36 protein-coding genes are annotated in these 49,762 nt (G+C 62.8%); 15 read left to right on the top strand and 21 right to left on the bottom strand.

Translation table 11 applies throughout. The features are described 5' to 3' along the window. Positions 1-126: 126 nt before the first annotated feature. From ACVOLI_RS07275 to ACVOLI_RS07250, 6 genes are all read right to left on the bottom strand, one after another. Positions 127-1,308, bottom strand: a complete 1,182-nt coding sequence (locus ACVOLI_RS07275) for a DUF3667 domain-containing protein (RefSeq protein ID WP_481534128.1) — start codon at positions 1,306-1,308, stop codon at positions 127-129. Between the two features lie 176 nt (positions 1,309-1,484). Continuing rightward, on the bottom strand, positions 1,485-1,934 hold the full coding sequence (locus ACVOLI_RS07270) for a nuclear transport factor 2 family protein (RefSeq protein WP_481534127.1): 450 nt from the start codon (positions 1,932-1,934) through the stop codon (positions 1,485-1,487). Between the two features lie 306 nt (positions 1,935-2,240). After that, positions 2,241-3,662, bottom strand: coding sequence for a short-chain fatty acid transporter (locus ACVOLI_RS07265; RefSeq protein ID WP_481534126.1), 1,422 nt, complete (start codon positions 3,660-3,662; stop codon positions 2,241-2,243). A 142-nt stretch (positions 3,663-3,804) separates the two neighbouring features. Next, positions 3,805-4,431: an isochorismate family cysteine hydrolase YcaC gene (gene ycaC / locus ACVOLI_RS07260; RefSeq protein WP_481534125.1), complete on the bottom strand. Its 627-nt coding sequence runs from the start codon at positions 4,429-4,431 to the stop codon at positions 3,805-3,807. A gap of 218 nt (positions 4,432-4,649) precedes the next feature. Beyond that, the gene (locus ACVOLI_RS07255) at positions 4,650-5,339 is read right to left on the bottom strand and encodes an isochorismatase family protein (protein ID WP_481534124.1); all 690 of its coding nucleotides are present in this window, start codon (positions 5,337-5,339) and stop codon (positions 4,650-4,652) included. A gap of 170 nt (positions 5,340-5,509) precedes the next feature. After that, a complete protein-coding gene (locus ACVOLI_RS07250; protein WP_481534123.1) occupies positions 5,510-6,376 on the bottom strand; it encodes a pirin family protein in 867 nt (288 codons plus the stop codon). A gap of 124 nt (positions 6,377-6,500) precedes the next feature. On the opposite strand from ACVOLI_RS07250, the gene ACVOLI_RS07245 reads away from it, so the two are divergent. The 3 genes from ACVOLI_RS07245 to ACVOLI_RS07235 all read left to right on the top strand — a co-directional run bounded on the left by ACVOLI_RS07245 (position 6,501) and on the right by ACVOLI_RS07235 (position 10,894). After that, positions 6,501-7,406 carry a LysR family transcriptional regulator gene (locus tag ACVOLI_RS07245; RefSeq protein ID WP_481534122.1) on the top strand — a complete coding sequence of 302 codons (906 nt, stop codon included), beginning with the start codon at positions 6,501-6,503 and terminating at the stop codon, positions 7,404-7,406. A gap of 86 nt (positions 7,407-7,492) precedes the next feature. Next, positions 7,493-8,677 carry an OmpA family protein gene (locus ACVOLI_RS07240; protein ID WP_481534121.1) on the top strand — a complete coding sequence of 395 codons (1,185 nt, stop codon included), beginning with the start codon at positions 7,493-7,495 and terminating at the stop codon, positions 8,675-8,677. 297 nt (positions 8,678-8,974) lie between these two features. Next, positions 8,975-10,894, top strand: a complete 1,920-nt coding sequence (locus ACVOLI_RS07235) for a M61 family metallopeptidase (RefSeq protein ID WP_481534120.1) — start codon at positions 8,975-8,977, stop codon at positions 10,892-10,894. Positions 10,895-11,180: 286 nt separating this feature from the next. On the opposite strand, the gene ACVOLI_RS07230 is transcribed toward ACVOLI_RS07235, so the two are convergent. The 10 genes from ACVOLI_RS07230 to ACVOLI_RS07185 form a co-directional block, all read right to left on the bottom strand. Then, positions 11,181-13,127, bottom strand: a complete 1,947-nt coding sequence (locus tag ACVOLI_RS07230; protein ID WP_481534119.1) for an N-acetylmuramoyl-L-alanine amidase — start codon at positions 13,125-13,127, stop codon at positions 11,181-11,183. A gap of 386 nt (positions 13,128-13,513) precedes the next feature. Beyond that, positions 13,514-15,244, bottom strand: coding sequence for a carboxypeptidase regulatory-like domain-containing protein (locus ACVOLI_RS07225; protein WP_481534118.1), 1,731 nt, complete (start codon positions 15,242-15,244; stop codon positions 13,514-13,516). Further along, positions 15,241-17,397, bottom strand: a complete 2,157-nt coding sequence (locus ACVOLI_RS07220) for a hypothetical protein (protein ID WP_481534117.1) — start codon at positions 17,395-17,397, stop codon at positions 15,241-15,243. The genes ACVOLI_RS07225 and ACVOLI_RS07220 overlap by 4 nt, the downstream gene beginning before the upstream one ends. Further along, positions 17,394-18,542 carry a BatA domain-containing protein gene (locus ACVOLI_RS07215; protein WP_481534116.1) on the bottom strand — a complete coding sequence of 383 codons (1,149 nt, stop codon included), beginning with the start codon at positions 18,540-18,542 and terminating at the stop codon, positions 17,394-17,396. The genes ACVOLI_RS07220 and ACVOLI_RS07215 overlap by 4 nt, the downstream gene beginning before the upstream one ends. After that, positions 18,539-19,441 carry a DUF58 domain-containing protein gene (locus ACVOLI_RS07210; protein WP_481534115.1) on the bottom strand — a complete coding sequence of 301 codons (903 nt, stop codon included), beginning with the start codon at positions 19,439-19,441 and terminating at the stop codon, positions 18,539-18,541. Before ACVOLI_RS07210 ends, ACVOLI_RS07215 begins: the two co-directional genes overlap by 4 nt. A 17-nt stretch (positions 19,442-19,458) precedes the next feature. Continuing rightward, a complete protein-coding gene (locus tag ACVOLI_RS07205; protein ID WP_481534114.1) occupies positions 19,459-20,442 on the bottom strand; it encodes an AAA family ATPase in 984 nt (327 codons plus the stop codon). 16 nt (positions 20,443-20,458) lie between these two features. Beyond that, complete coding sequence (locus ACVOLI_RS07200) at positions 20,459-21,160, bottom strand: DUF4159 domain-containing protein (RefSeq protein WP_481534129.1); 702 nt, start codon at positions 21,158-21,160, stop codon at positions 20,459-20,461. Positions 21,161-21,299: 139 nt separating this feature from the next. Then, on the bottom strand, positions 21,300-22,634 hold the full coding sequence (locus ACVOLI_RS07195) for a TldD/PmbA family protein (protein WP_296249069.1): 1,335 nt from the start codon (positions 22,632-22,634) through the stop codon (positions 21,300-21,302). A 21-nt stretch (positions 22,635-22,655) separates the two neighbouring features. Beyond that, positions 22,656-24,290 (bottom strand): TldD/PmbA family protein, encoded by a 1,635-nt coding sequence (locus ACVOLI_RS07190; protein ID WP_481534113.1) that lies wholly within the window; start codon positions 24,288-24,290, stop codon positions 22,656-22,658. 463 nt (positions 24,291-24,753) lie between these two features. Continuing rightward, on the bottom strand, positions 24,754-26,382 hold the full coding sequence (locus ACVOLI_RS07185) for a TldD/PmbA family protein (RefSeq protein ID WP_481534112.1): 1,629 nt from the start codon (positions 26,380-26,382) through the stop codon (positions 24,754-24,756). 154 nt (positions 26,383-26,536) lie between these two features. Between ACVOLI_RS07185 and ACVOLI_RS07180 the strand changes: the two genes are divergently transcribed. Next, complete coding sequence (locus ACVOLI_RS07180; protein ID WP_481534111.1) at positions 26,537-27,172, top strand: DUF938 domain-containing protein; 636 nt, start codon at positions 26,537-26,539, stop codon at positions 27,170-27,172. 48 nt (positions 27,173-27,220) lie between these two features. Then, entirely contained in the window at positions 27,221-29,122 is a 1,902-nt protein-coding gene (locus ACVOLI_RS07175; RefSeq protein ID WP_481534110.1) for a M61 family metallopeptidase, read from the top strand. Between the two features lie 154 nt (positions 29,123-29,276). Here the strand turns inward: ACVOLI_RS07175 and ACVOLI_RS07170 are convergent, their stop codons facing one another. From ACVOLI_RS07170 to ACVOLI_RS07160, 3 genes are read right to left on the bottom strand one after another with little or no spacing between them, the layout of a single operon-like run. After that, complete coding sequence (locus ACVOLI_RS07170) at positions 29,277-31,529, bottom strand: TonB-dependent receptor (protein WP_481534109.1); 2,253 nt, start codon at positions 31,527-31,529, stop codon at positions 29,277-29,279. A gap of 17 nt (positions 31,530-31,546) precedes the next feature. After that, complete coding sequence (locus tag ACVOLI_RS07165) at positions 31,547-32,767, bottom strand: MFS transporter (protein ID WP_481534108.1); 1,221 nt, start codon at positions 32,765-32,767, stop codon at positions 31,547-31,549. After that, positions 32,757-33,143, bottom strand: a complete 387-nt coding sequence (locus tag ACVOLI_RS07160) for a hypothetical protein (protein ID WP_481534107.1) — start codon at positions 33,141-33,143, stop codon at positions 32,757-32,759. Before ACVOLI_RS07160 ends, ACVOLI_RS07165 begins: the two co-directional genes overlap by 11 nt. 136 nt (positions 33,144-33,279) lie before the next feature. On the opposite strand from ACVOLI_RS07160, the gene ACVOLI_RS07155 reads away from it, so the two are divergent. The 3 genes from ACVOLI_RS07155 to ACVOLI_RS07145 all read left to right on the top strand — a co-directional run bounded on the left by ACVOLI_RS07155 (position 33,280) and on the right by ACVOLI_RS07145 (position 35,904). Further along, positions 33,280-34,233, top strand: coding sequence for a helix-turn-helix domain-containing protein (locus tag ACVOLI_RS07155; protein WP_481534106.1), 954 nt, complete (start codon positions 33,280-33,282; stop codon positions 34,231-34,233). Positions 34,234-34,818: 585 nt separating this feature from the next. Next, positions 34,819-35,085, top strand: coding sequence for a hypothetical protein (locus ACVOLI_RS07150; protein ID WP_296249044.1), 267 nt, complete (start codon positions 34,819-34,821; stop codon positions 35,083-35,085). Between the two features lie 147 nt (positions 35,086-35,232). Next, positions 35,233-35,904, top strand: coding sequence for a hypothetical protein (locus ACVOLI_RS07145; RefSeq protein WP_481534105.1), 672 nt, complete (start codon positions 35,233-35,235; stop codon positions 35,902-35,904). 121 nt (positions 35,905-36,025) lie between these two features. Here ACVOLI_RS07145 and ACVOLI_RS07140 read toward each other — a convergent pair whose 3' ends face one another. Next, positions 36,026-36,301, bottom strand: a complete 276-nt coding sequence (locus ACVOLI_RS07140; RefSeq protein ID WP_481534104.1) for a hypothetical protein — start codon at positions 36,299-36,301, stop codon at positions 36,026-36,028. Positions 36,302-36,438: 137 nt separating this feature from the next. Here ACVOLI_RS07140 and ACVOLI_RS07135 point away from each other — a divergent pair, with 137 nt between their 5' ends. From ACVOLI_RS07135 to ACVOLI_RS07120, 4 genes are all read left to right on the top strand, one after another. Beyond that, on the top strand, positions 36,439-36,858 hold the full coding sequence (locus tag ACVOLI_RS07135; RefSeq protein ID WP_296249040.1) for a hypothetical protein: 420 nt from the start codon (positions 36,439-36,441) through the stop codon (positions 36,856-36,858). A gap of 258 nt (positions 36,859-37,116) precedes the next feature. Then, positions 37,117-37,545 (top strand): hypothetical protein, encoded by a 429-nt coding sequence (locus ACVOLI_RS07130; protein WP_296249037.1) that lies wholly within the window; start codon positions 37,117-37,119, stop codon positions 37,543-37,545. A 217-nt stretch (positions 37,546-37,762) separates the two neighbouring features. Continuing rightward, positions 37,763-42,331 (top strand): AAA family ATPase, encoded by a 4,569-nt coding sequence (locus tag ACVOLI_RS07125; protein WP_481534103.1) that lies wholly within the window; start codon positions 37,763-37,765, stop codon positions 42,329-42,331. Positions 42,332-42,483: 152 nt separating this feature from the next. Beyond that, positions 42,484-42,888, top strand: coding sequence for a hypothetical protein (locus ACVOLI_RS07120; RefSeq protein ID WP_481534102.1), 405 nt, complete (start codon positions 42,484-42,486; stop codon positions 42,886-42,888). 111 nt (positions 42,889-42,999) lie between these two features. Here the strand turns inward: ACVOLI_RS07120 and ACVOLI_RS07115 are convergent, their stop codons facing one another. Continuing rightward, on the bottom strand, positions 43,000-46,710 hold the full coding sequence (locus tag ACVOLI_RS07115; RefSeq protein WP_481534101.1) for an indolepyruvate ferredoxin oxidoreductase family protein: 3,711 nt from the start codon (positions 46,708-46,710) through the stop codon (positions 43,000-43,002). A 167-nt stretch (positions 46,711-46,877) separates the two neighbouring features. Between ACVOLI_RS07115 and ACVOLI_RS07110 the strand changes: the two genes are divergently transcribed. From ACVOLI_RS07110 to ACVOLI_RS07100, 3 genes are all read left to right on the top strand, one after another. After that, positions 46,878-47,516 carry a tetratricopeptide repeat protein gene (locus tag ACVOLI_RS07110; RefSeq protein ID WP_481534100.1) on the top strand — a complete coding sequence of 213 codons (639 nt, stop codon included), beginning with the start codon at positions 46,878-46,880 and terminating at the stop codon, positions 47,514-47,516. A gap of 105 nt (positions 47,517-47,621) precedes the next feature. Beyond that, positions 47,622-48,536, top strand: a complete 915-nt coding sequence (locus ACVOLI_RS07105; protein WP_481534099.1) for an AEC family transporter — start codon at positions 47,622-47,624, stop codon at positions 48,534-48,536. Between the two features lie 60 nt (positions 48,537-48,596). After that, positions 48,597-49,631 carry a hypothetical protein gene (locus tag ACVOLI_RS07100; RefSeq protein ID WP_481534098.1) on the top strand — a complete coding sequence of 345 codons (1,035 nt, stop codon included), beginning with the start codon at positions 48,597-48,599 and terminating at the stop codon, positions 49,629-49,631. Positions 49,632-49,762: the final 131 nt, after the last annotated feature.

The raw sequence follows: 49,762 nt of genomic DNA, 5'->3' as shown, positions 1-49,762 counted from the left end.
CGGGCTGTTGGGGCGTGCTCGGAAAGACTTCCTGCTCCCCACTTCCCGGGTGCGCTGCGCTTACCCGGGCTACACGAGCCAATCGCACGTCGCCCAATTGCAACGCTGCGTGGTTTCAAACCGGCTTCAAGCCGATACGCCGGCCAGCACCGCGTACATCACCACGAAGGTGACCAGGAAGAAATAGATGAAACCGATGAAGCTGTAGCGCAGCAGGGTCAGGATCGGATTGCCGCCGTATACGCGCTGCTGCATCCAGAACAGGTAGACCGGCACCGCCAGCCACAACAGCACATACAGCCAGGCGCAGATCGAGCTGACCACCGCATTGCCGATCGCGCCGCTGATACCGGCGATGAGGAAGGTGGTCAGCAGCACCAGCATCAGCCAGCAGTGGCTGTACAGCGCCACCACCAGATGCTCCAGATAGCCCATCGGCCGGCGCAGGATGTAAGCGACGCGCAACACCAGCGCGAAGATCGGCATCAGGAAGAACAGCGCGCCGGGCAGTGATGTCAGGATGGCCTGGACATACAGATCGGTCTTGTTGCCCATGCGCTCGACGTTGGCCTGGCCATTGGCCAAGCGACGGTTCAACCAGTTGCTGACGAATTTCGGCCAGCCCTCCAGCACGATGGGATTGGTCTCGGCATCCCAGGGTTTGCCGTTGACCGGGACATTGATGAAGACGGCCTTCTTCTCGGCGCTGACGCGGTCCGCTGTGTCGTTGGCACGCGCCAGCGCCGAGTCGGTAGCGCTGCGTGCGGATGGCTGCGTGTTTGCTTCGAGTTCCGCAGTGCGCTGCGCAGCTGAGGTGTTGATCGCTGCCATGGCAATGGCAAGCGCTGGCGCCGCCGCAGGGTTCGTCTTCTGCTGTTGCTCGATCTGCGCCACCTGGGTGGCGCGCACGGCTTCCACCTCGGCCACGGTCTGCGCCTTGGCGAAGGCCGGATCGGCATTGCTGCCGGTGCCGAAGTCGTCGCTGTGCAGGGTCAGTTTGCCGACGAAGAAGGTGAACAGGGTGAGGATCACGAACAGCCGTAGCGGCTGCACATAGCCGACGCGCTGGCCCTTGAGGAAGTTGACGGCGATCCGGCCCGGCACCAGCAGGTCGCGCAGGGTGCGGAATATGCGCCCGTCCAGATGCCAAAACGATTCGAACACCTCCTCGACCGCATGCCCGAAGTTCTTCAACGGGTTATGCGCCGACTGCCCGCAGCCATGGCAGTAGTGACCCTGCAACGGCGTGCGGCAGTTCTCGCAGGCGCCGTGTTCGGAAGTGGAATGCACTACATCGATCTGGCTCATGGCTGGCGCGGCGGGCAACGGTTGGAAGCCGCATACGATAACGGGGTTTGGCGGCTCCGTTCAGTATCAGTTCAAGAAAAAAACAAAACGAAGCAAAGCCCCTCTCCCGCCTGCGGGGGAGGGGTTGGGGTGGGGGGAAGCTTCTGGCACGTAGACCAAAACGCCAAATCACCCACTCAACCGCCCCGCACCTTCCGATGCCACAACGCATTGACGATCACCCAGCGCCCATCAAACCGGCCCATCTGCAGGTGATCGATGAACCATGGGCTCTCCAGCCGCACCGTGGCAATGTCCTCGTCTACCTGTAGCACCGTCACCGTGCGCTGCCATTGTTCGCGCGGCGTCTTCAGCGCGCCCTCGCGGGTGAAGCGGATCAGCTCATCCGAGCTCATCCGGCCCAGCCCCAGGGTTTCATTCGGATTGGCAACGAGATTGCGCTTGGCCAGGTCCGGATGCAGCGCCCGCGTCACCCGCGCGACATCGCCTTCCAGCTGGCCGTCCATGTAGTCGTAGGCAGTGGCCTCGATGGCCTGCAGGGTGGTGGTATCCGGGGGTGCGGCCACGGCGCTGCCGGCGACGCAGAGCATTCCCACAACAAACACGCGTAGTGCAGCTGACAGCATGGCCGGCTCCTGATGGGTGTTGGCTGGGGAATCGTGGCAGTTACTGGTGGGGATGCAATGGGTGGGAAGTCATATGGATGTTGGCGGAGATCAAGAGCTACCCCTCCCCAACCCTCCCCTTCGCCTCCGGCGAAAGGGAGGGGGCGGAAGGCTGCGCTGCTCTGCTCCTCCCCTTTGGCGAAGCCAAGGGGGAGGTTGGGAGGGGGTGCTTGCATGCCCTTGATTTTGATTTCATCCATCCAGTTGCAAGAAAGCAGAACGCCACGCAATGCGTGGCGTTCTGCTTTCAATCGTTGCGGCAAGCCATCAAGGCATTACGGGCGGCGTATAGGCCAGCGTCGCACCCAGCGCCCACAACAGCAGAAGTACCAGCGGTGTGTGCACCAGCAACTGCACGAAGGTGAAGCCGATCAGGTCGCGCGCCTTCAGGCCGAGTACGCCGAGCAGCGGCAGCATGTAGAACGGGTTGATCAGGTTGGGCAGGGCTTCGGCGGCGTTGTAGATCTGCACCGACCAGCCGAGGTGGTAATGCAGTTCATTGGCCACCTGCATCACGTACGGGGCTTCGATGATCCACTTGCCGCCGCCGGACGGGATGAAGAAGCCCAGCACAGCCGAGTAGCTGCCCATCAGCAGCGCGTAGGTGTCGTGGCTGGCGATCTGGGTGAAGAAGGTGGAGATGATGTGGGCAACGCTATGGCCCTCGCTGCCATTGACCGTGGTCATGATGGCGGCGATGGAGCCGTACAGCGGGAACTGGATGAGCACGCCGGTGGTTGAGGGCACGGCGCGCGATACCGCATCGAGGAAGCTGCGCGGGCGCCAGTGCAGCAACGCGCCAGCCATCAGGAACAGCAGGTTGTAGGTGTTCAGGCCGGAGATTGCCTGGATCGCCGGTTTGGTGCTGAACTCGTGGATCAACCAACCCGCGGCCAGCGCGACCAGCAGCAGGATCAGCAGCGGGCTGTGCTCCAGCCATTCGCCGGGGCGTGTCGGCTTGGCCTTGGCCGGGGCGACATCGGCGGTGACATCGACGCCGCAGTCGGCGGCATCGCGCGCCGAGTTGGCGGCCGGTGCGGTGACGTAGGCAATGATCAGCGACACCACCACCAGCGCGGCCAGCAGCACGCCGGACTGCCACAGGAAGATGGTTTCGGTGAACGGGATGACGCCGGTGATCGACAGGATCGACGGCGGCAGGCTGGCCGGGTTGGCCTGCAGCTGTGCAGCCGAGGACGACAGGCCCAGGGCCCATACCGCACCGAGGCCGAGATACGCCGCCGCACCGGCGGCGCGGTAATCCATCTTCAACTCGCTGCGGCGGGCCAATGCACGCACCAGCAGGCCAGCGAATACCAGGCTCAGGCCCCAGTTCAACAACGATGCGGTCATCGACACGATGGCGACCAGGGCGACCGCGCTGCGGCCGTTCTTCGGCACGCGGGCCAGCCGATCGATCAAATGCGAGGCCGGACCCGACGAAGCCACCACATAGCCGCCGATCACCACGAAGGCCATCTGCATGGTGAAGGGGATCAGGCTCCAGAAGCCATCGCCGAAGGCCTTGGCGGTGTCGGTAGGCGCGGCGCCTATGGACAAGGCCGCCAATGAGACGGCGGCCAGGGCGAGGGCGGCGAACACCCAGGAGTCGGGGAACCAGCGTTCGGCGAAATTCGCACAGCGGATCGCAAAGCGCGCCGAGGCGGTGTCTTGGGTGGTGGGCTGCATGGGGCGGATACCGTGGGGAAGCAACCCGGGGACGGTAACGCGGCAGCGATGATGCGCGGAACTGGACCTTCGGATAGTGCCCGCGTATTCATGCGAAGACGCCGCCTGCTGCGAAGCGGCGTCTTCGTGCTTACCCAGCGGCTTACTTGCCGGTAGTCAGTGTGGTGTAGCTGGTGATCAGGTTGCGGTAGTCGGGGATGTGATTGGAGAACAATGCACCCAGGCCTTCCACGTCGTTGCGCCAGTCGCGGTGCAGTTCGCAGGCCACGCCGAACCAGGTCATCATCTGTGCGCCGGCCTGCTCCATGCGGCTCCAGGCAGCTTGTTGGGTCATGCTGTTGAAGGTGCCCGAGGCATCGGCGACGACGAACACCTCGAAGTCCTCGGCCAGCGCCGACAACGCCGGGAACGCCACGCAGACCTCGGTGACCACGCCTGCAATCAGCAGCTGCTTCTTGCCGGTGGCCTTGACCGCCTTGACGAAGTCTTCGTTATCCCAGGCATTGATCTGGCCGGGGCGGGCGATATACGGCGCATCCGGGAACAAGGCCTTCAGCTCCGGCACCAGCGGGCCATTCGGGCCGTTCTCGAAGCTGGTGGTGAGGATGGTCGGCAGCTTGAAGTACTTGGCGATGTCGGCCAGTGCCAGCACATTGTTCTTGAACTTGTCCGGATCGATATCGCGCACCAGCGACAGCAGGCCGGCCTGGTGATCGACCAGCAATACGGCAACGTCATCTTTGTTGAGGCGGGTGTAGGGCTTGCTCATGTGAGGCTCCGATGTTTCCTTCTCCCTCCGGGAGAAGAGCTTGTCCCCGCGAAGGCGGGGATGCCCCGAAGGGGCGGATGAGGGTGTGGGTGCGCACTGCTGTGATGCTGAAAGAATTGGATGGTTTGTTTATCGCTGGCTTCGTCTGCCTTGACCCCAACCACCGCTCCGCTGCCTCTCTCACCCCGAAGGGAGAGGGGCTTGCTTAGAGACTTGCTTCAGCTGCGCTGCGAATCCAGCTGCTCGTGGTTGGTCACCACTTCCTGCGCCTTGCTGTAGCTCTCGATCAGCAACTGGTAGTTGGGGAAGATATTGGTATAGGCCTGCGCCCATTCGGCGGCGTCTTCGCGGTTCCAGGTCTTCTGCAGTTCCGAGGCGACAGCAGCCACATCGATGACCACGACGCCGGCCTGCATCATCCGCGCCAAGGTGATCTCCTGCGCCTGCTTGGAATAGGTGCCGGAGGCATCAATCACCGCGAACACCTGGTAGCCATCGGCGACCGCTGCAATCGACGGGAATGCCATGCACACGCTGGTGATGGTGCCGGCGATGATCAGCTGCTGCTTGCCGGTGTCCTTCACGGCCTGCACGAAATCGGGGTTGTCCCAGGCATTGATTTCACCCTTGCGAGCTACGTACTTGGCGTGTGGCGCGTTCTGGTGGATTTCCGGAATCAGCGGGCCGTTCGGGCCCTGCGGCACCGAGGCGGTGGTGATTACCGGGATCTTCGCCAGCGAGGCCAATTTGGCCAGCGTCGAGGCCAAGCGCCGCAGCGTGGTGAACGGCATATCGTGTACGGTCTGGAACAGGCCGCTCTGGTGGTCGATCAACAGCATCGCGACGTTGTTCGGGTCGATGACGGGTTTTGCGCCGTTGAAGTTGGCTACTTGAGGGAAGGTATACATGGCGAGACTCTCTTGGATCTGGATGACATCGCAGCGTGCGCAGAGCAGCGGTGCGGGGAAGAGATGACCGGGATGGGCCCTGTCATCGGGGACTACGCTGTTGTTTGCTTGGTACTGACTTCGTTCGCCCTCACCCCAACCCCTCTCCCATGGGGAGAGGGGCTTGAGCATCACGCTGCGATCTGGCCGAAGCGGCCGGAGTTGAAGTCATCCATCGCCTGACGGATTTCTTCCTGGGTGTTCATCACGAACGGGCCGTAGCCGGCGATGGGCTCATCGATCGGTTCACCGGCCAGCACCAGCACGGTGGCGTCGGCGTTGGCTTCCAACTGCACTTCGCCGGCCTGGCGGTCGAACAGCACCAGCTGGCCTTCGCGGGCAACCTGGCTGCCGTTGAGCAGCACGGTGCCGTGCAGGATCACCATCGCCACGGTGTGGCCCTGCGCGAACTGCAGGGTGGTGTGCTGGTCACGCGACAGGCGCATGTCCCACACGTCCATCGGCGTATGCGTGCGGGCCGGGCCGCGCTGGCCGCCGAACTCACCGGCGATCACCCGCACCGTGCCGGCACCATCGGCCAGTGGTACCACCGGGATATCGGCGTTGCTGATGTTCTGGTAGCCCGGTGCGGCCATCTTGTCCTTGGCAGGCAGGTTGACCCACAGCTGCACCATCTCCAGCTTGCCACCGCGCTGGGTGAAGGCTTCGGAGTGGAATTCCTCGTGCAGGATGCCCGAGGCAGCGGTCATCCACTGCACGTCACCCGGGCCGATCTCGCCACCGGCGCCGGTGGAGTCGCGGTGCGCCACTTCACCGTCATAGACGATGGTGACGGTCTCGAAACCACGGTGCGGATGCTGGCCGACGCCGCGCGGGGTCGGCGCGGGCTCGAACTCGGCCGGGCCTGCATGGTCCAGCAGCAGGAAGGGGCTGAGCTGGCGGCCGTGGGTGTTGTACGAGAACAACGAACGGACCGGGAAGCCATCACCGACCCAATGCGGGCGGGGCGCGCTGTATAGGCCACTGATCTTCTTCATCTGTCTGCTCCTTGGGCGGCGCGGGGTGCGCCGGCGTTGGAGCAAAGATTAGATTTGGGACGATCACGCCGGTAGACGGCAAATAATGGTCTGATAGTCCTATTTGGTGAACGCTGGAGCCGCAATGCTCGACCTGAACGACCTGTACTACTTTGCCAAGGTGGTCGAGCACGGCGGCTTTGCCCCGGCCGGGCGCGCGCTGGGCGAGCCCAAGTCCAAGCTGAGCCGGCGTATCGCCCTGCTGGAGGAACGGCTGGGGGTGCGCCTGATCCAGCGTTCCACCCGCCGCTTCTCGGTCACCGAGGTCGGCCAGACCTTCCATGCGCATTGCCGGGCGATGCTGGTGGAGGCCGAAGCCGCGGCCGAATCCATCGAGTTGACCCGTTCGCAGCCGCGTGGTGTGGTGCGGGTCAGCTGCCCGACCATGCTGCTGGATTTCCGGGTGGCGGCGATGGTGGCCGAGTTCATGGCGCATTGCCCGGATGTGGAAGTGCATCTGGACGCGACCAACCGCCGCGTCGACGTCATCGCCGAAGGCGTGGATGTGGCCATCCGCGTGCGCCCGCCGCCGCTGGAAGACAGCGAGCTGGTGTTGAAGGTGTTGGCCGAGCGCACCCAATGCCTGGTGGCGGCACCCTCATTGCTTGACACACATGGCCATTCGCACGGCCCCGCGGATCTGCACCTGCTGCCCAGCGTCGCGCTTGGTGTGCCGCAGGGCGAACACGTCTGGCGTCTGATCGGCCCTGATGGCGCGATGGCCGAAGTGCCGCATCATCCGCGTTTGATCACCCGCGGCATGATGGCGTTGCGTGCCGCGGCACTGGCGGGCGTCGGCGTTGCACAGTTGCCAACGATGATCGTGCGCGATGCGCTGGATGCAGGGCAATTGGTCAACGTGGCCCCGGACTGGGCGCCGCCGAAGGAAATCATCCACGCGGTGTTTCCCTCTCGTCGCGGTTTGTTGCCGTCGGTGCGTTTGTTCATTGATCACCTGGCGGCGTCCTTCGCTGCGCTGGATGAATCCTGATCGAGGCACCGACCGCCAAGCGGTGGTCACGGAAATTGAACGGCGCATTGGCAAGAATGAGCGCTTCGCACAAACGGAGTTGCTGCATGCGTGTTGCTGTCCTGTCACTGGCTTGTCTCAGCGTTCTTGTCGCCGCCTGCGGGCGCGATGCGCCTGCCGATCAACCTGTTGCTGCAACGCCGGAAGCTGCACCTGCAGCGACCGCTGCGCCAACGGCCTCCAACGCGGAAGTGCTGACCGCAGGCAGCATCGAGTTTCCGGTGATACCGACCATCATGGTGCCCAGCATCATCGGCAGCGGCCCGGCACAGAAGCGTCTGGAGCTGTCGATGCAATCATTGATCGATCCGGTCGCCGGCATCAGCGTGCGCCCGGCCAACTGCGCCACCGATGGTGGACTGGTCAATGAAAGCGGCTTCACCAATGTCGACGCACAAGGCAACCTGGAGCGCGTCGGCGGGCACGGCGTGTTCAACATCGGTGCCGATGGCAGCGGCCAGGCGGTAACCGGCGACGGTGTGGTGGAAGTGAAGCCCGATGGCAGCGGCAGTGTGGTCAACGAGGCCGGTACCTTCGAGGTGAATGCCGATGGCTCAGGCACCTATGTGGGCGCGCACGGCAATATCGAGCTGGATGGCAAGGGTGCCGGCAGCTGGGTAGGTGGCTTCGGCAGCATCGAGAACCACGGTGATGGCTCAGGCAGCTGGGTGGGCAGCGATGGCAACATCGAGATCAACGCCGACGGTTCTGGCAAGTGGATCGGCGGCCCTGAGGGTATCGTCGAAAATCGCGGCGACGGTACCGGCACCATCGGTGCGGTGCCGCGCGAAGTGAAGATGGCGCCACTGCCGCCGTTGCCGCCCGCCGGGAAGTTCCCGCTGCTGGACAAGTTCAAGCCGTCCGGTGCGCCGTGCGGCTACGTGATCACCCTCAACGACAAGGTGTTGTTCGATTTCGACAAGGACATCATCCGTCCTGATGCCGGCAAAGTGTTGGATGTACTGGCGACGGCGCTGGGTAAAGTGCCGTCCAGCGCGATGGAAATCCGTGGTCACACCGATGCCAAGGGCAGTGACGACTACAACCAGGACCTGTCCGAGCGCCGCGCCCAGGCCGTGCTTGCGGCATTGCGCCAGCGTGGCAGTGCCACCGACGCGGCGGCACACGGCTACGGTGAATCGCAGCCGGTTGCGCCGAATGAGGTCAATGGCAAGGACAACCCCAGTGGCAGGCAGCTGAATCGGCGTGTGGAGATTTTTGTAAGAACCTGACAGCTGTTTGTAGGAGCGGCGTAAGCCGCGAAGCCACTGCTCCCACCGGAGCAGCAGACAGCCAGATCCAACCCAGCCAACAGCAATCGCCACGAATGCCATCCCCGCAGGCATTCGTGGCTTCGCGGCTGACGCCGCTCCTACAAAATCGGGCAATCTGGTGATCATTGGTTGGTGCATAAGGCCCTTGCCGAGCATGGCTCGGCACTACCGGTGATGTGTTGATGACCATCGGCCCGTGTCACGCAGTGCAGGCTTGCCGCATCATGGCCTTCTCAGACAAGCGAGAGGTTGGTGATGCATGTGTTCCGTCCTGCAGTACTGGGGTTGGCCCTGATGGCCGCCATGGGTTTGGCCAACGCGGCGCCGGCGGTGGCTGACGTGGACGCACGCGGGGTGAAGATCAGCGAGGCCGCGTATCCGGGCACCATCCGCCTCGAAGTGGACGCCACCGACCTGGGCCAGCGCATGTTCAAGGTGCGGCAGACCGTACCGGTGCAGCCGGGCCTGCAGCGCTTCCATTACCCGGCCTGGTTGCCGGGCAGCCATTCGCCCAGCGGCCAGATCGAAAAGCTGGCCGGGCTGGTGATCAACGCCAACGGCCAGCGTCTGGAATGGGTGCGCGACCCGCTCGATGTCTACACCTTCAACGTGCAGGTGCCCGAAGGCGTCAATGAGCTGCGCATGGATTTCCAGTTCCTCAGCCCCACCGATTCGGCGCAGGGTCGCACGGTGATGACGCCGAACATGCTCAACCTGCAGTGGAACGCGATGCTGCTGTACCCGGCCGGTCACGCCGCACATGCCATCACTTACCAGGCCAGTGCGCGTTACCCGCAGGGCTGGGATGCAGCCAGCGCCCTGACCGTGGCCAGCCGCAACGGCGACACCGTCAACTATGCACCGACCAATCTGGAAATCCTGGTGGATTCGCCGGTGTTCGCCGGCCGCTACCATCGCATGTTCGATCTGGCCCCGGCCGGTACGCGCCCGGTGCGCTTGAACGTGTTTGCCGACCGGGCAAAGGATCTGGAAGCCAAGCCCGAGCATATCGAGCAGCACCGCGCGCTGGTAACCCAGGCACGCAAGCTGTTCGGTGCCGAGCACTACGATCACTACGATTTCCTGTTCGCGGTGACCAACCAGCTCGGCGGTATCGGCCTGGAACACCAGCGTTCCAGCGAGAACAGCGAAGACCGCGATTACTTCAGCGGTTGGGATGCCAAGGTCGGCAGCAGCGATCTGCTTGGCCATGAGTACACCCATTCCTGGGATGGCAAGTACCGGCGCCCGGCCGACCTGGCCACGCTGAACTACAACGTGCCGATGCAGGGCAGCCTGCTGTGGGTCTACGAAGGGCAGACCCAGTACTGGGGCAATGTGTTGACCGCGCGCGCTGGTATCCGACCGCTGGATGCTTCGCGTGATGCGCTGGCGATGGTTGCTGCAACCTATGCGGATAACCGCCCCGGGCTGGAGTGGCGTTCGCTGGGCGACACCACCAACGACCCGGTGATCGCCCGTCGCAAACCCAAGCCGTACCGCGGCTACCAGATGAGCGAGGACTACTACCAGGGCGGGCAGATGCTGTGGCTGGAAGCCGATGTGCGCCTGCGCACGCTCAGCGGCGGCAAGCGCAGTCTGGACGATTTCGCCAAGGCCTTCTTTGGCCAGAACGATGGCCAGTGGGAGCGCCCGGATACCTATACCTACGACGACGTCGCCGCGACCCTGGAGCAGGTGCAGCCGACCGGTGACTGGTCGCAGTTCCTGCGTGATCGTCTCGAACGCAGGACCGGCCTGGTCGGCGGCATCGAAGCGGCTGGCTGGAAGCTGGTCTACAAGGACAAGCCCAGCGCGTACTTCAAGGCGACGATGAAGGGCCGTGGTGCCAACTTCATCTACTCGCTGGGTGTTTCCTTGAGCCCGGCCGGTTACGTCAACGAAGTACGCTGGGACAGTGCGGCGTTCAACGCCGGCGTCGGCACTGGCATGCAGGTGCTGGCAGTGAACGACCTGCAGTACAGCGCCGACGAGCTGGAGGAAGCCGTGCGTGCGGCCAAGGACAGCAAGCAACCGGTGCGCCTGCTGGTGAAGGAAGTGGATGTTTACCGCACGCTGAGCATCGACTACCACGGTGGCCTGCGTTACCCGACGCTGGAGCGGATCGAGGGCAGCACCGATTACCTCACGCCCATCTTCACCGCCCGCAAATAAACGGGGGACTGTAGTGCCCAGCCATGCTCTGCAGGGGCTTTACCAGCAAGATCAACAGCCTCCCCCTGATCCCAACCCTTCTCCCGCAAGCGGGAGAAGGGCTAAAGCCAAAGCCAAAGCCAAAGCCAAAGCAGAAGCCAAAGCCAAAGCAGAAGCCAAAGCCAAAGCAGAAGCCAAAGGCCGCCGGCACCTGTAGTGCCGAGCCATGCTCGGCAGGGGCTTTACAAGGAAAGCCACAGCACAGCATGGCTGCGCTCTACAGACAGGGCCGTCGGCTCCAGGCAGATCAATTCGCTATCTGCACATCATCGATATACACATTGAGGTCATACGCGGTGTTGGCGTGATACAGCCAGATCGCATCCAGCGTGACATTGCTGCCGGTGATCGCGCCATTGCCATTCACCCACGCATTCCACTGTGCTGCGTCGTTCAATGACCACGATACATAGGTCCAGGTATTGGCAGCGATGGCCTTGCTGCTTGAGCGCTCGGTGCCATCACTGTCGTCGATGCCGATGCCAACCGTGGTTCCGGTACCGCCACTCCATACCCAGAACCCGACGACACCATTGGCGCGGGTCAGCGCGGTATTGCTTGCAGGCGCACCACTTCCCGACAGCAGACGCACCGCCCAGTCGGCAGCGCTCGCGGTGTTGTCCTTCAGCAGCACCCGCAACGAACAGCTCCCGTTCTTCTGTGTGGTGCAATCCCGTGTGGCGGTGGATGCCGTGCTGATACCGGTGGTGCTACCCGAATAGCTGGGGCTGGTATCGAAATGGCCGACGCTGCTCTCGAAGCGATCCAGGTAGGTGACCGTGCCGGTGCCACCACCGCTGCCCGGATTCAGCAGCGTGTAGTACTTGGACCAGTTCCAGTTGATGCCCGGGTCGGTATGCGTCTGCCCGCTGTAATGCTGGTGGCCCTTGATCTTGACGCTGGCAGCCAACACGTTGATGCCGCTGCTGGATGCCCCGCTATACGCACTGGCGCAACTGATCGCGCTATACGTGGCGCAGAAGTTGCGAACCAGTGCTGCCGAAGCGTCATACATGGCATTGGTGTACCAGGAGCTGTTGTCGACGTAGCCCTCGTGCTCGATGCCCAAGGTGTAGCTGTTCTGGCTGCCGACGTGCCAGGCGGTATCGGCATTGCGCACCATCTGCGTCACCTGTCCGTCGGAGGAGCGGATGACATAGTGCGCGCTGACCTGCGCGGAAGCATTCTTGAACCAGGAGATGGTGCCGGCGTAGCTGCCCTGCGTGGTGTGGATGGTCACTGCACTGATCGCTGCCGAACGCGATGCCGCGTAGTTGGAGGTCGAGGCGGCGCTCCAGATCGCGGGGCCATAGTCCGTGCTCTGGATGCTGGCATCCAGCGCGGGGCTGGCGGCGGTGTCTCCGGCCGCAGTGCTGCCTGCCTGCAGGGTTTCGCTGATCGGGTCGATACGGAACGCGTCGGTCTCGACGCGATCCCTGCTCACATCCAGGCGCACCATCGGCGCGCGCAATGTCACCAGCTGCGGCGCGTCGAAGGCCAGCTCCCAGGCGATGGCACGCTCGGGTACGACGATGCCGCGATCATTGACGCCGCGGTCCTGCGCCAGCAGCACATCGTAGGCAAAGCTGGTGCGCGCATAGTCGTCGACGGCGCTGCGTGCAGCCAGGCCGCTGCCGCGAGGCGCATAGCCCGCGTAGCGCATCAACGCGGGACGGATTGCTTCAGGTGTCGGCGCGCCGCCAGTGCCGGCGTCGGGATGGTCCAGGCGGATCTGCGCATCCAGCAACGCAGCGGCCGCCAGGATATTGGTTGCCGCGTCGTTGCGCACGGCAGTTGTGGACACGCCAAGCAGCTTGGCGGCTTCGCCAACCTGGTCCTCGAAGCCACCACCGGCATACAAACCCATCACGCCCCAGGCGGGCGGCATGCGCAGATGCGCCTGGTCCTGGTCGGGTGCATCGGGTTGCAGTGGCGACCAGCGGCTCTGCACGAACGCCAGCGACTCAAGCGTGCCACGCGGGATGCCGGGGTAACGGCGATACGCTTGCTGGAAGTAGCGCGCGTACATCGCCCGCAAGGGCAGCATGCGTGCCTCTTCCATTTTCAATTGCATGTCCAGCACCTGTTGGTTGTTGGCAACAGGTGCCTTGATCGTGGTTTGGGCAAGTGCGGGAACAATTGCGGCACTGGTGATGACGGCAGACAGCAGCACGGCGGTATGACGGTGCATCATCGGTAGGACCCCCAAAGCTTGGTACCCCCTGCGTGTGTGGTTCTACCGCAGCGGTTCCGCGCTCGGGTGAAGGGGAACGTCAATCAGTGATGGGGATCAAGGTGTTGCTGGATGGGTTGCGCTTGGGTGTGATCGCAATCCGATGCGAAAGGCACCCCTCCCCAACCCGTCCGGCCTGAAGGCGTAGCCTTCGGTCGTTCATCAGGCCGCGCGCCAGTGGCGCGCAAGCAGGCCTTCTTCACCCCCTTGCCTACGGCAAAGGGAGGGGCTGATCATGGGCACCGACACGTTATGTGCTGACTTGCCTTCCCACGCATGCGGGGGAAGGTGCCCGAAGGGCGGAAGGGGGCGCTGTTGATGCTGCTCTTTCCAAGCCATCAATCACTTCACTCTTGCAGTGCCGCTCCAACCGTTCGCCTGCGCTCCAGCCACCAAAGCAAGGAGGCGACCAGCACAAACCCCAGCAACCAGGGCCAACGCGGCCCCGGGATCGGCAGTGGGGTTGTACGCACGGCACTGCCGCTCAATGCAAACGTTGCATCGCGCATCTGTTGCGCATGCAATGCGACTGCTTTCTCCGGATCCAGCAGCAGCATGCTCTGCTGCTGTTCGCCTGCTTCAACGCGGTGCCATCCGGGCATCTGTGGCCACGCCGCAGCACAGTTGCCAGCGGAAGGGTCGGGCAGCAGTTCGGTACGGCTGCCGTCCTCGGCGACCATCTGCGCCGGAGCGGTCAATCCGCAAAGGCTGATGCGTTCGCCACTCCAGGCCCAGGCGGGCAATGACAGCGTGGGCGAATCCGGAAGCGATCGGGCCATGCTCGCCAAGGCGGCGTTCCATAGTTCGGCGTGTGCGTCGGCATGGCCCGAGAGCACCAGCGCATAGCTGTCAGTGATCGGCAGCACGCCAACCCTGCCCAGGTCAAGTGCGCGCCAGCCACCTATCGCGCTGCCGTCCGCGGCGCGCAGCAAGGGCACCACATCAGCGCTGCTGAATTCCAGATTGAAGCGCTCGACCGTGAGCACAGTCTTGTTCTGCTCGGCATCGATAATGCTGCGCAGCGTGACCGGCTTGGTCTGGTCACCGCCGCGTGTCTCCAGGCCCCATTCCCGCAACGCGCGGCGAGCGCTGCCGTCGAGGGCACCGCTGGTACGAACCAGTACACCCAGTCCGCCGCGAATCCCCTCGGTGATCGCCGCACGCTGCGCGGATGACAGGCCCGCAAGCCGGCGCTCATCAAGCAGCAGCAGGTCCAGGCGGGCGAGACTGGCTGCATCGAGTGAGGCCGGCGCATCACCCATCTGCAGACCGCCACCGATCAACATGCTGGTCTGCAGCGTTGCACCGATATCCTTGCCCCAACGTTGCAGATACTTCAGTTCAGGGCCGGGGGCACCGGCGAGCACGCGGATGCTGGGAGCTGTGCTTGCGCGTACACGCACGGGCACCGGAAGTTGGTCCAGCACCTTGCCGCCGGCATCCAACACGCGCAGCGTGAAAACCACATCGCCGGGTTCGCGCGCGCTGGCACGCAAACTCGCCCGGCCTGCTGCGTCAGTGGTGCTGATATCGACACGATGAGCGGCAGGGTCCAGCAGTTCCACGCGTACTTCAGGCATGCCCTGCACGCGGCTGTGCACGGTGAAGGCCGCACCCGGCGCGAGCAACGGCGGTGCCTGCAATTCCACCAGCCCTCGCGGTGCAGCGGTGGGCAGAAAGCGCAGCGGCGGCAGCGCGATATCACGATCACGTGCTGGCAGGCCCTGGCCGACGATCACCAGCTCGCGTGTGCCCGGCTGCTGGCGTAGCGCGGTGGCAAGATCCGGCACTGCCGTTGCAGACGCCAGCGTCGCTGCTTCCGGCAGGCGCACATAGGTTGCTGCCGGCACGGCCGCAACCTGCGCCGTGCTTGCGCCAGCTGTGGCAACCACCAGCGTCCCCGCGCGAACGGAGCGCGATGGTGGGTACAGGGTGAAGTACAGCAACACAGCGGCAGTGAGTTGCAGCAACAGCAAGGCGGCAAGACGCGGTGTGCGCGGCCGTGGCGACAGCGCGAAGCGCAGGCTGCCCAGCACGACGGCCAGTGCGATCAGGACGAGCGGGAGCCAGGGCGTCATCGTGCTGGCTCCTGCGGTGCCGAGAGTGCTTCAAGGTAGCGACGGCCGCTGGCATCCGCCGCATTGCGGCGCGCGGGCGGCCCGTCGGCGCGACGCAGGGCCGGCCACAGTTGCGCACGCAGTTCGTTGCGGCATGTGCGGCAATCGGGCTGCTGACGCAGCGCGTCTATCGCTGCGACGACGTCCAGCGGATCGGGCACGGCGTTGGGGTGTGCATCCAGCCAACGCGACAACGCATCCAGATCCACGTTGCCGTCGCTGGAAGCCAAGGTATGCCACGCATTGGCGACGACGGCATCACCCGCTGGACGCGCCGCTAGTTGCACAGCGCGATTGCCAAGCCCATCGCGCTTGCCGGTCATGCGCCGGGCCATGTCGATGGGCGGCAATTCACTGCCCACGCGCGCCAGATAGATACGCTCGGCCTGCTGCACCTGCTTGATGAAGGCCAGGGCTTTATAAGCGTATGGCAGTGCCTGGTCCGGATGGCCCTGGCGCAGATGACCCTCGGACTGCCACATCTGGTCGAGCGCGGACTTGAGGATGGCGCGGGTTTGCGGATCGAGCAGGGTGGCGGCTTCGGCGTGGTCGTGGGTATGGCCGTATTCGGACAGCACATCGGTGGCGCTGCCGAATACCGGTGTGCTTTCAGCTGCACCGCCGTGGTCGTGGCCGTGTCCATCATCTTCCGCATGATCGGCGTGATCCGCATGTCCTTCGGCGCTTGTGGCATCGCTGGTCGGCAGGTCGCCGGTCGGCGGTGCCTTCGCACCACCCTCGGCTTCTTCGCCGAGGAACTGGCCGTAGCGCAGGCGCAGGATGCGCTGGTCGACGCCGATCGCATCGGAGCGCTTGATGAAAGTGTCCGCATCGAGGCTGTCGCGCTGCTTGAGCAGGGCCTCGGCGTCGATGATGATCTGCCGCTGGCTGCGGAAGTAGGCCGGCATCACTTTCTTGATCGCGCCTTCCAGATCACTGGCCTGCACCTGCTGCTCGCTGGGTAGGCGCAGGATCAGGCTGGCGCTGCGCGCCTCCTGCGGCTGCGGGCTGCGGTTGTCGCGGACGCCCAGGCGCGCGACTACTTCATCGCCGGGTTCCAGGCCGAGCGCGGCCAGGTCGGCGCTGTAGGCGAAGCGTCGTGCCGTCGCCGGGCCGCTGCCGCTCAGCGTCAGTTGGCGTTGCTGGAAGCTGATGTTCTCGCCGCTGCCTTTTGCGGTGGTGATATCCAGCGTGGCGGTGCTGTTGACGCCGAAGTCGTCGCTGGCTTCAAAACGCAGTTGCCACGAGCGCTGACGCGGTGCTGCCTGGTTGAGTGTCTGTGCGGGCTCGATCACCTTGACCTGCGGCGGACGGTCCACCACCACATCGAGGCGATAGGCGCGCCCGCCGGCTGCCATCGTCGGTCCGGTCTGGATGCGGTACAGGCCCGCACGCTGCAACACCTCGCTAGCGCGCCAGTAATCGCCATCGCGCTGCAATGCCAGCCGGCGGCCGTCGTGGAACTGCAGCCACGCGTGCTGCGGTTGTGGTGCGAACTGCAGACGCCACTGCAGGCAACTGCCTTGCAGGGCGCGTGCGTCGAGCTTGTCGCCGGCCGTTGCTGCCTGGCCGCTGTAGGCCGGAGGCGTGATCTGCAGCCAGCTGCCGCGTAATGCAGGTGTGCTGTCCGTCGCGGCAGTTTCGTTGGCGCTTCCACCAGCGGTGACCGGAGCGTTGACTGTAGCGCGCGGCCACAGCAGCGCAGCACCTGCGATCAGCGCGGCAGCCACCAGACACAACAGCAGTCGCTGCCAGGGCCAGCGAGGACGCAGGTCCGGCGGATTGCTCTGCAGGCGCTGCTCGATATGGCGGCGCTGGCGTTGCTGCAACGGGTTGAGCGTGGACGTTGCGGCGAACAGCAGGTCAGCACTGTCCTCGAAGTGCGGATGACCGTTCAGACGTGCGACCAGCCAGCGCGCATCCAGCCGTCGCGCACGCCAGACTGCGACGCCCGCAGCAACCAGCAAGCCCACCGTGGTGATCATGTAAGCGGCATCGAAGCCGAACATGCGCGTTGCCAGCACGCCGACCGCCAGGGCCAGCGGGAGGCCGGCGGACAAGGCAATCAGCAGCGTGCGTCGCCGTGCAGCGCGCAGAAGAGAGGGCGCGTTCATGCCTGGCCTCGCCGACGCGGCGCGCTGGCCAGCCAGCGCTCAAGCAGGAACAACAAGGCGACTGCCAACAGCAGCCAATGGCTCAGCTCGGTTGCGGGCTGTGGATACGCCGTAGCGCCGGTTTCCGGCTGCATCGTCGCTGCCAGCGCACGGCGCGGTGTGGGTGCAGCCTGCAGTACCGAGCGCAGTCCAGCTGGGAACTCCGCATCAAGCAGCACCGGCAGGTTTGCCGGTTGGAGCGGCGCTGCCCAGCGCAGCCAGTGGCCGTGCGCCGTGCCGATCTGCTCAACGACCAGCACGCCATTGGCGTCGCGCCATAGCGGTGTGCGTTGGGCATCGGCGGGTACCGGTGTGCGTGTATCCACCAGCAGGCGGCCGCCGCGTTGCAGCCATGCGCTTGTATCGGCGGGCAGCGGCTTGGCCGACAGCCAAACGCGTAGCGTGTCGTCACCGTTGAACGCGACCGTGTCATCGGCCGCCTGCGGCCTGGCGCCATGCCAGGCACTGGCAGCCGCATCGAGATAGCGCACGCCCGGCTTGCCAGCTTCGTCGTGCCGGATCTGCAGCTGCGGCGACACGATGGTCGTCTGCTTTTCCGTCGCAGTGGTCTGCTCCAGCACCTGCCAGCGCACCGCTCGTGACAGCTGCGGCCGTTGCGCGTCCAGCCCATCGAGTACCGAAGGGACAACCACGGTGAGCGGGGCATCGGTTGGCAGCGAGGCATCAAGCTCACGCAGCAGGCTGGATACCGGCTGCGGGCCTTGCGGTGCTTGGGTCTTGTCGATGGACGGGAAGCCCGCTGCCAGCCACAACCACTGCGCATCGGCACTGCCAACGCTGCGTTGGGCCGCGGCAAGATCAACACCGGGCAATACGGCGATGCGCGGCTGCGTATCAAGCACACCGGTCAATGCCGGCCGTGCCAACAGCACTGCCAGCAAGGCGAGCAGCAGCAAGCGCAGCACCAGCAGTGGCCATTCGTCGAAGCGGATGCGGCGACGCGGACGTGGCTTGGCCGACAGCCAGCGCAGCGCGGCAAAGTCGATGATGCGCTGTTCGCTGCGGCGGGCGAGGTGGATCAGCAGCGGCAGCAACAGTGCTGCCAATGCCAGGAAACCGGCCGGGAACAGCCACAGCAGGCTCATGCGCCGCTCCCGCTGCGGCGCCCGAACAGGCGTTGCAAGGGTGCATCGATGGCTTCATCGAGATAGGCGGTGTCATGGCGGATACCGGCGGCCTGCAGCCGTGCGTCCAGCACGCGTTGTGCTTCCTTGAAGCGGGCGAGGTACTCCCCGCGCACCGTCGCGCCATCGCTGAGCAGCTCGTCGCCGGTTTCCGGATCGCGGAAACGGTGGCCATCGCGGAACGGGAAATCACGCTCTTCAACGGTCAGCAGCTGCAGGTGTACGACGTCGCGGCCGGCTTTGGCCAGGCGCTCGGCCAGCTCAACAGCTGCGGTATCAAAGCCATCGCCGATCATCACCACCAGATCATTGCTGGCGATGCGTTCCCACAAGGGCGACAGTTTCTGCTGTGGCGGCCATTGCCCCTTGGCGTGCAGCGTATGCAATTGCAGATGCAGCCGATCGCGTTGGCGCAGGCCGTTTCCGGCCGGCAGCAGCTGCACGCCATCACCGCCAAGTGCAATCAGACCGAAGGCATCGCCTTGCTGCATCGCCAGCTCGGTGAGGCAGGCGACCAGTGCCTTGGCCGCGTCCAGGCGCTGCCAGTCGGGCCGCGCCTGATCGGCCTGTGCCATCGAGGCACTGGCATCAAGCAGCAGCCAGACGGTGATCGGGCTTTCGCGCTCGGACTCGCGCACGAAGAAGCGGTCCGAGCGCGCATAAAGCTTCCAGTCGATCTGGCGCAGCTCGTCGCCCGGTTCGTAGGCGCGGTACTGCGCGAACTCCAAGCCGGCGCCACGGCTGCGGCTGGCATGCGCGCCGATGCCACGGCTGCCGCTGGCCCGCTGCGGCCACAGCCGCAGGCTGCGCAGGCGGCTGCGCACATCGGCGGGTATCAGCGGTGGTGTCGGAGCGGCCATGTGGAACGTCGTGTCGGTCAGGCCGGAAACGGCACCGCGCGCAGCAGGGCGGCGATCACGTCATCGGCACTCTTGTGTTCGGCTTCGGCAGCGAACGACAACAGCAGGCGATGGCGCATCACCGGCGCGGCCAGTGCCTGTACATCCTCGCGGGTAGCGGCGAAGCGGCCTTGTAGCAGAGCGCGTGCTTTTGCGGCGAGCACCAGTGACTGACCGGCGCGTGGACCTGCGCCCCATTTGATCCAGTTGTTCACTTCGGCAGGTGCGCCATCGCCGGGGCGGCTGGCGCGGACCAGGCGGGTGATCCAGCTGAGCAGGTCGGGGCTGATATGCACATCGCGCACTGCCAGCTGCAGGGCCTTCACCGCATCGGCATCCATCACCTTGGGCACGGCGCCGCTGTGGCTGCCGGTGGTCTGGGCGAGGATGTCGCGTTCTTCGGTTTCGCTTGGGTAGTCGACGCGGACATGCAGCAGGAAGCGGTCCAGCTGGGCTTCCGGCAGCGGATAGGTGCCGGCCTGTTCGATCGGGTTCTGCGTGGCCAGCACGAAGAACGGTGAGGGCAGGGCGTAGGTGGTGCCGGCGTAGCTGACGGTGCGCTCCTGCATCGCTTCCAGCAGCGCGGCCTGGGTCTTGGGCGGGGTACGGTTGAGTTCGTCGGCCAGCAGCAGGTTTGTGAAGATAGGCCCTTGCTGGAAGCGGAACGCGCGCTTGCCGGTGCCGTGATCTTCTTCCAGCAGTTCGGTACCGAGGATGTCGCTGGGCATCAGGTCGGGGGTGAACTGCACGCGCCGGAACTGCAGCTCAAGCGCTTGCCCGAGCGAGCGCACCAGCAGGGTCTTGCCCAGGCCGGGCGCGCCTTCGAGCAGGCAGTGGCCGCCGGCCAGCAGGCCGATCAGCAGTTGTTCGACGACCTCGTGCTGGCCGACCACGGCCTGTGCGAGCGCGCTGCGCAGCTCGTTCAAGCGCGGCAGTAGTGAGTCCAGATCGGGGGCAGTCATGCGGTCACCTGTGGGGTCAATGCGTCAGTGCGTACATCACGATGTTCACGCCGAACTTGGTGTTGTCTTCGGCCAGGAAGCGTTTGTTGCGCCAGTCGTAGTCCCATTCGCAACCGTAGTCCTTGTTGCTGTAGAGCACGCCCAGCCGGCCATCGATCTCGATGCCCTTGAGATAGTCATGGACCAGGTCATCACCCCAGCCATTGAGTTCGAAGCCGGTGGCCGGTGGGCCCTCGGGGAACTTGAAGAAGCTGTTGTAGATGGCGTGGGTATTGGGCAGTTTCTTCATTGCGTTGGCGCCGAAGATGCTGCGCATCTGTGCTTCGAAGGAGGTGGCGAACAGGCCGTCGATGTCGTGGTTGCAGTCATCGACGAAGACGAAGCCGCCGTTGCGCACATAGCGTTCGAAGTTGCGGCGCTCTTCCGGATTGAACTCGACCAGCTTGTGCCCGGAGAGATAGCAGAAGGGTGCGGCCAGCATCTTCGGGTCAGACAGCGCGATGATGTGTTCCTTGGGGTCTACGCGCAAGGTGGTGTAATCGATCAGCGAGGTGATCAGGTTGGACGGCATGCGCGCGTCCACGTCCCAGTCACCGGAGTCGTAGCGCAGGCGGGTGAACCAGAAGTCGTAACGACTGGCCTGCGCGCTTGCGATGCCCGGCAAGGCGGCGCTCACCGCGCCGCCCAGCAGCAGGTGAAGGAATTGCGCTCGCGTCAGACGGGGTGGGGACAAAAGCAGGGGACTCGGTTAAAGCCCCTCTCCCTTCGGGAGAGGGGTTGGGGTGAGGGTAAGCGCTTCAGGCCCAACCCTCATCCGCCCTTCGGGCACCTTCTCCCGGCGGGAGAAGGGAAATCAGTTACACCGCATCCGACAACGAGGTAAACGTGAAGTCACGCAGCTTCATCGGCGGGATCATCATCACGAAGCTGGACTCGTCACCGGCCACGCGCACCGGCTTGCCCAGCTCGTCGATGTTGTTGAGCATGATCACCGGCGATTCGTTGAAGCGGAAATTCTTCACCGGGTGCTTGATCTGGCCGTTCTCGATGTAGAAAGTGCCGTCGCGGGTCAGGCCGGTCAGCAGCACGGTCTGCGGGTCGACCATGCGGATGTACCAGGTGCGGGTGACCAGGATGCCCTTCTCGGTGCCACGCACCAGTTCGGCGATCGACTTGGTACCGCCGCTCATCAGCAGGTTGCCGGCGCTGGCCTTGGCCGTCTTGCCCTGCTTCTGTGCCCAGTAACGCGAGTAATCCAGGTTGGCGACCTTGCCGTCTTCGATGATGGCGATGCGCTCGCGCGGCATGCCTTCGCCGTCCCACGGCAACACCGCTGCATCCGGATGCCACGGATCGGCGAACAGGTTGACCTTGCTGTCGTAGACCTGCTCGCCCAGCTTGTTGCCGCCGCCCTTCTTGGACAGGAAGCTGCGGCCTTCATCGGCCGAACGTGCACTGAAGAAATTCATCATGAAGCTGATCAGGCCAGCAGCGGCCGCCGGCTCCAGGATCACCGTGTACTTGCCCGGCTCCAGTGCCTTGGCTTCAGCCGATTCGGTGGCCTTGCGCTTGGCGATCTCGATGTCCTGGTCGGCCTTGAAGTCGGCAGCGTTGGCGAGGTTGCGGCCAACCCAGCCCGAGCCGCGGCCGTCTTCGGTACGCACGGTGCAGGTGTAGTTGAAGTTGGTGGTCTTCTGGTAGCCGAAGTTGCCATTGCTGTTGGCGATGGCGACAAAACCGTTGCCGTCTTCCAGGAAGCCGGCAGCGATCAGGCCATGGCCGCGGCAGGGGGTGATGGAGTCAGCGGCCACCTGGGCGCGGAATTCCGGGGTGATCGCCGCGGTCGATTCGCTGAAGGTCGGGCTTGAGCGGTATTGCTGCTTGCCGATGGCCGGCATGAACTCCGGGTTCTCCGGTGCCAGCTTGGCCAGGTCCTCGGCGCGGCGGACCACACGCTCCAGCGAGGCGTCGTCGAACTCGTTGATCGACGCAGTGCCAACGCGCTTGCCGAAGGCAACCTGCACGGCGAGTTCGGCATTGCTGACGATACCGCTGGTGGAGACGTTGTTCAGCGCGAAACGGATGTTGCCGTCGACCGAGCCGGCCAGCGTGGCGGTGCATTCATCGGCCTTGGACAGCGCGATGACCTTGTCCAGGATGGCCTTGGCTTCCTGTTCGGTGAAGATGCTCATGGTTCAGAAGCTCCTTGACGATCAGCCGAGGCTGCGCGCGGTATTGATGACGTTGATGCCGTCGAAACGGGCGGTGGACGAGCCGTGCGACACGGCCGAGACCTGGCCTGGCTGGCCCTTGCCGTCGAAGAACGAACCGCCCAGGCGGTAGTCGCGTTCGTCGGCGATGGCGCTGCAGGCGTTCCAGAATTCCGGGGTGCGGATCTGGTAGGCCACGTCCTCGAGCATGCGGGTGATCTGGCCGTTCTTGATTTCATAGAACAGCTGGCCACCGAACTGCGCGTTGTAACGCTGCTGGTCGATGGAGAACGAACCGTCGCCGATGATGTAGATGCCGTTCTCGACGTTCTTGATCATGTCGGCCACCGACAACGGGGTCTTGCCCGGCGCCAGCGACACATTGGCCATGCGCTGGAACTGCACGCTGGACCAGGAGTCGGCGTAGCAGCAGCCATCGGATTCGGTCTTGCCGAGGATATGTGCCTGGTCACGGATGGTCTGGTAGTCGACCAGCTTGCCGTCGCTGATCAGCGGCCAGCGCTTGGTTTTCACGCCTTCGTCGTCGTAGGCAACGGCGCCGAGCGAGCCCGGCTGGGTCTTGTCGGCAAAGATGTTGACCTTGTCGCTGCCGTACTGGAAGCGCTGCTCGCGCTTGTCCAGGGTGGCGAAGCTGGTGCCGGCGTAGTTGGCTTCGTAGCCGAGCACGCGGTCCAGTTCCAGCGGATGGCCGACGGCTTCGTGGATGGTCAGCCAGGTGTGCGACGGGTCCAGGACCAGGTCGTACTTGCCCGGCTTGACCGACGGTGCCTTGAGCTTTTCCTGGGTCTGCTTGGCGGCGGCGATGGCGTCTTCGCGCATGTCATAGGACTGGCCGTAGACGGTGACGCCATTGGGCAGCACGGTCTTGCCGGAGGCGTCGCCATCCAGGTATTCGTAGCCCAGGCCCATCGGCGAGGACAGGCCGGCGCGGGTGCGGAACTTGCCGCTGGCCTTGTCGATGGCGGTGACCGTCATCGGTGCCCAGATGCGGTGCACGTCCTGGTCGATGTAGGAGCCGTCGGTGGAAGCGAAGTACTTCTGTTCGTTGACCAGGAACAGCATGGAGTTGACGAAGCTGGCGCCGGCGCCGATGGCTGCGGCATTCACGCTCAGCAGCAGATCGGCCTTGTCCTTGATCGGCACTTCCATCGCGTTCTTCTTGATCGGCGTACGCCAGCTGACCTCGCCGTAACCGGGTGCCTTGGCGAACTGCACCGGCGCGGTCTGCACCTTGGCATTGGCCTTGGCGATGGCGGCGGCCTGCTGCGCGGCCTTGACCACGCCGGCCGGGCTCAGGTCATTGGTGGCGGCAAAGCCCCAGGCGCCGTTGACGATGACGCGGATGCCGGTGCCGGTTGATTCGGTGTTCACCACGTTCTGGACCTTGTCCTCGCGGGTGATCACGAACTGGCGCAGGTAGCGGCCGATGCGCACATCGCAGTAAGTAGCGCCGGCAGCACGCGCGGCATTGAGCGCGTCATCGGCCAGGCGCTTCTTCAAGGCCGGATCGAGTGCGGTCAACAGGTGCTCGGCGGCGATGGCCTTGCCGAAGAAGGACGGCACCATCAGGCCGCCAGCGGTAAGCCCGGTCAGGGCTAGGAAGTCACGTCTCTGCAAGGCTGCTCTCCACGGGGCAAGGCCCGCAAGGCGGGCGCTACGGCAACAAATGACGGTGGCTTCGCGGTGTTCTGCGAACTGTTCGATTCTTGCGGGCAGGTGTTTGCAGCGGTAGTGACTTTAGGCATGGGAGAGCCAACATTTTGAGACTTTCTGCGAAAGGCGACCCCTCCCCAACCCTCCCCTTCGCTATGCGAAAGGGAGGGGGCACAAGCAAAGGTCGTCAGCAGTTCCGCGATTGCACGGACCGCTCCCTCCCTTTCGCGCAGCGAAGGGGAGGGTTGGGGAGGGGTTTGCTCTGGTTCTGGCTCTCGCTCTTGCTTTGACTTTGATTTTTGCGGTTACGGTTGCGGTTGCTTTGCTTTGAAAGCCCCTCTCCCGCTAGGCGGGAGAGGGGCTGGGGTGAGGGCAAGCTCCTGCCTCTGCCTCTGCCTCTGCTTTTGCTCCAGCTCCAGCTCCAGCCTTACCCCAACGACCGCGCCGTATTGATGATGTTCACCCCATCAAAGCGCGTCGTCGCCGAACCGTGCGATACCGCTGATACCTGCCCCGGCTGGCCTTTGCCGTCAAAGAACGAACCGCCCATGCGGAAATCGCGTTCATCGCAGATCGCGCTGCAGGCATTCCAGAACTCCGGCGTGCGGATCTGGTAGGCCGCATCCTCGACCATGCCGGCGATCTCACCGTTCTTGATCTGGTAGCAGAGCTGCCCACCAAACTGCGCGTTATAACGCTGCTGGTCGATGGAATACGAACCACGGCCGTGGATGTAGATGCCGTTCTCCACGTCCTTGATCATCTGCGCTGGGGTCAGCGGCGTCTTGCCCGGCGCCAGCGACACATTGGCCATGCGCTGGAACTGCACGCTCTTCCACGAGTCGGCATAGCTGCAGCCGTGCGAGGCGTTCTCGCCGAGGATATGCACTTCGTCGCGGGTGGCCTGGTAGTTGACCAGGATGCCGTCCTTGACCAGATCCCACTGCTTGGTCTTCACCCCTTCATCGTCATAGCCCACCGCACCAAGGCTGTAAGGCACGGTCTTGTCGGCGGTAAAGTTGACGATGTCGCTGCCCCAGCGGAAGCCGGCCTCGCGCTTGTCCAGCGTTGCGAAGCTGGTGCCTGCGTAGTTGGCTTCGTAGCCCAGCACGCGGTCCAGCTCCAGCGGATGGCCGACGTTCTCGTGGATGGTCAGGAACAGGTTGGACGGGTCCAGCACCAGGTCATACTTGCCCGGCTTCACCGACGGCGCAGTGAGCTTGGCACGCGCCTGTTTGGCAGCGGCAATCGCATCTTCCACTGGATCATAGGAATGGCCGTAGGCCACCACGCCGCCGGGTAGCTGGTGCTTGTCGGCGGCATTGCCGTCGAGGAACTCCCAACCCATGCCGGCAGGCGCCGACAGCCCGGCGCGGGTGCGGAACTTGCCGCTGGTCTTGTCGATGGCGGTGGCGGTGAAAGGCAGCCAGATGCGGTGTACGTCCTGGTCGATCCAGGAACCATCGCTGGAGGCGAAGTACTTCTGCTCGTTGACCAGGAACAGCTGCGAGTTGATGAAGTTGGCGCCGGCATTGATCGCCGCCGCATTGATCGATAGCAACAGATCGACCTTGTCCTTGACCGGCACCGCCATCGCGTTCTGGCGGATCGGCGTCTTCCATTGCACCTCGCCCACGCCCGGCGTCGGTGCCAGCTGCACCGGCTTGGTCTGGATCTTCGCGTTGGAGCGGGCAATGGCAATCGCCTGTGCCACCGCGGCGGCTACGCCCTGCGCGGTGGACTGGTTGCTGGCGGCAAAGCCCCAGGCACCATTGACGATCACGCGGATGCCGACGCCGGCCGACTCGCTGTTGGTGACGTTCTGCACCTTGTCTTCGCGGGTGACGATGGCCTGGTTGAGGTAGCGGCCGATGCGCACGTCGCAGTAACTGGCACCGCCCTGCTTGGCCAGCGCCAGCACGGTGTCGGCCAGCAGCTTCTTCTTGGCCACATCGGCCGGGGCCAATAATTCTTCGGCGGCGATCAGCTGTGCATTGGGCAGCATGAAGCCGGCGAGGCCGAGGCCGGAGAGCGAAAGAAACTGGCGGCGTTGCATGAGGGGCGAAACTCCAGAGCCAGCGATGCAGCGCATCGCACAAGACCGTTGAATCTCGGCGGCACGGGGGTTCAGGCACAAGTGACCATGGTCATGCATGGCGGCAAACAGGCACTGCGGCACAATCTGCGCAGCATTCCCCGGGCCCCACGCGATGACCAGCAAGCCGTACTCAGAATCCTGCGAGCGCAACAGCGCACCCATCCTGCAGGTCCTGCAACAGCATCTGGGCCAGGCCCGCACTGTGCTGGAGATCGGCAGCGGCTCCGGCCAGCATGCCGTGCATTTCGCCGCTGCGATGCCATGGCTACATTGGCAGGCCAGCGATCACTGCGACTACCTGCCCGGGATACGCCAGTGGCTGGACGAGGCGGCGCTGCCGAATACGCCTGTGCCGCTGGAACTGCAGGCAGTGATTGGCGAAGGCCTGCAGCCCTTGCCGCCGCTGCCGGTGCATGACGGCGTGGCCGGCTTCGATGCCGTATTCACTGCCAACACCCTGCACATCATGGGCTGGGAGCAGGTGCAGGCGCTGTTTGCCGGGCTGCCGTCGCTTATGGCGCCAGAAGGGTTGTTGGTCGCCTATGGCCCGTTCAACTACAACGGTGCCTTCACCAGCGACAGCAACCGCAACTTTGACGGCTGGCTGAAGGCGCGGGACCCGCGCTCTGGCATCCGCGATTTCGAGGCGGTTGATGCCCTGGCACGCGCGCAGCAGCTGGAGCTGCAAGAGGACGTGGCGATGCCGGCCAACAACCGTTGCCTGGTATGGCGACGGATGCGCGTTTGAAGCCGGGCGGGCTAGGATGCGAAGACTTCAGGCAAGGGGCGGGGCGTGATGCAGGGACGTAAGTGGTTGGTGGCGATGGTGCTGGGCTTTGCTCCGCTGGCGTGCTTGCAGGCGCAGCCGCTGGATGCGCGGGCAGCGGCGATGCAGGTGCAGGCAAGCTACCCGGGCGTGATCGAGCTGGAGGTGGATGCCAGCGACATCCAGCGCCGCATCCAGCGTGTGCACCAGCGCATTCCGGTATCGGCCGGTGCGCTGACCCTGTGGTATCCGCAGTGGATACCAGGCAATCACGCGCCAACTGGCCCGATCAACCAGATGGCCGGGCTGATCATCCGCGGCAACGGCCAGGTGCTGCAGTGGGCGCGTGATTCCGGCGACATGTATGCGTTCAAGCTGCAGGTGCCGGAAGGCGTCGGCGTGCTGGATATCGAGTTCCAGTACCTGTCACCGACTGCCAGCGACCAGGGCCGGGTGGCGATGACGCCGAACATGCTCGACCTGCAATGGCATCGCGTGCTGCTGTACCCGGCCGGCTATGACGCACGCGGCATCCAGATCAAACCCAGCCTGCGCCTGCCCGACGGCTGGCAGAGCGGCACCGCGCTGGATGTTGCACAGCGCAGCGACGGCAATGAGCAGTACGCGCCGGTGTCGCTGATGACCTTGATTGATTCGCCGGTATTTGCCGGCCAGTACTTCAAGCGCTTCGCGCTGGACGAGACATCCAAACAACCGGTGTGGCTGGACGTGGTCGGCGAGAACCCGCAGGGCCTGCAGGCCGATGCCAAGGTGCTGGATGCGCATCGCGCGCTGGTGCGCGAGGCCGATGCAGTATTCGGTTCGCGTCCGTACACGCGTTACAACTTCCTGCTGGCGGTATCGGACGTGTTCAGTGGCATCGGTCTTGAGCATGCGCAGAGCAGCGAAAACGGCATGCACGACGGCTACCTGCGTGGCGAGCGGCCCTTCCTCGACAACGACCTGCTGCCGCACGAATATGCGCATGCATGGGTAGGCAAGGCTTGGCGTCCACGCCCGACCTGGGTACCGCATTACAACGCACCGATGCACAACGACGAGTTGTGGATGTACGAGGGCCAGACCCAGTATTGGGCGGTGGTGTTGGCAGCACGTTCAGGGCTGTGGAAGCCGGACTATGCGATGGCGATGCTGGCACAGCTGCAGGCCAACTACGCAACACAGCCGGGCCGGCAATGGCGCGACCTGCACGACACCGTGCACCAGGGCATCCTCGACTTCAATTCCAAGCCGCAGGCCTGGGCCGACTGGCAGCGAGCGTTCGAGTTCTATAACGAGAGCACGTTGCTGTGGCTGGGCGTGGATGCACGCCTGCGCAGCTTGTCGAAAGGCAAAGTCACGCTGGACGACTTCGCCAAGCGCTTCCACCAGGGCGGCAAGCAGGGCGAGATCCGCCTGTACGATCGCGCTGACGTGATGCAGGGCCTGGAAGCGGTGCAGCCCGGCAACTGGGATGCCTTCATCGGCAGCCGATTGGATGCGCGTGATGGCAAGGCGCCGGATGGCTTGAGCGCTGCGGGCTGGGAGCTGTACTTCGATGACCAGCCGAATCTTGTGGTTGCCGATGGCGAGGCCGATGGCGCTACTGACCTGCAGTACTCCTTGGGTTTGAAGATCGGCAATGATGGCGTGCTGCAGGCCGTGGGCTGGGACAGCCCCGCGTTCAATGCGGGCTTGGCCAAGGATGTGACGGTTATTGCGGTGAATGGCCTGGCGTACAGCGGCGGCCGGATCAAGCAGGCGCTGATTGATGGCAAGCAGAACGGCACACCGATCGAGTTGATCGTGCGACAGGCGGACAGCTTCCGTACCGTGCGTATCGATTACCGCGAAGGTGTGCGGTATCCGCATCTGCGGCGGATTGCGGGGACGGCGGATTTGTTGACGCGGATTCTGGCGGCGAAGCGGTAACGAGCCACCTCCTTCTCCCGCCGGGAGAAGGTGCCCCAACGGGGCGGATGAGGGTAAGAGCGAAGCCTCGTGAAAAGTATCGCGCGGGCTTCGCCCCAACCCTCACCCCAACCCCTCTCCCGTAGGAGAGGGGCTTCAAGCGAAAGCAACAGCCTCAGTATTCGATCCGATACCCAACCCCGAACGTACGCCCCTGTGCCGGTACGCTCGACAGCTTGCCGTAGGTCGCTTCCGCCTGCTGGCCATAGACCGTCTTGTAGTCGCGATCAACCAGGTTGTAGACACCCACGCTGAAACGCCCACCCGCCAGCGGCAGCTCGCCAATCAGGTCGAACACCGCATAGCCACGGATCTTCGCTGCCGGGGTCGCGCGGATGGTTGGGCTGACCGAGGCCAGCTGCGCGTCACGCCACGCATCATCAGTGCCACCGACCGCCTGGCCCTGCAGGCGCAGCAGACTATCGTTGGCAAAACGCCACTGGCCATGCACACCTGCCTTCAATGGCGATACGCGGAACGCATTGAGCTCGCGCCACTGGCCGGCCGCATCACGGTACTGGCCGCGGGTGCTGGCCACGCTGGCACCCAGTTCCAGCTGCGGGGTAGGCGTATAGCGCAGGTTGGCCTCCACGCCGTAGACGCGCTCGTCGGTATCGGCCACTGACACGCTGTAGTTGCGGTTGAACTGCACGGTCTTGTCCGAGCGGTTGTAGAACGCGGTCACCGCACTCTGCAGCTGCGTGTTGTTCAAGCGCCAGCCCAGCTCGTAGTTGTCGACCTTGATCGGGCCGATGTTGCGGCTGTCGATGACGAAGTTGGCCGGCACGTCACGCAGCATGCGCTGCGTATCGGGCAGGCTGAAACCCTGCGAGAAGTTGGTGAACAACTGCTGCGCATCGCTGAATTTGTAGACCACGCCGGCATTGAACAGCGTCTGCGAATGACGCACGCGGCCACCGGCCAGCAGCTGCGGCTGGTAGCCGGCCACTGCGTCGGCGGTGATCGCCTCGGTGTAGGGCAGCGAATCGTCCACGTTGTTGCGCAGGATCTGGTGGCGCACGCCGGCCTGCACGCTGAAACGTTCGCTCAGCGCGTGGTCGGCCTGCAGGAACAGGCCGGTGGTGTCCACGCGCACATCCGGGCCCATCGCGTACTGTGCAGTCGGCACGTAGTTCAGGCCGTTGCTGGCGATGAAGCGGTTGATGTCGTACATCTGCCCGCGCTGGCTGTCCTCTTCGCGCTCATGGTCCACGCCATAGGACAGCTGCAGGCTGCGCCCGCCGATATCGAAGCCCTTGTGCAGGGCGCTGCGCAAGCCCCAGACGTCGATGTCGGTATTGGACTGCATGGCCACATAGGCATAGCCGCCGGGCAGCGCCGGATGCACCAGCGTCGATACCGACGGGAACCAGCGGCCCTGCTCATTGCGGTAATAGGCTTCCACGCTCAGCTCCTGGCCGCCGAACACATCGCGGTTGCGGTATTGCGCATTGACGCCCTGGTGGCGGGTGCGCGGCTGTGCGTTCAACTGCAGGCCATCGACGGCGTTGTGGCTGGGCTGGTAGGCGGGATTGAACAGCACTGCCAGGCGCGGGCCGTAGTCCGGGCCGTAGTCGCTGTCCTGCTGGTCGTCATACCAACGCAGGCCCACGCTGAGCTGCTGGGCCGGGCTAAGCGCCCATTCAAGGCGCGCGTTGAGTTCCTTGGTCTCGGTGTCCTGGCGGTCGGTCTGGGCGATCTCCGGGCCGATGCGGCGGCCATGCGCATCCAGCGATGCGCCCTGGCGGCCATAGGCGATACCAAATGCACCGCTGAAAGTGTCACCGCGCACGGTCATGGTCTGCGCGGCGTTCCAGGCCAGGTTGTCGCTGGAAACATCGGAGGGCGTGCGCAGGCCGAGCTGGCTGGCCAGCTGCACCGGCGCGTCGCCCGGCTGCAGGGTGATGATGTTGATGATGCCGCCGCTGGCACCGGCACCGTACAGCGCGGTGGCACCGGAGATCACCTCGATGCGCTCGATCATCGTCGGCGAGATGCTGTTGAGCTGGCGCGAGCCATCACGTGCGCCGGTCAGCGGCACGCCATCGATCATCACCTGCACGCTGCGGCCACGCATGGTCATGCCGTAGTTGCTGGTGGTGCCGCTGGCCGGCGCCAGCGACGGCACCAGCTGGCCGAGGATGTCGGCGGTGCTGCGACCGGCAGCGGTCTGCTGGGCGATCTGCTCGCGCTCGATGGCGTACACGGTGCCGGCGATCTCGGCCACGCTGCGTGCGCCGCGCACGGCGGTAACGCTGACGGCATCCAGCTGGCGGGTGCCGCTGGTGGTGTTGGCCTGTGCTGCCAGCTGGCCACTGATGGCCAGGCTCAGCAGGGCGAGCGGAAGCGTTGCTGCGGTATGCCGCATGGTGTCCTCGGAACGTATCAGGGAGAAGAAGGAGAGGGCGCGAAGCGGCGCAGCAGCGGCCGGCACAACAGCAACCCAAGCGCGGAGACGATCGCCAGCGCCACGTAATAAGCGGGGTAACCCAGGCCCTTGGCGAGGAAGCCGGACAAGGCACCACCGATGAAATAGATCAGCAGTTCGAAGCACACCAGCAGGGTGAAGTCGGTGCCGGCCTGCTCGCGCGAGCTGAGCCGCATGAACAAGGCATACAGGCTGGTCATGGCGACATAGCGCAGGGCCAGCAGGGCGATCACCAGCGCGCCCAGCCCAAACTGCGAGGAGGCAAGCACACCGCTGTACAGCAAGGCGGCCAGCAGTACATACAGCAGCGTGCGCCACCAACCGGCGTGCATCAGCAGCTGTTCGGCGCTGCGCTGCTTGAGCAGCCAAGCCGCGCCCACCGCAGCCAACATGCCAACGCCGGCACCGCCCACCGAGATCAGCAGGCCGATCTCGGTCAGGCTCCACTTCTGGTCGACCAGCAGCGGATTGACCATCGCCATCGCCGGTGCCTCCACCATGCGATACAGGACGATCAGCAGCAGCGCCCAGCGCAGCTCGGGCCGGCGCAGCGCACGCAGCACGCTCGGCCGCTGGCTGGCCGCCGGCCGTGGCACCTCGTTGATCTGCTGCACGGCGAACAGGGTCAAGGCACTCATCGCCGCCAGACTCAGCAGGGCCACGTTCCAGCCGCGGGTTTCGTAAAGCCACAGCACGCCTGCACCGCCGACCATGCTGCCCAGCGCCACGCCCACGCTCTGCGCCATGCTGCCGAGGCGGTGCTCGGCCGGTGCCAATGCTTCCACCGTGTAGCCATCGATGGCGATGTCCTGGGTGGCGGCAATGGTGGAGATCCACATGCCGACCAGCACGAACACGGTCAGGCCATGGTCCAGGCCGGTGAAGGCCAACACCAGGATGCCGACCAGCAACAGCAACTGGGTCAGCCACAACCAGCTGCGGCGCCGGCCCAGGGCAGGCAGATGCCAGCGGTCCACCAGCGGTGCCCACAGGAACTTGAACGCCCACGGCAGATACAGCAGCGACAGCATGCCGATCCAGCGCAGGTCCACGCCCTGGCTGCGCAGGATGGCGGGTACCGCCACGTTGTAGAAATACAGCGGCAGCGCATGCGCCATGTACAGCACCACGATCACGCCCAGGCCGAAACGCGAGGCCGCACCGTGCTCAGTACGCATCTGTGTGCTCCAGCTGTTGGCCGACCCAGCGCATGCCGTCGGCGTCGTCAGTGGTGACGTAATAGGGCACGCCCCAGGCCGCATGCAGGGCCGGCGTATCCAGCCGCTGCTGCTCGGCGGCGCTGCTGGCGATGCGCACCAGGCCCTTGCAGTAAACGCGGAAGGCCGGCTTGTGCTGCTTGTACCAGAGCGCCTGGATGGCGCGGTAATCCTCACTGAAACTGGCACCGGGCACGGTGCTGGCGATGAAGTAGAACGGTGTGGCGGCCACGATCAAGGCTTCCACGCGCTGCAGCCAGTGGCGGATCTCATCCGCGCTGACCGCATCGTGGAACACGGCGCGGACCACGGCCGCCTGCTTGATCGTCAAACCCATTGCCACTGACCTTCGCTGAATACGGGGCAGGGCCGTCCATACGCGGCCCCTCAAATAAGAATAGTTATCAATACCATTGAAAGTTTAGGCGCCGCGAAGGAAAATTTAGGCAGGACCACATTCCGGGATGCCCTGCATGCAGGTTTTCACCTGCGCCGAACTGATGACCGCAGCCCACGCGCTGGGCGGGCAGGTTGATTTCGATGCCGGCATGGCCGACGCCACGCCGGTGCTGGCCGGCTGGCAGCAGGTGCACGCGCTGGACGATGGCGTGTCGCTCTACTTGAGCCGTAGCCGCGACATGGTGGGCGGCTGCAGCCACAACCGCCTGGCAGCGGGCATCACTGCCGGCTTCCTGGTGGATGGCGAGGCCGACGTTGCCATCGGCAAGCATCGCTTGCGGCTGGAGGGCAACCATCGGCGCATGCCGACCATGCTGGTCCACCTGCGTGAGGAAGAGAGCTTCCAACGCCATTGGCAGGCTGGACGACAGGAAGGCAAGGTCAGCCTGCACCTCAGCGATGACTGGTTGCAGCGGCAGTTGCATGCCGATTCCCGTGGCAGTGCCCGATTGGCACGCGTTTGTAATGGCCATGCCGACAACCATGCATGGCGGCCGCCGGCGCCGTTGTTGCAGCGGGCGACGCAACTGCTGGAGAACAAGACCGGTTCGCTGCCATTGCTGCGCCGCCTGCAGCAGGAGAGCTTTGCCCTGGAACTGGCGGCGGACGTGCTGCAGACACTGGCCAGCGAGGGCAGCGAGAAGCCTTTGGGTGCGCACCTACAGCGCTGCGTCATCCGCCTGCAGCAGTGGTTGCAAAGTGGAGAGGCCGACACACTGAGCATCGCGCAGATGGCGCGCCAGCTCGGCACCAATGCGGTGGACCTGCAGCGTGGCTTCCAGCATTGCCATGGCCAAAGCATCGCCAACTACCAGCGCGAGCTACGGCTGGAACGCGCCCGCCAGGCACTGCTGCGCCAGCGCGTTCCCGTGGATGTAGCTGCCACCATCGCCGGCTATGCGCACACCAGCAGCTTCAGCGCCGCGTTCAAGCGCCACTACGGCACATCACCCTCGCAGCTGAAGTAGCCAACACAGTGTTGTGGACGCTGCGGCGGTCGCGTTGATTGTGGAGGTTGTGGGAGCGGCGTAAGCCGCGAAGCCACCAAAACCAAACGTCTGCACGGTTCGTGCATTCAACGATACCTGCTGGCAGCGAACGAACTGATCAGCAAACGCGCAGAACGTGATCATTGCGCCGAACGTCCTGATAAACAGCGTGACTCAAAGCAACCACACCGCGCGACGCAACAGCTGCGTGTTGCATACAGAGATCACACCAACTTCGTGCACGCCTCGCAGCCGACCACGATGCCAATTCATACCGATGAATTGGCAAGTCGAAGACATCACTGCATGCCAATCAGTGCGGAAGCGAACACCTGTTTGCCGACAAATTTTCACCTCATATCTGCATAGATGACTGCGAGCACCACGCATTGGTCCATCAAATTCAACGGCATTCCTTGAGCTTGCTGAATTCAAGCCGCAACGCTGCTCATTCAAGCACCTTCACAGTTCATTTATCTGTGCAAACGTCAGCTGAAAGTGCATCACGCTGCTCTGCAAAAACGTAGCTATATTCGAGATCCCCCAAACGTAGGAGGAAGTGGAATGTTCATGACCAAGCAGAAAATGGTGATGGCGCGTACGCTCGGCGTGGCAGTCGTCGTCATGAGCCTGGCATCCTGTGCAACCTATAAAGAAGAGTTTGCAGGGATCAACTCACGCCTCGACCAACTCGACACGAGGGTACAGGGCGCGGCACAGAGTGCCGAGTCCGCCAATCAGTCCGCACAGCAGGCCAACCAACGACTGGATCAAATCGAAGGTCGCGTCCAGCAACTCGAAAGGGCACCACGCCGCACACCGCGCGGCTGATCGCTCCGCTCGATTCATGATGAATATCTGAATTCAGGATCCGGTGGCCTTGACCGGCCACTGGCTTCCTCCCCTCGATCAGTCTTCATTGCAAGGAACCGTCCCATCCGTACGCATACCTACCCTGCAATCCTCGCCGCCCTTGGCGTGCTGGCGTTCGCGAGCATCGACGAAGCCAGCGCCAAGGATGCAACCGTGCAACAAACGGCAAGCGCCGTCGATCAGCTTCCGCCCGACCAGAAGGTGTCTGACACGGTGATCGAACTCGCCGGTTGGGTTGTCGCAAGCAAGGACAACCAGGGCTATCCCTTCGCGATCATGGACAAGGCCGCTGCACAGATCCTGGTGTTCAGTGGCGACGGCCGACTGCGCGGCGCCACGCCTGGACTGTTTGGCTCGGCAACCGGCGATCACGTAGCCCCCGGCGTCGCCGGCCTCGCGCTGCGCGAGATTCCGGGCCGCGACCGCACCACACCTGCGGGTCGTTTCATCGGCGGCTTCGGTCCCTCGCTCGATGCGGGGCGCGTGCTGTGGGTGGACTACGATTCCGCGGTCTCCATCCATCCCACCGCTACCGGCGTACCGGCCGAACGACGTGTAGAGCGCCTCGCATCGCCAACGCCGGACGACAACCGTGTCACCCACGGCTGCATCAACATCGCGCCGGACTTCTACGAACAGATCGTCAGCCCGACATTCGAGCGCGGCGGCCTGTTCTACATCCTGCCGGACAAGGACAGCCTGGAAGCGACCTTCCCGGAGTTCGCAAAGAGTCGCGCGGCCGGGACAGACAGCGAAGGCAAACACGCAGGGCGCTGAAGACGGTGTCCTGCCTGCGCATCTGCATCTGCATCAGCAGCGGGAGGCTCCTTCTTTTGCAGGAGCGGCGTAAGCCGCGAAGCAAGCACCCCCTGCAGACCTACTAACTAATGCAACCGAATCAATCCACAGTCCTATCAACAAAACCGCGCGTATAAGGCAACACTTCCAAACTACGCCGATCCACCTGCGCCAACACTTCACCGAAGCCAAACGCAGGCTCCCAACCCAAGGCCCGCCGCATAGCGGCATTGTCGTAAACCCGATCAATGACCGAAGGCAGCGGCCAACCACGCCGCTCATGCTCGACAACCAGCTCCGGGCAGCGCAAGCGCAGTACTTCAGTGGCATCACGCCCCAACTGCTCAACATCTTCGCGCCGGAACGGCGACCCCAATCCATGAGTCCCTTGATTTGGACTCAGTCGACATTGGCAGGCACTCTTTGGCATTCTGGTGCCGGGTTGATCGCTGGCATTTCATTCAAGCCGACGTCGCTTCGCGGCGCGACTTGGTTAAAGCGTTGGGGGCGCACATGAATATCTCTGTTCTCTTTGCGATTGCGCTGTTCCCGATCACGGCTGCCGCGGAGCTGCGATGCCCGGAGTTGCCGCCAGGTGCGCGAGTCCACTGGTCGGGCCACTATGGGCCGGGTGATGAGGTTGTGTGTCACGCCGTGGAGGCAGATGGCACTTCTGCATTCACGCTCTTTCGAGGCAACACGCCACCTCTGGTGGGCGTGGACCTGACCCGAGCGGAAGTCGGCATTGCCTTTGGGCAGCCCGTAAGGTGGTATGAGCAGGGTTCGGACCGTGACTACCAAGCAGAACTGTTCCTTGACGCAAACCCCCGCAGCAGCATCCGCGTGTTCGTTCCAAGGAAGCCAGCAGGGACGTTCCTGGAGCGCGTCAAGCTTGTCGGCGCTCTCTCAAAATGGCCCAAAGCTACCCCCTAGAAACTCATTTGAGCCGAAGTCGCTTTGCGGCTCGAACTGAGTGTCTGTTGCGAGCGGATACTCCTGGTCGCAAGGCGTCATCCCACCTAGGAAGAACTTGGCGATTCACCTTGAGTCGCCAAGGCAAGGGTCAATCCAGCTACAGCTTTCCTGCTCTGGTGGCTTGCTCGACGCTCTACTGCCGTAGCCGGAGTGCAGCGTCCTGCTGCAGCTGATCGTTATCATTGACGGTTTAGGTAGTACTACGGACAGGGCGTCATGAAGAGCGCATTGGTGATATTGCTGGGAATGGGGGTGGTGATGGCGGCAGCTGCGCAACTCAACGGCCCGCAGCGGTTGCGGGCTGCCCGCCAGGAGACATTCGAGCGGCTGCGGTTTCCGTCGCGCGATGGTGCTGCCTTCACCGGTGCCCAAGTACAGGTGGTAAAACAGGTGCAAGGACGGTTCGATGGTATGCAGCAACCGGGGCCGCGCTGGATGGCGCAGGCCTCAGACGATGCATTCTGGTATTGCGTCGGGCCCGGGCCAAGTTGGTATCTGGCCATTCCGATTTCAAGACGTAATGGCTTCCAATGGGATGTCGACTGGGTGGTACGCCCTTTGGACGAGGGCCGCATGCGTGCCGCGTTGAGTGGCGACACCGAAGCTTTACGGTTGGCCTTTGGCGAGCAGACTGCACGGGGATGAGGGGGAATTGAGCACGACGCGTGTGCAGTTTTTTGTAGGCGGAAGTCTGAATCGCTCCGGTTTGAAGCCGGCCATCTTTTAGTAATACTCCCGCTTCTGGACGCAAGGTTTATCCGGCCCGAAGCAGATGCTCGAACCTATTCCTTCGTTAGGGCCTGTAATAAACTGGCGTGTGTCAGAACAAGTGGATGTATGCATCTCAACACGGGGGCGGCAGATGAGCAATGCAGGCATACACTCCAATAGAGGGGACGGTTATCAGACAATTGTGGCATTTGATTGGGCATTGACAGTCATATCTGATCCAGAATGTCTTTGGCTTGAGGTCGATTCGATAGCGTATTCGGTGGACGATGTGGTGGTCGGCAGAGCCGACGGAACCCTGATCGCTTGTCAGTGCAAGAAAAACCAGACCGATTTCAGATCATGGTCAATAGCTGATCTTTCGGATGAGCTAGGCAAGGCATCAAAATTGCTTGGTAGTAACAAGAATGCCGAGGTGCGTTTCTACTCGCGAAACAATTTTGGTGATCTTGCGAAGTTGAGGGAACACAGCTCAACTCAGTATGATGCGCTTAGTTATCAAGCAAGTTTAGGTAAAGGGCATCAAGCGACAGATGCAGCTTTAGTGGCAAGGCTTGCTCCGTCCGCCCCCAGCCTTTCCTCCTACGAGTTTCTCCGCCGCATAAAATTTGTGACCAGTGATGAACTGGAGCGCATGGTTGATCTTCTGCGCGAACGCTTGCGCAACATGGCGAGCAATCCGGACGCCGCATTTAATGCCCTGTGGGGGGGGCTCGATCAACTCGGTGCGCGTATGGGGGGCGATAGCACGTCCGCGATTCGGCACCGGCTAACAAAAGATAATCTAAAAGCCATACTTCATAAGGCCGGGGCCCTACTGGCTCCTTCCATGGATCTTGCTGAAGTGCGTTTGTCGTTTGCGAGTACGTCCGGCATCGGCAGATCATGGAGGAAAGATATTGCGGGGCAACGGATTCCCTGCTCGACTGTGAACGAGCTACTTGCTGCAATCTATGAAAAAAAGCGAGCTATCTTGCTCGCAGGATTACCGGGTTCTGGAAAAACCTGTGTAATGCTCGCCTTACAGGAGGTTTTGGAGCTGCAAGCGCAGACACGCTCGGACATTGTGCCGCTCTTCATTCAGTCGCGCGAATTCGCGGATTTGGTTTCGGCGGAAGATCGACAATCTCAGGGCTTGCCCGAACAATGGGTCGAGAAAGCTGCTCGTCTAGCTGAAAGTGCGCATGTAATTGTAGTCATAGATTCGCTGGATGTACTTTCCATCGCTCGCGATCATCGTGTACTGACCTATTTTTTGGCGCAGATAGACCGTTTGCTGTTGGTCCCCAATGTCACAGTGGTTACTGCTTGCCGCGACTTTGACAGGCATTACGACCGCCGAATCGCGGAAAGGAAATGGGATTGTGAATTGAAGTGTCACCCGTTGGACTGGGATGCTGAAACTGCGCCACTTCTCAACAAATTGGGAATTGCAACCGCGTCCATCGATGAGGTTACTCGAGAACTGATAAAGAATCCGCGAGAACTAGCTTTGTTCGTCGAACTGGCCCAGCGCGAGGGCAGCTTCAATGTAGTAACCAGTCAAGCCCTAGCGCAACGCTATCTCGATACTATCGTGCGGGCCAACAGTACGTTGGGGGATGAGGCAATGCAGGCGATTGAAGCCATAGCCTCGGATATGCTGAGTTCACGCAGTCTGGCTGTGCCGAATCAACGTTTTGGCGCATCGCGGGAAATTCTTCGGGCGCTTTGCAGTCTCAATGTGATGCAAGAAACTCAAGATGGGAAACTGATGTTCGGCCATCAAACCTTGTTGGACGTGTTGGTCATCAGTGGAGCAGTGCGCAATGGCGTTACCTTGAACGGATTCCTTCAAGGGCTGCCGCCCGTTCCATTCGTCCGTCCCAGCATCCGCAGTTTTGTAAGCCAGCTCGCGCTAGGCGAGCGCCGCGAATTCAGAAAGCAGATACGTTCCGTATTAACTGGTGGTGCAGCCTTCCATATCAGGCGCTTGGTTGCAGAATCATTCTCTGAGCAAAAGCCCGAGGACGATGACTGGTCACTCATACGCGAACTACGCGAAAAGCACCTTGACGTATTTCAGGTAATCTACGGCGCTGGAGCTATTGAGTGGCATTACTTCTGGTTAAAGCATCTTGTTCCCGAATTGAGAAACAAACGAGATGCAGATGGAATAACCAGGCATGTTTATCGGGCAGTTCAGTGGGGCGGGGCTGATGCCCCCGGCGTGCTCGCGTTATGGACGGAAGCGCTCTCGCTGGATTGGCTGGACAGAAATAGTATTGCGGAGCAACTCGGATTCCATCTGTCCGAGATAAAATCCGATAATACTTCACTGGTTGTTCCTCTACTTGAGCGACTGCTCGATATGCCACGTTCTGAACATAGCTCTCTCGGAAGAGTCATCGCGCGTTGTGTTTCAACAGGTGTGGTAAATGATTCCATGCTTTGGCGCTATGTCGCAGGCGAAATTAGTGACGATGACTTGCTTGAGTTTAAGTTCAATAATAAGTTACGTTGCGATGCGCATGAGTTTGGGGATAGAGAGGAAAATTTCATCCGTCACCGGATGAGGCACTCCACAGCATTGCTGGAATTAGCTCTGGAGTCGATTGAGCGCTGGAGCAGTGTTCGCGCATCGCGGGATGGTGAAACCCGCATCGGTTACCGGTACGGATTTTTGAGTGACACCTCATATGAGGATACGCACAGTCAGAGGGATACTCGATATGTAGACAGTATCCATGTCTTGTTTGATGCATTTGAGGTGGCCATCTTTCATCATGTTAAAACAAACTCCGAATGGTGGCAAAATAACCGAGAGCGCCTATGTTCCAGTCGTGAAGGAGCATTAATCTATTTCGCTATCCGCGCATGCACTGCGTCGCCTGAAGCCAACATCGATTTGGTAGGGCGCATGCTAAGCGACCATAATCTTCTGGAATTTTATCTCTGCTACGAATTAGGGTTGCTGATTAAATCGGCATTCATCTTGCTGGATGCCGCAACGCAAGATGCTGTGATGGAAAACATCTTGAGTCTGGATGGTAAGAATATTTCGGATGAATCCAGCCGTTTTTGGGTTTTAAAGAAAAAGGCCGGCTTTATCGCCCCGATCCCTTGCTATCAGCGCTCTCCAGAAGCACAGGAAGTGTTGGATACCTATGAGAGAAAAGCTGGTGCGCTGATTCAGCAGCCAGATATTCGCTCGCGTGGCGGCATGGTGCGCGCGCCGTTCTCATACGAGGAATTTCTCAATTCAGGTGATTCCGGGATATTACGCCTGTTGTCGCACTATGCCGGATATAAAAGTGATTTTGAAGATTTTCTGGTTGGTGGTGAGCGCGAGGTTGGATCGCAACTTCAAGAAGCTTCTTCCCGTCACCCAATGCGGTTTCTACACTTACTTCCTAAGTATTGGTTAGATATTGCAGAGCGGTTCCGGGGCGACATAATGGATGGTGTCGCTACTTATCTGGCTCATCGTCATGGGAATCTACGAGCTAATAGCACATGGGCGCCTGTCGAAGAGGCCGATGCTTCTATCTTGGTCGGACTGATTTTTGATGAACTGGAAAGGCATCAAGAGTATTGGAAACGCAATCGCTCTGCAGCCAAGGCGCTGGAAGCATGTTCTAACGTCATATATGATGCAGAAGCTGCCGAGCGGCTTATTTTCCTTGCCTTGGAATTTAAAGGCCTTCGTGAAGAGGATCCCATAAAGGGAGATAACGTCGGTTTGATCTCCATTGGAATCAATATGATTAAGGGAGATATTGCTGATGCCTTGATGATTCTGGCGAATAATCTACATGAGCGCGGGGTTGAATTTCCTAAGTTGCTGGCTCCTGCCTTATGCCGTTTTGCCAGTGACGAGAACCCTGCGGTTCGTTCGCTGATTCTGCGCCGCTTGCCATACATGCAAAGCAGAGCTTTTGATCTGGGCTGGAAATTATTTCACCTAGTCATGATAGATGCGGAAAGGCTTTGGGAAATTGCGGAGCCCTGTCTTTATTATTCCTATCACAATCATTTTGAAGTGGTGAAGCCTTTGCTGGCGCGTCTCCGTGACGAAGGCAAAAAAGAAGACCTGGAAACATGGGGGCGTATTTCTGCGCTAGCGGCCATGGGGCGACAAATCGACTTTTCCACATTGTTGGAGGAATTGAAAGTGCTAGATAAAACAGAGGCTTGGCAGGGGGCGGCAACTGTTTGGACAAACTGCGAAAACATCCAGCAGCATCGGGAGCAATGCTTTTTAGGTTTGGATGAGGGCTTGAACTCTGGCGCTGCTCACGCCGAAGCGGTTGCGGAGCAGATGGGGCAACTTTTCCATGATAAGTCAGCGCTAATTTCTGTTCCGATAAGTCTGATTCAGCGCTGTTTCGATTTATTCAAAAGCGATAAAAACAATGAGAAGAAACACCGTCGTCTTTTTGGGTTTCACGAATGGCTCAATGCGACCGCACAGCATGATCCCGAACTAGCTTTGACTGCCGCCGAGATTTATCTGACCTATGCACTCCATTGCAGGCCATATCTATATGATCATAAGGGTAGACTTACCCAATTAATGACCCGTCTCTTTGCTGAAGCAGAAGAACGAGAAGAGTCCGATTATGGCGCGATGCTACAACGTGTAGTCGTCGTACAAGACACACTGCTTTCGCTTGGAGTCAATGGCGTGGCCGATTGGTTGAAGGCCGCTGAGCGACCATGACCGTTGACAAGTAGTCAGTGCTGAACTTGGGGAAAGCTAATTTGTGTGTGGCCGCTTCTGGCCGGAAGCTGACATCGAATAGAATCCGCGCGTTTCCAGACTCAGTTCCAAGCGAGTCCGGCGGATATCGAATCATCGGGAGGTTGGAACACATGCTCAAGATCATGGTCTTCGCAGTAACGCTTCTAGCGGCAAACAGCGCTCCGGCCCGCGACCGCCCCATCCGCTCATGCGAAAAAGCGCCGCTTCTGGCAGAAATCCAGAAGCTGCTTCCCGATCACGTGATGGGTGAAACCGCGGATGTGGAGTCGCAACCGGTGGAGAAGCTCCCCCAGTTTCCGCGGGGTATCTGGATGCGCTCAGGCAGCAGCCTGACCTGCGTCGTGGTTGTCTTGGACGAAACGGGCAAGCCGCAGGACGCCATCGTTTCCTATCCCTCCCGATCGGGGCTGACCGACCAGGAGAAGCAGATGATTCTTGGCGTTCAATGGACGCCGGCACAGGTAGGCGGGCAAGCGCGGCCCTCGCTGGTGTCCATGGACTTCAAGATCCGCTGACGCAAGTTCAGTCGGTAGCGACCCGCAGCTTCAACTTCAGCGCTGAAGCTCAGACCGCGCCATGCAACCCCCTAGGTTGCATGGCGCAGAGGCAACCTGTCTGTTGCCTTCTCAGCCCGCCTGCACGATATGCAGCGCCTTCGGGTTGCGCCACGTTGCCAGCAGCGCGGCTTCGCGGGCCTTGGCTTCGTGCAGGTGCGCTTCCTTGACGTGGCCGTAGCCGCGGATGTGCTCGGGGATGTTGGCGATATCCACCGCCAGTGCGAGACGACGCGCATCCAGGCCGCTGATCAGTTCCTGCAGGGTCTTCTCGTAGTCACTGATCAACTGACGCTCGCCGCGACGCTCCTCGGTGTAACCGAATACGTCGAAGCGGCCGCCGCGCAGGCCCTTGAACTTGGCCAGCAGGCCGAAGGCCTTGAACATCCACGGGCCGTATTCCTTCTTCTGCAGCTGGCCGTGTTCGTCGCGCTTGGCGAACAGCGGCGGGGCAAGGTGGAAACGGAGCTCGTAGTCGCCTTCGAACTTCTCTGCCACGCGCTTGGCGAAGTCGCCGCTGGTGTACAGGCGGGCCACTTCGTATTCGTCCTTGTAGGCCATCAGCTTGAAGAAGTAGCGCGCGGCGGCCTCGCTCAATGCGGTACTGCCCGGGATCGCTTGTTGCTCGGCCTTGCGCACGGCATCGATCAGCGTGCGATAGCGATTGGCGTAAGCGGCATCCTGGTAATCGGTGAGGAAGCTGCTGCGGCGGGCGATCAACTCGTCCAGCGAACGCGACAGGTGCGCATCGTCCAGCGATGCGAACGCGGCTTCGCCGCTGGTCCGGCTGGCGGCGGGCAGGCCGCGCACGTCCGGCTCGTTGCCCGGGTTGCGCGGTGCCGACGGTGCGCCGGCTTCGTTGCCCTCCCATTCGCCCGGCGGCAGTTCGCGCAGCGCGGCCGGCTTGCGCTCGGCATCGGTCGGCGCGTTGTGGATGAGACCGGCGGCCTGCTGCACGGCTTGCGGATCGATTGCCGCAAGACGGCCCCAGGCGAACGCGGTCTGGTTCATGCTCACGGCGGCGCCGTTGAGCTCCACCGCGCGCATCAGCGATTCCAGTGACAGCGGCACCAGGCCCTGCTGCCAGGCGAAGCCGAGGATGAACAGGTTGGAGGCAATCGCGTCGCCGAGCAGGGCGGTGGCCAGCTGGGTGGCGTCGAGCAGGATCGGGTCGCGACCGCCGAGCGCCAGCTTCACCCCGGCAATGATGTCGGCGGCCGGGAACTGCATGTCTGGATGCGTGGTGAAGGTACCGGGCATCGCTTCGTAGGTGTTCAACACCACCTGCGAGCGCTCGCCGCGCACCTTGGACAGCGCCCAGTAGTCGTTGACCACCACCATGTCGCAGCCCAGCACCAGGTCGGCTTCACCGGCGGCGATGCGCACGGCGTGGATGTCGGCCGGGCGGTTGGCGATGCGGATATGGGTGGTGACTGCACCGCCCTTCTGCGCCAGGCCGGTCTGGTCGAGCACGCTGGCGCCCTTGCCTTCGAGGTGGCCGGCCATGCCGAGCAGTGCGCCGATGGTCACCACGCCGGTGCCGCCGACGCCGGTGATGAGGATGTTCCAGGGCTGCGAGAAATCGGTGCGGAAGGTGGGCGCCGGCAGGTTGTCGAGCAGGCTGGCGGCGCTGCTCTTGCTGCCTTTGCGCAGCTGGCCGCCGTGCACGGTGACGAAGCTCGGGCAGAAGCCCGTCGTGCAGGTGAAATCCTTGTTGCAGTTGGACTGGTCGATGTCGCGCTTGCGCCCGAATTCGGTTTCCTTCGGCAGCACGGAGACGCAGAAGCTCTTCTCGCCGCAGTCACCGCAGCCCTCGCAGACCAGCGAGTTGATCATGGTGCGCTTGGCCGGGTCGACGATCTTGCCGCGCTTGCGGCGGCGGCGCTTCTCGGTGGCGCAGGTCTGTTCGTAGATCAGGATGCTGGTGCCCTTCACCGTGCGCAGCTGTTGCTGCACGGCGTCGAGCTCGGCGCGGTCGTGGAACTCAACATCGCTGGGGAACTCGTGGCGGCGCGACTTCCACTTCTGGATGTCGTCGGACAGCAGCACGATGGTGTGCACGCCTTCCGAACGCATCTGGTGGGCGATCTGCGGCACGGTCAGGGTGCCGTCCACCGGCTGGCCGCCGGTCATCGCCACCGCATCGTTGTAGAGGATCTTGTAGGTGATGTTGACGCCAGCGGCGATGGCCTGGCGGATGGCCAGCGAGCCGCTGTGGAAATAGGTGCCGTCGCCGAGGTTCTGGAACACGTGCTCGGTGTCGGTGAACGCGGCTTGGCCGGCCCAGGTGACGCCTTCGCCGCCCATATGGGTGAAGGTGTCGGTGTCGCGGTCCATCCACGTCACCATGTAATGGCAGCCGATGCCGGCCAGCGCACGCGAGCCTTCCGGCACCTTGGTCGAGGTGTTGTGCGGGCAGCCGGAGCAGTAGTGCGGCACGCGCGGGAACTGCGCGCGCGGCAGGGCCATCTCGGCTTCCTTGACGTCCATCCAGCGCAGGCGTTCTTCAATCGACTCGGTGTTGAAGAACCGTTGGATGCGGCGGCCGATCACGCCAGCAATCGTCGCCGGGGTCAGCTCGCCGGTGGACGGCAGGATCCACTCGCCCTGCTCGTCGTACTTGCCGACGATGGACGGGCGCGCGCCCCAGTTGGCCGGCCAGTTGTAGAAGTATTCCTTCATCTGCCGCTCGATGAAGGCCTTCTTCTCCTCCACCACGACGATGTCTTGCAGGCCGCGGGAGAACTCACCGATGCCCTGCGGTTCCAGCGGCCAGGTCATGCCCACCTTGTAGACGCGGATGCCGATGTCGGCGCAGGCCTTTTCGTCCAGGCCCAGGTATTCCAGCGCCTGCAGCACGTCCAGGTAGCTCTTGCCGGTGGTGACGATGCCCAGCCGCGCCTGCGGCGAATCCATCACCACCTTGTCGATGCCGTTGGCGCGGGCAAAGGCCTGCGCCGCCTTCACCGCATAACGGTGCAGGCGCATTTCCTGCTCCATCGGCGGGTCCGGCCAGCGGATGTTGAGACCGGCGGCGGGCATGTCGAAATCTTCCGGCAGGATGATCTGGCGGGCAAACGGGTTGACGTCCACCGAGGCCGAGGATTCCACCGTCTCGGCAATGGTCTTGAAGCCGATCCAGCGGCCGGTATAGCGGCTCATCGCCCAGCCGACCAGGCCCATGTCGAGGATGTCCTGCACGCCGGCCGGGTTCAGCACCGGCATCATCGCGCTGACGAACTCCTCCTCACTGCCGTGCGGCAGGGTGGAGCTGCGGCAGGCATGGTCGTCGGCGGCCAGCGCCAGCACGCCGCCATGCTTCGAGGCACCGGCGGCGTTGGCGTGCTTGAACACGTCACCGCAGCGGTCCACGCCCGGGCCCTTGCCGTACCACATGCCGAACACGCCATCGACGTTGGCACCGGGGAACAGGTTGGTCTGCTGCGTGCCCCAGACCATGGTCGCGCCCAGGTCTTCGTTGAGGCCGGGCACGAACTTCACCTTGGCCGCTTCCAGGTGCTTGCGCGCGCGCCACAGCTCCAGGTCGAAGCCGCCCAGCGGCGAGCCGCGGTAGCCGCTGACGAAGCCGCCGGTATTCAGCCCGGCCGCGGCGTCGCGCTGCTGCTGCATCAAGGGCAGGCGTACCAAGGCCTGCACGCCGCTCAGGTAGATGCGGCCATCGGTGCGCGTGTATTTGTGTTCCAGGGTGTAATCGGAATCACGCACGCCGATCAGCGGATCGTTGGCGGAAGCAGGCGAAGTAAGTTCGGCGGTACTGGTCATGGCTGGCCCATTGCGGAAACGGCTGGCAGGTGCCGACCGACGGACCGGTGGCAGCCGCGGATTGTAGCAGCGGGGCTTTCATCACCCTGTAACCCGTCGCGCGTAGCGCCCGGAGCGGTTAGGATCGGGGCCAGGTGGGGGATAACTGTTTGATGGGGATTGCAGTCATGGGGGTTACAAAGCGCATGGTCGCTGGCGCGCTGCTGCTGGCGGGCTTGTTTGTTGCAAATGTTCAGGCACAGAGCCTGCCGAAGATCAACGAGTTCTATTTCGATGACGATGTGGCGGCCAAGCCGTTCCATGTCGTGCCGCCTGAACAGGCGGATGTGGTCGATCAGCTGATGAAGCTGCGCGAGCGCGGCCGCAAGGGCGTGGAAGCTACCGCGCAGTTGGCCAGCATCGCTTACCGCGATGGACGTACCGAGCTGGGTGGCAAGCTGTATGACGAGGCCATGGGCGCCGTGGCGGATACCTCCGTACAGGCCCGTAGCCTGCGTTGGAACCACGGCTGGGATCTGTACCGCCGCGGCGATGCGCAGGACGCGTTGAACCTGTGGAGCAAGGCCGCCGAAAGCACCCGTGGCAACCCGTCGTGGCTGCCGACCACGTTGGCGTTGGTGCTGTGGAAACTGGAGCGCAAGGACGAAGCCGTGGCCTGGTATGCGGCCGCCGTGCGCACCGAGCCGGGGCAATGGAGCGATACCGCGGCGTATGCGCAGCTGCTGCCGACGTGGAATGACGCCGAACGCACGCAGCTGGCCCAGGTACAGCAGGCGTGGGCGGCCAATCCGCCGGCATGGCCGTAATGCGGCACCCGTAGGCCGGCATCCGCGCCACTGCGGATGCCGTAACAGGAGACTTTGAGCCGGCGCTGATTCCCCCTGCGGGGCAGCCCGGCGCATGCTTGCACCATGGCATTCGACGCTTTCGCACTGATCCTGACCATGCTCGCGCTGGGCATGGTATTCGCACGCTTCCGGGTATTCCCGGACAACGCCGCCGACGTGCTCAACAAGGTGGTGCTGTACATCTGCCTGCCGGCAGCGGTGCTCACCTATGTACCGCGCCTGCAGCTGGATGCCTCGTTGATCGGCATCATGCTCACGCCGTGGCTGCTGATGCTGCTGACGCTGGCCCTGGTAAGCCTGGCCACTCGCGTGTTCGGTTTCGAGCGGCAGGTACATGCGGTGCTGCTGCTGTGCGTGGCGCTGTGCAACTCCAGCTTCATCGGTTACCCGATGGTGCGCGCGCTGCTGGGTGACCACGCCCTGCCGTATGCGGTGGTCTATGACCAGTTCGGCACCTTCGTGATGTTGTCGACCTTCGGCCTGTATGTGCTGGCGCGTTACAGCGGTGATTCCCCGCCCAGTACCGGCCAGATACTGCTGCGCATCGCCCGCTTTCCGCCGCTGTGGGCACTGATCTTCGCCCTGCTGGTGATGCCGGCATCACCGCCGACATGGATTGCTGGCGCACTGAAGAACGTATCCGACGCGATGCTGCCGCTGGTGATGCTGGCAGTGGGCCTGACCATCCAGCTGCGCTTGTCGCGCACGGAGTTGGCGCCGCTTGGCGTCGGTCTGCTGCTCAAGTTGCTGGTACTGCCGGCCGTGGCGTTGCCGCTGTCGTGGGCATTCGGTTTGCAGGGCGAAATGCTGCGGGTCAATGTGCTGGAAACCGCGATGCCGACAATGATCACCGCCGCCGCCCTGGCCATTTCACACCGGCTGGCACCGCGCTTGGCAGCGGCGATGGTGGGTTATGGCATTGTGTTGTCGTTGATCACGCTGCCGGCCTGGGTCTGGGTGCTGAACCGGCTGGTTTGAGTCAGGATATGGGCTTGGATGCTTCACAACGGGGAGAGCAGGATGCGTAGACCTTGGTTGATGTTCACTGGCTTGGCCTTGATGGCGGCAACGGGCGGCGCGCTTGCGAAGCCGACAAAAGCTGAAGCCACTCCGGAGCATATGCTCGCGCAGATCGAAGCGAGCAACGCCGCACGGTTGCAGTTTGGGCGGGAGCTCGCTGCAAGCGGTCAGCCGCGCAAGCTGTATGCAGCATGGCTGCTGGCACCGATGAGCCTGGATCTGGCACGTGGGAAAACCAGCTACTCGCCGGAGGCTGACACTTGGTTGATGCGTGCGATACGCACCGGCAGCGAGGATCCAGTGATCGCGGCTGCCGCGGTTACCCGCTGCATCCGGGTTGATGAGTGCGATGTGGAGCAGGCACGCGTCACGCTTGCGACCGTGGATGCGCAAGATGCTGGAAGCCAGCTGTTGTTGATGCGCTTGGCCGAGCACCGCAAGGATCCGATCGAGGCGGAGCGCGCCTGGCAGCGCGTGGCAAAAGCGTCGCGTTACCGTGATCCTGCAGCAACGTTGATAGGCGTCATGGATGTGGCCACGCGCGACTATCCCTGGCCGCTGGCTGATCCTGCGCAAGCAGCTGAGTGGGAGCGTCATAACAGCGGCAGCTATCTTGAACAGGAGCGGACCGTTGCTTTGTTCAGCATCGCTGCAATGCACTTTGCGGCGGATCTGAAGCAGGCGACCGAGACCTGCCCCAAATCCTTGCCCGACGCGGCAAAACGGGAGCAATGTCGATACCTGTTCAATGTAATGGCGAACAGCAGCTCGCTTCTGGTTGCCGGCTATGGGGCTTCGCGCATGGCCGAGCTGGAGCAAGGGCCGGCGAAGGCATCGTGGTCTGCACGCAAGCGCGAGCTGCAGTGGATCACGACGGGAGCGACCGACATAATTGGTGATGAAACCAGAAAGGACATCAAGGTGAGTCCAGCCGAGTACGCCCGTTGGCTTGCAGAACAGGGTGAGGTTCCAGCAATGCGCCGTTTGCTTGCAGCCTATGGCGTGCCGGTGACGCCGCCTGTTGATTGGCAGCCTGAGTTGGCAACGCCCTGACTAGAGCAGCCTCACGCCCGTAGCCAGGGAAAGCGCAGCCGGGCTGCGCTTCTGGTTGTAGGAGCGGCGTAAGCCGCGAAGCACGCACAGCATCAGATAGTACTGCCGCGAAGAACTGCAGCAAAGTCAGC

It is taken from the genome of Stenotrophomonas sp. STEN029, from assembly GCF_056760015.1.
This window is presented reverse-complemented; position numbering and strand designations above follow the sequence as displayed.

Excerpts from the sequence above, each read along its gene's own strand:
- ACVOLI_RS07160 (WP_481534107.1), bottom strand. The coding sequence starts at position 33,143 with ATGGGTTTGACGATCAAGCAGGCGGCCGTGGTCCGCGCCGTGTTCCAC.
- ACVOLI_RS07170 (WP_481534109.1), bottom strand. The coding sequence starts at position 31,529 with ATGCGGCATACCGCAGCAACGCTTCCGCTCGCCCTGCTGAGCCTGGCC.
- ACVOLI_RS07210 (WP_481534115.1), bottom strand. The coding sequence starts at position 19,441 with ATGGCCGCTCCGACACCACCGCTGATACCCGCCGATGTGCGCAGCCGC.
- ACVOLI_RS07120 (WP_481534102.1), top strand. The coding sequence starts at position 42,484 with ATGCTCAAGATCATGGTCTTCGCAGTAACGCTTCTAGCGGCAAACAGC.
- ACVOLI_RS07100 (WP_481534098.1), top strand. The coding sequence starts at position 48,597 with ATGTTCACTGGCTTGGCCTTGATGGCGGCAACGGGCGGCGCGCTTGCG.
- ACVOLI_RS07180 (WP_481534111.1), top strand. The coding sequence starts at position 26,537 with ATGACCAGCAAGCCGTACTCAGAATCCTGCGAGCGCAACAGCGCACCC.
- ACVOLI_RS07235 (WP_481534120.1), top strand. The coding sequence starts at position 8,975 with ATGCATGTGTTCCGTCCTGCAGTACTGGGGTTGGCCCTGATGGCCGCC.
- ACVOLI_RS07130 (WP_296249037.1), top strand. The coding sequence starts at position 37,117 with ATGAAGAGCGCATTGGTGATATTGCTGGGAATGGGGGTGGTGATGGCG.
- ACVOLI_RS07275 (WP_481534128.1), bottom strand. The coding sequence starts at position 1,308 with ATGAGCCAGATCGATGTAGTGCATTCCACTTCCGAACACGGCGCCTGC.
- ACVOLI_RS07265 (WP_481534126.1), bottom strand. The coding sequence starts at position 3,662 with ATGCAGCCCACCACCCAAGACACCGCCTCGGCGCGCTTTGCGATCCGC.
- ACVOLI_RS07205 (WP_481534114.1), bottom strand. The coding sequence starts at position 20,442 with ATGACTGCCCCCGATCTGGACTCACTACTGCCGCGCTTGAACGAGCTG.
- ACVOLI_RS07165 (WP_481534108.1), bottom strand. The coding sequence starts at position 32,767 with ATGCGTACTGAGCACGGTGCGGCCTCGCGTTTCGGCCTGGGCGTGATC.
- ACVOLI_RS07155 (WP_481534106.1), top strand. The coding sequence starts at position 33,280 with ATGCAGGTTTTCACCTGCGCCGAACTGATGACCGCAGCCCACGCGCTG.
- ACVOLI_RS07185 (WP_481534112.1), bottom strand. The coding sequence starts at position 26,382 with ATGCAACGCCGCCAGTTTCTTTCGCTCTCCGGCCTCGGCCTCGCCGGC.
- ACVOLI_RS07250 (WP_481534123.1), bottom strand. The coding sequence starts at position 6,376 with ATGAAGAAGATCAGTGGCCTATACAGCGCGCCCCGCCCGCATTGGGTC.
- ACVOLI_RS07195 (WP_296249069.1), bottom strand. The coding sequence starts at position 22,634 with ATGAGCATCTTCACCGAACAGGAAGCCAAGGCCATCCTGGACAAGGTC.
- ACVOLI_RS07240 (WP_481534121.1), top strand. The coding sequence starts at position 7,493 with ATGCGTGTTGCTGTCCTGTCACTGGCTTGTCTCAGCGTTCTTGTCGCC.
- ACVOLI_RS07175 (WP_481534110.1), top strand. The coding sequence starts at position 27,221 with ATGCAGGGACGTAAGTGGTTGGTGGCGATGGTGCTGGGCTTTGCTCCG.
- ACVOLI_RS07270 (WP_481534127.1), bottom strand. The coding sequence starts at position 1,934 with ATGCTGTCAGCTGCACTACGCGTGTTTGTTGTGGGAATGCTCTGCGTC.
- ACVOLI_RS07230 (WP_481534119.1), bottom strand. The coding sequence starts at position 13,127 with ATGATGCACCGTCATACCGCCGTGCTGCTGTCTGCCGTCATCACCAGT.
- ACVOLI_RS07115 (WP_481534101.1), bottom strand. The coding sequence starts at position 46,710 with ATGACCAGTACCGCCGAACTTACTTCGCCTGCTTCCGCCAACGATCCG.
- ACVOLI_RS07255 (WP_481534124.1), bottom strand. The coding sequence starts at position 5,339 with ATGTATACCTTCCCTCAAGTAGCCAACTTCAACGGCGCAAAACCCGTC.
- ACVOLI_RS07150 (WP_296249044.1), top strand. The coding sequence starts at position 34,819 with ATGTTCATGACCAAGCAGAAAATGGTGATGGCGCGTACGCTCGGCGTG.
- ACVOLI_RS07245 (WP_481534122.1), top strand. The coding sequence starts at position 6,501 with ATGCTCGACCTGAACGACCTGTACTACTTTGCCAAGGTGGTCGAGCAC.
- ACVOLI_RS07105 (WP_481534099.1), top strand. The coding sequence starts at position 47,622 with ATGGCATTCGACGCTTTCGCACTGATCCTGACCATGCTCGCGCTGGGC.
- ACVOLI_RS07110 (WP_481534100.1), top strand. The coding sequence starts at position 46,878 with ATGGGGGTTACAAAGCGCATGGTCGCTGGCGCGCTGCTGCTGGCGGGC.
- ACVOLI_RS07225 (WP_481534118.1), bottom strand. The coding sequence starts at position 15,244 with ATGACGCCCTGGCTCCCGCTCGTCCTGATCGCACTGGCCGTCGTGCTG.
- ACVOLI_RS07215 (WP_481534116.1), bottom strand. The coding sequence starts at position 18,542 with ATGAGCCTGCTGTGGCTGTTCCCGGCCGGTTTCCTGGCATTGGCAGCA.
- ACVOLI_RS07125 (WP_481534103.1), top strand. The coding sequence starts at position 37,763 with ATGAGCAATGCAGGCATACACTCCAATAGAGGGGACGGTTATCAGACA.
- ACVOLI_RS07220 (WP_481534117.1), bottom strand. The coding sequence starts at position 17,397 with ATGAACGCGCCCTCTCTTCTGCGCGCTGCACGGCGACGCACGCTGCTG.
- ACVOLI_RS07135 (WP_296249040.1), top strand. The coding sequence starts at position 36,439 with ATGAATATCTCTGTTCTCTTTGCGATTGCGCTGTTCCCGATCACGGCT.
- ycaC (WP_481534125.1), bottom strand. The coding sequence starts at position 4,431 with ATGAGCAAGCCCTACACCCGCCTCAACAAAGATGACGTTGCCGTATTG.